The 57,671-nt window shown below is 41.5% G+C and carries 47 protein-coding genes and 2 riboswitches (1 of these 49 cut by a window edge); of the genes, 22 read left to right on the forward strand and 25 right to left on the reverse strand.

What is annotated here, in order from left to right; all coding sequences use genetic code 11:
* The 3 genes from EDC51_RS01170 to nrdB all read left to right on the forward strand — a co-directional run.
* On the forward strand, window positions 1–43 hold the end of the coding sequence (locus tag EDC51_RS01170; protein ID WP_131927937.1) for a DUF262 domain-containing protein. It extends 1,709 nt beyond the left edge of the window; only the last 43 of its 1,752 coding nucleotides appear in the window; the start codon falls outside the window, past its left edge; the stop codon is at window positions 41–43.
* Window positions 44–604: 561 nt separating this feature from the next.
* Complete coding sequence (gene nrdA, locus EDC51_RS01175; RefSeq protein WP_131927938.1) at window positions 605–2,875, forward strand: class 1a ribonucleoside-diphosphate reductase subunit alpha; 2,271 nt, start codon at window positions 605–607, stop codon at window positions 2,873–2,875.
* Between the two features lie 26 nt (window positions 2,876–2,901).
* Window positions 2,902–4,032: a class Ia ribonucleoside-diphosphate reductase subunit beta gene (nrdB, locus tag EDC51_RS01180; protein ID WP_131927939.1), complete on the forward strand. Its 1,131-nt coding sequence runs from the start codon at window positions 2,902–2,904 to the stop codon at window positions 4,030–4,032.
* A gap of 764 nt (window positions 4,033–4,796) precedes the next feature.
* Here nrdB and EDC51_RS01190 read toward each other — a convergent pair.
* The 3 genes from EDC51_RS01190 to uvrA form a co-directional block, all read right to left on the reverse strand.
* On the reverse strand, window positions 4,797–5,045 hold the full coding sequence (locus tag EDC51_RS01190; protein ID WP_249038449.1) for a hypothetical protein: 249 nt from the start codon (window positions 5,043–5,045) through the stop codon (window positions 4,797–4,799).
* 151 nt (window positions 5,046–5,196) lie between these two features.
* On the reverse strand, window positions 5,197–6,588 hold the full coding sequence (locus EDC51_RS01195; protein WP_131927941.1) for a glycosyltransferase family 9 protein: 1,392 nt from the start codon (window positions 6,586–6,588) through the stop codon (window positions 5,197–5,199).
* A 405-nt stretch (window positions 6,589–6,993) separates the two neighbouring features.
* Window positions 6,994–9,822 (reverse strand): excinuclease ABC subunit UvrA, encoded by a 2,829-nt coding sequence (gene uvrA, locus EDC51_RS01200; protein WP_131927942.1) that lies wholly within the window; start codon window positions 9,820–9,822, stop codon window positions 6,994–6,996.
* Between the two features lie 248 nt (window positions 9,823–10,070).
* On the opposite strand from uvrA, the gene EDC51_RS01205 reads away from it, so the two are divergent.
* Entirely contained in the window at window positions 10,071–10,589 is a 519-nt protein-coding gene (locus tag EDC51_RS01205; protein WP_131927943.1) for a single-stranded DNA-binding protein, read from the forward strand.
* A 94-nt stretch (window positions 10,590–10,683) separates the two neighbouring features.
* Here EDC51_RS01205 and EDC51_RS01210 read toward each other — a convergent pair whose 3' ends face one another.
* On the reverse strand, window positions 10,684–11,169 hold the full coding sequence (locus tag EDC51_RS01210) for a Z-ring associated ZapG family protein (protein WP_131927944.1): 486 nt from the start codon (window positions 11,167–11,169) through the stop codon (window positions 10,684–10,686).
* A 298-nt stretch (window positions 11,170–11,467) separates the two neighbouring features.
* Between EDC51_RS01210 and rplM the strand changes: the two genes are divergently transcribed.
* The 7 genes from rplM (at window position 11,468) to cydC (ending at window position 22,984) form a co-directional block, all read left to right on the forward strand.
* The gene (rplM, locus tag EDC51_RS01215) at window positions 11,468–11,896 is read left to right on the forward strand and encodes a 50S ribosomal protein L13 (RefSeq protein ID WP_131927945.1); all 429 of its coding nucleotides are present in this window, start codon (window positions 11,468–11,470) and stop codon (window positions 11,894–11,896) included.
* Window positions 11,897–11,912: 16 nt separating this feature from the next.
* On the forward strand, window positions 11,913–12,308 hold the full coding sequence (gene rpsI, locus EDC51_RS01220; RefSeq protein WP_015432457.1) for a 30S ribosomal protein S9: 396 nt from the start codon (window positions 11,913–11,915) through the stop codon (window positions 12,306–12,308).
* Window positions 12,309–12,436: 128 nt separating this feature from the next.
* Entirely contained in the window at window positions 12,437–13,705 is a 1,269-nt protein-coding gene (envC, locus tag EDC51_RS01225; protein WP_025289302.1) for a murein hydrolase activator EnvC, read from the forward strand.
* Window positions 13,706–13,787: 82 nt separating this feature from the next.
* Entirely contained in the window at window positions 13,788–15,527 is a 1,740-nt protein-coding gene (gene tamA / locus EDC51_RS01230; RefSeq protein WP_131927946.1) for an autotransporter assembly complex protein TamA, read from the forward strand.
* Window positions 15,528–15,549: 22 nt separating this feature from the next.
* A complete protein-coding gene (gene tamB, locus EDC51_RS01235) occupies window positions 15,550–19,521 on the forward strand; it encodes an autotransporter assembly complex protein TamB (RefSeq protein WP_131927947.1) in 3,972 nt (1,323 codons plus the stop codon).
* A gap of 58 nt (window positions 19,522–19,579) precedes the next feature.
* Window positions 19,580–21,319 carry a heme ABC transporter permease/ATP-binding protein CydD gene (cydD, locus tag EDC51_RS01240; RefSeq protein WP_131927948.1) on the forward strand — a complete coding sequence of 580 codons (1,740 nt, stop codon included), beginning with the start codon at window positions 19,580–19,582 and terminating at the stop codon, window positions 21,317–21,319.
* Window positions 21,320–22,984 carry a heme ABC transporter ATP-binding protein/permease CydC gene (cydC, locus tag EDC51_RS01245; RefSeq protein WP_131927949.1) on the forward strand — a complete coding sequence of 555 codons (1,665 nt, stop codon included), beginning with the start codon at window positions 21,320–21,322 and terminating at the stop codon, window positions 22,982–22,984.
* Between the two features lie 51 nt (window positions 22,985–23,035).
* On the opposite strand, the gene EDC51_RS01250 is transcribed toward cydC, so the two are convergent.
* The 3 genes from EDC51_RS01250 to fdnG are packed head-to-tail and all read right to left on the reverse strand — an operon-like array spanning window position 23,036 to window position 27,685.
* Window positions 23,036–23,716, reverse strand: a complete 681-nt coding sequence (locus EDC51_RS01250) for a formate dehydrogenase subunit gamma (protein WP_015432464.1) — start codon at window positions 23,714–23,716, stop codon at window positions 23,036–23,038.
* Complete coding sequence (gene fdxH, locus EDC51_RS01255; RefSeq protein ID WP_015432465.1) at window positions 23,709–24,608, reverse strand: formate dehydrogenase subunit beta; 900 nt, start codon at window positions 24,606–24,608, stop codon at window positions 23,709–23,711. Before fdxH ends, EDC51_RS01250 begins: the two co-directional genes overlap by 8 nt.
* A gap of 2 nt (window positions 24,609–24,610) precedes the next feature.
* Window positions 24,611–27,685: a formate dehydrogenase-N subunit alpha gene (fdnG, locus tag EDC51_RS01260; RefSeq protein ID WP_156055348.1), complete on the reverse strand. Its 3,075-nt coding sequence runs from the start codon at window positions 27,683–27,685 to the stop codon at window positions 24,611–24,613.
* A gap of 175 nt (window positions 27,686–27,860) precedes the next feature.
* Between fdnG and fdhD the strand changes: the two genes are divergently transcribed.
* The 3 genes from fdhD to lysS all read left to right on the forward strand — a co-directional run bounded on the left by fdhD (window position 27,861) and on the right by lysS (window position 32,935).
* Window positions 27,861–28,673 carry a formate dehydrogenase accessory sulfurtransferase FdhD gene (gene fdhD, locus EDC51_RS01270; protein WP_131927951.1) on the forward strand — a complete coding sequence of 271 codons (813 nt, stop codon included), beginning with the start codon at window positions 27,861–27,863 and terminating at the stop codon, window positions 28,671–28,673.
* Between the two features lie 86 nt (window positions 28,674–28,759).
* Entirely contained in the window at window positions 28,760–31,306 is a 2,547-nt protein-coding gene (locus tag EDC51_RS01275) for a DNA gyrase subunit B (RefSeq protein WP_131927952.1), read from the forward strand.
* 126 nt (window positions 31,307–31,432) lie between these two features.
* The gene (gene lysS, locus EDC51_RS01280) at window positions 31,433–32,935 is read left to right on the forward strand and encodes a lysine--tRNA ligase (RefSeq protein WP_131927953.1); all 1,503 of its coding nucleotides are present in this window, start codon (window positions 31,433–31,435) and stop codon (window positions 32,933–32,935) included.
* A 114-nt stretch (window positions 32,936–33,049) separates the two neighbouring features.
* Here lysS and EDC51_RS01285 read toward each other — a convergent pair whose 3' ends face one another.
* From EDC51_RS01285 to EDC51_RS01315, 7 genes are all read right to left on the reverse strand, one after another.
* The gene (locus EDC51_RS01285) at window positions 33,050–34,348 is read right to left on the reverse strand and encodes an MFS transporter (protein ID WP_131927954.1); all 1,299 of its coding nucleotides are present in this window, start codon (window positions 34,346–34,348) and stop codon (window positions 33,050–33,052) included.
* Window positions 34,335–35,012, reverse strand: coding sequence for a thiamine phosphate synthase (gene thiE, locus EDC51_RS01290; protein ID WP_015432472.1), 678 nt, complete (start codon window positions 35,010–35,012; stop codon window positions 34,335–34,337). The genes EDC51_RS01285 and thiE overlap by 14 nt, the downstream gene beginning before the upstream one ends.
* 24 nt (window positions 35,013–35,036) lie before the next feature.
* Window positions 35,037–35,840 (reverse strand): bifunctional hydroxymethylpyrimidine kinase/phosphomethylpyrimidine kinase, encoded by an 804-nt coding sequence (gene thiD / locus EDC51_RS01295; protein WP_015432473.1) that lies wholly within the window; start codon window positions 35,838–35,840, stop codon window positions 35,037–35,039.
* A complete protein-coding gene (gene thiM, locus EDC51_RS01300) occupies window positions 35,833–36,627 on the reverse strand; it encodes a hydroxyethylthiazole kinase (RefSeq protein WP_131927955.1) in 795 nt (264 codons plus the stop codon). The genes thiD and thiM overlap by 8 nt, the downstream gene beginning before the upstream one ends.
* A 61-nt stretch (window positions 36,628–36,688) precedes the next feature.
* On the reverse strand, window positions 36,689–37,630 hold the full coding sequence (locus EDC51_RS01305; protein ID WP_131927956.1) for an ABC transporter substrate-binding protein: 942 nt from the start codon (window positions 37,628–37,630) through the stop codon (window positions 36,689–36,691).
* Between the two features lie 13 nt (window positions 37,631–37,643).
* Window positions 37,644–38,405, reverse strand: coding sequence for an ABC transporter permease (locus tag EDC51_RS01310; protein WP_131927957.1), 762 nt, complete (start codon window positions 38,403–38,405; stop codon window positions 37,644–37,646).
* The gene (locus EDC51_RS01315) at window positions 38,402–39,139 is read right to left on the reverse strand and encodes an ABC transporter ATP-binding protein (protein ID WP_131927958.1); all 738 of its coding nucleotides are present in this window, start codon (window positions 39,137–39,139) and stop codon (window positions 38,402–38,404) included. Before EDC51_RS01315 ends, EDC51_RS01310 begins: the two co-directional genes overlap by 4 nt.
* A 71-nt stretch (window positions 39,140–39,210) precedes the next feature.
* Window positions 39,211–39,301: riboswitch (TPP riboswitch) on the reverse strand.
* A 170-nt stretch (window positions 39,302–39,471) separates the two neighbouring features.
* Between EDC51_RS01315 and rbfA the strand changes: the two genes are divergently transcribed.
* From rbfA to EDC51_RS01330, 3 genes are read left to right on the forward strand one after another with little or no spacing between them, the layout of a single operon-like run.
* Window positions 39,472–39,870 (forward strand): 30S ribosome-binding factor RbfA, encoded by a 399-nt coding sequence (gene rbfA / locus EDC51_RS01320; protein ID WP_131927959.1) that lies wholly within the window; start codon window positions 39,472–39,474, stop codon window positions 39,868–39,870.
* Complete coding sequence (gene truB, locus EDC51_RS01325) at window positions 39,870–40,808, forward strand: tRNA pseudouridine(55) synthase TruB (protein WP_131927960.1); 939 nt, start codon at window positions 39,870–39,872, stop codon at window positions 40,806–40,808. The genes rbfA and truB overlap by 1 nt, the downstream gene beginning before the upstream one ends.
* Window positions 40,801–41,892: a lytic murein transglycosylase gene (locus tag EDC51_RS01330; RefSeq protein ID WP_015432480.1), complete on the forward strand. Its 1,092-nt coding sequence runs from the start codon at window positions 40,801–40,803 to the stop codon at window positions 41,890–41,892. The genes truB and EDC51_RS01330 overlap by 8 nt, the downstream gene beginning before the upstream one ends.
* Before the next feature lie 66 nt (window positions 41,893–41,958).
* Here the strand turns inward: EDC51_RS01330 and EDC51_RS01335 are convergent, their stop codons facing one another.
* Window positions 41,959–42,282 (reverse strand): DUF496 family protein, encoded by a 324-nt coding sequence (locus EDC51_RS01335; RefSeq protein ID WP_025267069.1) that lies wholly within the window; start codon window positions 42,280–42,282, stop codon window positions 41,959–41,961.
* Between the two features lie 182 nt (window positions 42,283–42,464).
* Here EDC51_RS01335 and EDC51_RS01340 point away from each other — a divergent pair, with 182 nt between their 5' ends.
* From EDC51_RS01340 to EDC51_RS01350, 3 genes are all read left to right on the forward strand, one after another.
* Entirely contained in the window at window positions 42,465–43,106 is a 642-nt protein-coding gene (locus EDC51_RS01340; protein ID WP_015432482.1) for a glutathione S-transferase N-terminal domain-containing protein, read from the forward strand.
* Complete coding sequence (locus EDC51_RS01345) at window positions 43,106–43,522, forward strand: ClpXP protease specificity-enhancing factor (protein WP_015432483.1); 417 nt, start codon at window positions 43,106–43,108, stop codon at window positions 43,520–43,522. The genes EDC51_RS01340 and EDC51_RS01345 overlap by 1 nt, the downstream gene beginning before the upstream one ends.
* 170 nt (window positions 43,523–43,692) lie before the next feature.
* Window positions 43,693–44,652 carry an ABC transporter substrate-binding protein gene (locus tag EDC51_RS01350; protein WP_131927962.1) on the forward strand — a complete coding sequence of 320 codons (960 nt, stop codon included), beginning with the start codon at window positions 43,693–43,695 and terminating at the stop codon, window positions 44,650–44,652.
* Between the two features lie 35 nt (window positions 44,653–44,687).
* On the opposite strand, the gene trmJ is transcribed toward EDC51_RS01350, so the two are convergent.
* The 3 genes from trmJ to moaA form a co-directional block, all read right to left on the reverse strand.
* A complete protein-coding gene (gene trmJ, locus EDC51_RS01355; RefSeq protein ID WP_064317953.1) occupies window positions 44,688–45,410 on the reverse strand; it encodes a tRNA (cytosine(32)/uridine(32)-2'-O)-methyltransferase TrmJ in 723 nt (240 codons plus the stop codon).
* Window positions 45,410–45,886 carry a cyclic pyranopterin monophosphate synthase MoaC gene (gene moaC, locus EDC51_RS01360; RefSeq protein WP_015432486.1) on the reverse strand — a complete coding sequence of 159 codons (477 nt, stop codon included), beginning with the start codon at window positions 45,884–45,886 and terminating at the stop codon, window positions 45,410–45,412. The genes trmJ and moaC overlap by 1 nt, the downstream gene beginning before the upstream one ends.
* A gap of 403 nt (window positions 45,887–46,289) precedes the next feature.
* Window positions 46,290–47,306, reverse strand: coding sequence for a GTP 3',8-cyclase MoaA (gene moaA, locus EDC51_RS01365; RefSeq protein WP_131927963.1), 1,017 nt, complete (start codon window positions 47,304–47,306; stop codon window positions 46,290–46,292).
* A riboswitch (molybdenum cofactor riboswitch) is annotated at window positions 47,295–47,425 on the reverse strand. Its footprint overlaps the gene before it by 12 nt.
* Before the next feature lie 159 nt (window positions 47,426–47,584).
* Here moaA and EDC51_RS01370 point away from each other — a divergent pair.
* On the forward strand, window positions 47,585–48,481 hold the full coding sequence (locus EDC51_RS01370; protein WP_131927964.1) for a helix-turn-helix domain-containing protein: 897 nt from the start codon (window positions 47,585–47,587) through the stop codon (window positions 48,479–48,481).
* A gap of 69 nt (window positions 48,482–48,550) precedes the next feature.
* On the opposite strand, the gene EDC51_RS01375 is transcribed toward EDC51_RS01370, so the two are convergent.
* The 5 genes from EDC51_RS01375 to dmsD form a co-directional block, all read right to left on the reverse strand.
* Complete coding sequence (locus tag EDC51_RS01375) at window positions 48,551–49,471, reverse strand: DmsC/YnfH family molybdoenzyme membrane anchor subunit (protein ID WP_131927965.1); 921 nt, start codon at window positions 49,469–49,471, stop codon at window positions 48,551–48,553.
* A gap of 1 nt (window position 49,472) precedes the next feature.
* The gene (locus EDC51_RS01380; protein WP_015432493.1) at window positions 49,473–50,093 is read right to left on the reverse strand and encodes a DMSO/selenate family reductase complex B subunit; all 621 of its coding nucleotides are present in this window, start codon (window positions 50,091–50,093) and stop codon (window positions 49,473–49,475) included.
* A 10-nt stretch (window positions 50,094–50,103) separates the two neighbouring features.
* Window positions 50,104–52,539 (reverse strand): DmsA/YnfE/YnfF family dimethyl sulfoxide reductase, encoded by a 2,436-nt coding sequence (locus EDC51_RS01385; RefSeq protein WP_131927966.1) that lies wholly within the window; start codon window positions 52,537–52,539, stop codon window positions 50,104–50,106.
* A 259-nt stretch (window positions 52,540–52,798) separates the two neighbouring features.
* A complete protein-coding gene (gene napF / locus EDC51_RS01390; RefSeq protein WP_131927967.1) occupies window positions 52,799–53,344 on the reverse strand; it encodes a ferredoxin-type protein NapF in 546 nt (181 codons plus the stop codon).
* Window positions 53,345–53,346: 2 nt separating this feature from the next.
* On the reverse strand, window positions 53,347–53,952 hold the full coding sequence (gene dmsD / locus EDC51_RS01395) for a Tat proofreading chaperone DmsD (protein WP_131927968.1): 606 nt from the start codon (window positions 53,950–53,952) through the stop codon (window positions 53,347–53,349).
* A gap of 124 nt (window positions 53,953–54,076) precedes the next feature.
* On the opposite strand from dmsD, the gene xseA reads away from it, so the two are divergent.
* Window positions 54,077–55,540: an exodeoxyribonuclease VII large subunit gene (gene xseA / locus EDC51_RS01400; protein WP_170169256.1), complete on the forward strand. Its 1,464-nt coding sequence runs from the start codon at window positions 54,077–54,079 to the stop codon at window positions 55,538–55,540.
* A 28-nt stretch (window positions 55,541–55,568) separates the two neighbouring features.
* On the opposite strand, the gene greA is transcribed toward xseA, so the two are convergent.
* Window positions 55,569–56,045 (reverse strand): transcription elongation factor GreA, encoded by a 477-nt coding sequence (greA, locus tag EDC51_RS01405; RefSeq protein WP_015432498.1) that lies wholly within the window; start codon window positions 56,043–56,045, stop codon window positions 55,569–55,571.
* 109 nt (window positions 56,046–56,154) lie between these two features.
* Window positions 56,155–57,666 carry a nicotinate phosphoribosyltransferase gene (locus EDC51_RS01410; RefSeq protein ID WP_131927970.1) on the reverse strand — a complete coding sequence of 504 codons (1,512 nt, stop codon included), beginning with the start codon at window positions 57,664–57,666 and terminating at the stop codon, window positions 56,155–56,157.
* Window positions 57,667–57,671: the final 5 nt, after the last annotated feature.

A 57,671-nucleotide genomic window follows, 5' to 3' on the forward strand; every position in this document is an offset into this window, starting at 1 on the left:
GGCAAAATCAATTTTTGATTACATTAAATCACAATTTAATTAATATAATCTTATATTAGACGTATTTGTTTGGTAAATTTGTCTTTAATATCCCTATTCATGAACTTAAAAAGCAAACTCCCTAGTTACTAAGCTGGGGAGTTTTTATCAGGATTAGTTAGGAACAGGGGAAATACTACATATCGATAGGTTATCTTTCTACAACCCTGTGAATCTATATACTTTTACAGTAATTTATTATGTGCTATTTTTTGATAGAGATGTTTCTGTTCTGGCATAAAATATTATTTAATTAAATTAAAATTTGTAAAAATAGGTGCAATTCATCTGCTTGCTAAATATCAAATAGATTCAAAGGGAATGTTTATCCAGTATGTTGTATAAAATCATAACAGATGAAATTTATGCAATCTGTTGCTAAATCAGGCGGTAGATTTTATCCCATTATAAAAATACGGTTATTTATAAAGGGGTTATCGCCTGTCAAGGGTAGAGAGGGAGATTTACCGATTGAACTTCATGGTTAAACGCTATATCTTGGTTTTACTTTAGGTAAGACATCCGCATAGGGTGTTTAGTAAGGTATTACGAGATAGGACTAATTATGAATAAAAGTTTAATGGTAACAAAGCGTGATGGCACGCGCGAACAACTCAATCTAGATAAAATTCATCGTGTGATTACTTGGGCGGCAGAGGGGTTAGAGAATGTCTCTGTTTCACAAGTAGAACTCCGTTCTCACATTCAATTTTATGAAGGTATTCGTACTGCAGATATTCATGAAACTATTATTAAGGCTGCAGCTGATCTCATTAGTAAGGATACACCCGATTATCAATATTTGGCAGCACGCTTGGCGATTTTCCACTTACGCAAAAAAGCTTATGGACAGTTTGAGCCACCGCATTTATATGAGCATGTTAAAAAATTAGTTGCGCTAGGTAAGTATGATGCGGATTTGCTGAGCGATTACACGCCCGAAGAATGGGAGACAATGAATGGATTTATTGATCACTGGCGGGATATGACGTTTTCCTATGCAGCAGTAAAACAGTTGGAAGGAAAATATTTAGTGCAGAATCGTGTTAGCGGGGAGATTTATGAATCGGCTCAATTCTTGTATTTACTCGTAGCTGCCTGCTTATTTTCTAAGTATCCAGCAGCAAGCCGCTTAGATTATATTCGCCGTTTTTATGATGCGACTTCCACTTTCAAAATTTCTTTGCCAACACCAATTATGGCAGGAGTGCGTACACCTACTCGTCAATTTAGTTCCTGTGTGTTAATTGAGTGTGATGATAGCTTAGATTCCATCAATGCAACCTCTGCTGCAATCGTTAAATATGTTTCACAGCGTGCTGGGATCGGTATTAATGCCGGCGCAATTCGGGCATTAGGTAGTCCTATTCGTGGTGGAGAAGCATTTCATACCGGCTGTATCCCCTTTTATAAACATTTTCAAACGGCAGTAAAGTCTTGCTCTCAAGGTGGTGTTCGCGGTGGAGCGGCTACCGTGTATTTCCCGATTTGGCATTTGGAAGCAGAAAGCTTAATGGTATTAAAAAATAACCGTGGTGTGGAAGAAAACCGTGCTCGCCATATGGATTACGGGGTACAGATTAATAAAATGATGTATCAACGTTTAATTAAAGGCGGTGAGATTAGTTTATTTAGCCCATCAGATGTGCCGGGGTTATATGAAGCGTTTTTTGCTGATCAAGCTAAATTTGAGCAACTTTATTTGCAATATGAGCAAGATCCGAGCATTCGGCAACGTAAAGTTAAGGCTGTGGAATTGTTTTCATTACTGATGCAAGAGCGGGCTTCAACAGGGCGAATTTATATTCAGAATGTCGATCACTGTAATACGCATAGCCCATTCGATCCTCGTGTCGCACCGATACGCCAATCGAACCTCTGCTTAGAAATTGCTTTGCCAACTAAGCCACTGGCACATTTTTATGATGAACAAGGGGAAATCGCATTATGTACATTATCGGCATTTAATTTAGGCACACTCAGCAATTTAGATGAGTTAGAAGAATTGGCTGATTTAGTGGTTCGTGCGCTAGATGCCCTATTAGATTATCAAGATTATCCGGTATTAGCTGCACGTAACAGCTCATTAAATCGTCGCGCATTAGGTGTAGGCGTGATTAACTATGCTTACTATTTAGCTAAAAACCAAGTGCGTTATTCCGATGGCAGTGCTAATAATTTAACTCACCGTACCTTTGAAGCGATTCAGTATTATTTATTAAAAGCGTCGATGAATTTAGCCAAAGAACAAGGGGCTTGTGCTTATTTTGATCAAACCACTTATGCCAAAGGGTTACTCCCTATCGATACTTATAAAAAAGAAATTGATGAATTAACTCAAGAACCGCTTCATTATGATTGGGAACAACTACGTCAGGATATTCTGCAATTTGGCTTGCGTAATTCCACTTTAACTGCCTTAATGCCATCGGAGACTTCGTCGCAAATTTCGAATGCCACCAACGGAATTGAACCTCCGCGTGGCTATATTAGTGTTAAAGCATCAAAAGACGGTATTTTAAAGCAGGTTGTGCCGGAGTATGAACGTTTAAAAGCATACTATGAACTGCTTTGGGATATTCCTAATATGGACGGCTATTTGCATTTGGTTGGGATTATGCAGAAATTTGTTGACCAAGCGATTTCGGCGAATACAAATTACGACCCAAACCGCTTTGCAGAAGCTAAAGTACCGATGAAAGTATTATTAAAAGATCTATTAACGGCGTATAAATACGGGTTAAAAACCCTTTACTACCAAAATACCCGTGATGGAGCAGAAGATGCGCAAGACGACTTAGATGAAGGCTGTGCTGGTGGTGCTTGTAAAATTTAATAAGAACAGAAATAAAGGAGAATAACATGGCATATACTACGTTTTCACAACATAAAAATGATCAACTAAAAGAACCCATGTTTTTTGGACAAAATGTGAATGTGGCGCGTTATGATCAACAAAAATACGAAATTTTTGAAAAACTGATTGAAAAACAACTCTCATTTTTCTGGCGACCGGAAGAAGTGGATGTGTCGCAAGACCGCATTGACTATGCCCAACTGCCTGAACATGAAAAGCACATTTTTATCAGTAATTTAAAATACCAAACCTTGTTGGATTCTATTCAAGGGCGTAGCCCGAATGTGGCGCTTTTGCCATTAGTGTCTATCCCCGAGCTTGAAACCTGGATTGAAACTTGGACATTTAGCGAAACAATTCACAGTCGTTCTTACACACATATCATCCGTAATATTGTCAATGATCCATCAATAGTATTTGATGATATTGTCACAAACGAAGAAATTATTAAGCGTGCCAAAGATATTTCCGCCTATTATGATGATTTGATTCGTGACAGCCAACTCTATAGTTTGTATGGTGAAGGCAGTTATCAGGTTGATGGAAAAGCCTGTGAGGTCAGTTTGCGTAGTCTAAAAAGACAACTTTATCTCTGTATGATGAGTGTGAATGCGCTTGAAGCAATTCGTTTTTATGTCTCTTTTGCTTGCTCATTTGCCTTTGCGGAACGGCAGCTTATGGAAGGAAATGCCAAAATCATCAAATTTATTGCACGTGATGAAGCATTACATCTTACCGGCACTCAGCATATATTGAATATTATGACCTATGGCAATGATGATCCTGAAATGGCAGAAATTGCACGTGAATGTCGCCAAGAGGCCTACGAGCTTTTTTTAAGTGCTGCTGAACAAGAAAAAGCGTGGGCGGAATACCTATTTAAAGACGGTTCGATGATTGGGCTAAATCGGGATATTTTGGTGCAATATATTGAATATATCACTAATATTCGAATGCAGGCTGTTGGGCTACCATTGCCATTTAAAGCGCGCTCCAACCCCATTCCGTGGATCAATGCATGGCTGGTTTCCGATAATGTACAGGTAGCACCACAAGAAGTGGAAGTCAGTTCTTATTTGGTCGGTCAGATTGATGCAAAAGTAGATAGCAGTGATTTTGGCGATTTTGAACTCTAAACTATGAAGTAAACAAGCGCTTGATTTTTAGCAATTTTTTGCATAATAGACAAAATTGAGTCTGCAAAGTGGGTTAAAACCTTGTAATATAAGGCTTTAACCTACTTTTTATAAAAATGCCTAAAAAATTGCATTTTCTGTTCATCTTCTAATCTCAAAAAATACGGTAAAATTAACGGTATTAATCGAAAAAAGCATTGAAATTCAATCTATTACCTGTGATGGGAGAGGAGGGGTACTAAATGCTTATCTCCATATCCCTACCCAAATGTGCCATTTTCATCAAATCGGACGCGGGATATTTTATTTAACAAAATCATCGAAATCAGAGGCAGGAAAAGAGCTGCTATCTCTGTATAACCCTCTTAAACATCAAATGCTGGAAACGCTACAGCAAACATTATCACAATGGCTAAATAAGCATAAAGAGTACTTTAACGAACGTTCGGAAAATAATTTAAGATGCTTTAAACATAAATGATTACGAAGTGCTTATTGGCGTTTAAAACGTAGCATAAACTATCTATTTGCCTATCAAAGGTATCCCGAACTAGACGTTGCTCATACCACGAATCTGGTTGAGTCATTTTTTTAGACAGATGAACGCAAAATTGGCCTCTCATCAGGGACTAACTGATGAACATAAGATGATGTTTATAAAGGATTTTATTTGCCAACGTAGTTAAAAATAAAGCCATAGCAGACATAACAATGTCCACTATGGCTGGTTCATCGGGAAATTAAACTCAATTTTGTCCACTATACTAGAATGGCTCAGCAGTTTTAGCTGTCTCAGGCACAATGTGGTATGCAGTAGAATTAGCAGGGCGAGAGATGCCTGAATTCTCTATTGCTTTAGCAAGCTGGCAACTAGTCAACCCAAACAAATCCACCCAATCAAGAGGATTGTCAACATAGCCAAATGGTCTTTCCCCACCATTCAACCCAATCTGCTTTTGCGGACAATCTTTTGAAATTCTTCGCCCAAGTGCATTGTATTGATAATGCCACACTTCGCCTTTGTCGTTGCTAATGCCAGTGAGTTGGTTGTTATCTTTTCAATATTTAAGTGAGGTTGAAGTTTTTTCTATTGCTACAATTTGATAATGAACCACTTTTTACCAATCTTTTTGTTTTGTATGATATATAGTGCAATAGAGTATTCTAACAAAGACATTCTTTGAGATAGGTGTGAACCTGCCAAATCACTTTATTCCAGTCATAATCTATCTCTTGTCTAAATAATTGTACACTGTCATACCATATAGAATTCTCTCGGTTAAGTAACCAACGAAAATCAGGTTTATAATTGATTAGAATCCAAGTTGGCTTTCCCATAGCAGCTGCAAGGTGGGCAACAGAAGTATCCACACAAATAACTAAATCCATTTGTTCAATAATGGCAGAAGTATCAGAAAAACTCTCTAATTCAGCATGAAGATCGTGAACATTCGCATAGCATTTTAACTTTTCAGCTTCTTCACTACGCACCTCTTTTTGCAATACATAAAACTCAGCATTTAATGAAAATAACTGAGAAAATAGAGAAAATGGGATACTACGAATTTTATCTGTATCAGTTTTAGATCCGCCACGCCATACAATACCAATTTTCATTTTATTAGGTACAAGCGGTAATTTTTCTTTCCATTTTTGCAAATAGCCAGATAATGCTTTGAGATATTTTGCAGTCAAGGGAATATTCTCTAATGTAGTTTGACATAAATGGGGTAAACTCATCATACTAACCCAATGAGTAAATTGTACAATGTCACCAAATTTTGCTGTAGGTATTCCGTATTCTGCTAAATTAGCCGTTAGAAAGTCATTAATATGTTCATTATTCCAAACTAAAACATTTACGCCTTGCTGTTTAAGATAAATCGCATAGCGAACAAATTGAATATTATCACCGATACCTTGTTCTGAGTGAATAAGTAAACGACTTTCTGCATTGAGTGATTCACCTTGCCATTTGGGCTTTGGAAGGATTATGGGATTTTTAAATGTTTTGTAATTAGTCTCCCAGCGGCTTTCATATAGTTTCCAACCATTTTCATAATCCCCAGTTAATAGCAAGAGTAAGGCTTTATTAAGGGTAGCAATAGCATGTTCTTCTTTGAAATCAGCAAGGTATCGCATTGCATCATTACAATCTCTTAACGCAAGATTGAATAATCCTAATAATGTGGCATTGCCGCTTCTTAATGCAAAATGGATAGGATCTATTTTTTCTTTTAGTAAAGCATTATCGTTTTGCAATATATCGAAGAATATTTCGTAATAATGAGTATGAGATTCAGATTGGTAAATTTTTGCAAAATAATCTTTAGAAATCACCGCTTGATAATTTCGATTATAATGTTCGATATCTATTCTATTTTCTAAATAAGCACAAATTCGATTGTCATATTGAGCAAGAGAATCACAACCTAGTTCTTGAAAAACTAATGCTCTTTTACGGTAAATATCAGGATTTTGATTATCAAATGAAAGAGCGTTATCCACTTCTTTTAATTGTTTTAACTTTTCTAAAAGCAACTTATTTTCCATCATTTTTATTTATCCAATTCATTAAAACAGTATTATCGGTAGATAACATAATTTGGAGGCGTAATTCGCTGGAATTGTGCGTGAGTCATCCAACAGAGCCTATTTTTTGCGTCAATTTAACTTAACGCCTAAAGCGTTTGCAATTTTATTACAACTTCATTACTTGATTTTTCTTGCATGCAAATAGTTTGGAACAGAACAATAGCGTACCTTTGTTTTTTCAGAGAATACTTTGATTGACATACCTGATACCGCTATCAAAAGTACGCAATAGATGCTTGTTGTACTTTTTGATACTACGATACTTTCGTTATTACAGATAAGAAAAAAGTAGCAGAAACAAAAAGGAAATCTTTGCGTAACTGCTACATAATATCGAAATTTTTATGCAAAATTGACCGTTTGTTTTTATCCTTTAGCCAAAATGGCTTCCAAAAATCTCGCGGTATGCGACACTTTGCTTTTTGCCACATCTTCGGGCGTACCAAAAGCAATAATTTGTCCACCACCAGCACCGCCTTCAGGACCTAAATCCACAATCCAGTCTGCGGTTTTGATGACATCTAAATTATGCTCAATCACTACGATAGTATTACCTTGATCACGCAAGCGGTGTAATACGCTTAAAAGTTGTTTAATATCTGCAAAATGTAAACCTGTGGTCGGTTCATCTAAAATATAGAGTGTTTTGCCTGTATCTCGTTTAGAAAGTTCTGCAGCCAGTTTAACCCGTTGTGCTTCACCGCCTGAAAGAGTGGTAGAGGATTGCCCCAAGCGAATATAAGACAGCCCTACGTCCATTAAGGTTTGTAATTTACGAGCAAGGGCAGGAATTGCATCAAAAAACTCTCGAGCTTCTTCCACTGTCATTTCTAATACTTGGTGAATGGTTTTGCCTTTGTAGCGAATTTCTAAGGTTTCACGGTTGTAACGTTTGCCTTTACATTGATCACAAGGAACATACACATCGGGTAAAAAGTGCATTTCTACTTTTAACACGCCATCACCTTGACAGGCTTCACAACGCCCACCACGCACGTTAAAGCTAAATCGCCCCACGTTGTAGCCTCTTGCTCTTGATTCTTGTGTGCCAGCAAACAACTCACGAATTGGGGTGAATAAGCCTGTGTAAGTGGCTGGATTAGAGCGAGGCGTACGCCCAATAGGGCTTTGATCGATGTCGATCACTTTGTCAAAGTGTGCCAAGCCATCAATCGATTTATACGGAGCGAAGTCTTTATTTTCTGCACGGTTTAGGGCATTTTGAGCGATAGGGAAAAGGGTATCGTTGATGAGAGTAGATTTGCCTGAGCCTGATACACCAGTGATACAGGTAAACAAACCTACGGGGATTTCTAGATCCACATTTTTGAGGTTGTTACCTGTCGCCCCTTTAAGGGTGAGCATTTTTTTCAGATCTCGTGGCGTGCGAGCGGTCGGGATCTCAATTTTTTCTGCACCTGATAGGAATTTCCCAGTAATAGAATTTGGATTTTGCATAATTTGCTCGGCAGTCCCTTCGGCAATGATTTGTCCGCCGTGTACCCCTGCGCCTGGCCCGATATCTACGATATGATCCGCCGCACGAATCGCATCTTCATCGTGTTCTACCACAATCACGGTATTCCCTAAATTACGCAGATGCTCCAATGTTTTAAGCAAACGTTCGTTGTCTCTTTGGTGTAAGCCGATGGACGGTTCGTCCAACACATACATCACTCCCACAAGCCCAGCTCCGATTTGGCTGGCAAGGCGAATACGCTGTGCTTCACCGCCCGAAAGGGTTTCAGCTGAGCGAGAAAGAGAAAGATAATTTAAGCCGACATTTACTAAGAACGATAAACGTTCACGAATTTCTTTTAAAATTTTCTCGGCAATTTGTGCACGTTGTCCGCTTAATTGCAGATTTTCAAAGAATGTCATCGCCTCACCAATACTTTTCTCGGCGATGGCGGGTAAGTTGGTTTGTTCAATAAAGACGTGACGGGCTTCACGGCGTAGGCGTGACCCCTCACAGCTTAAACAAGGACGAGTATTGATATATTTTGCTAGCTCTTCTTGTGCCGATTGTGAATTGGTTTCCCGATAGCGACGAGCCATATTGTTGAGTACGCCTTCAAAAGGGTGTTTACGTACGACTTTATCGCCACGATCGTTGATATAGGTAAATTCAATCTCTTCTTTTGAGCCATGGAGAATAATTTGCTGAATTTTTCTCGGCAATTTAGCAAAGGGTTGCTCAATATCAAAATCATAATGTGCCGCAAGGGCTTTAAGTTGTCCAAAATAGTAGAAACTACGTTTATCCCAGCCTTTGATTGCACCATTTGGCAGTGATACATCAGGATTTTGTACCACTTTGCGTTCATCAAAAAATTGTTCTACACCTAAGCCATCGCAGCTTGGACAAGCACCAGCTGGATTGTTAAAGGAGAAAAGACGAGGCTCTAATTCACTGAGCGAATAACCACACTCAGTACAAGCAAAACTAGAAGAAAAAACTAACTCTTCGGCTTGATTGTCGTCCATATCGGCAATGATGGCTGTTGAACCGGATAAATCTAATGCCGTTTCAAAGGATTCTGCTAAACGAGTGGCAATATCCGCACGAACTTTAAAACGATCTACGACCACTTCAATGGTATGTTTTTTCTGTAATTCTAAGGCTGGAGGGTCAGATAAGTCGCAAATTTCACCATCAATTCTAGCTCTTAAATAACCGTTTGCTTGCAGATTTTCCAATAATTTAACGTGTTCACCTTTACGTTCTTTCACAACTGGGGCAAGTAACATTAAGCGTTTGCCTTCGGGCTCTTCTAATACTCTGTCCACCATCTGTGAAATGGTTTGTGCTGCAAGCGGTAAATCGTGATCAGGGCAGCGAGGTTCACCCACACGCGCAAATAACAGACGTAAATAATCGTGAATTTCGGTAACAGTCCCCACCGTTGAACGAGGGTTGTGCGAAGTGGATTTTTGTTCAATAGAAATAGCAGGTGAAAGCCCTTCAATATGATCTACATCGGGCTTTTCCATGAGCGATAAAAATTGGCGAGCATAAGGGGAGAGCGATTCAACATAACGGCGTTGCCCTTCGGCATAGAGGGTATCAAACGCCAAAGAGGATTTACCCGAACCAGAAAGCCCTGTGATCACAATAAATTTATCACGCGGAAGAATAACGTTGATATTTTTTAAATTGTGGGTTCGTGCCCCACGTACATCGATAGTTTGCATAGTTATTGTTTAGTTGAAATAAATTTTGCTATTATCGCACAATTTATTCACTGTACAAAATATCAGTTTAAGTAAGCGCCCTGTTTTAGCTGAAATTTTGCAAAAATAAGGCGAAATATTACGATTTTTTGAACTGCATCCCAAAATAAAGAAACGCTGTACAAAATTTCAGTTGAGTAGATGACATTTTGGGGAAATTAAGGCATAATCCGCGACAATTTTTTGTAACCTATTTAAGAGGAATTTTTATGGCAGGTGTAAATAAAGTCATCATTGTTGGCAATTTAGGTAATGATCCTGAAATGCGCACAATGCCAAATGGCGAAGCAGTGGCGAATATTAGTGTAGCAACATCAGAAAGTTGGACAGATAAAAATACAGGCGAACGTCGTGAAATCACAGAATGGCATCGTATCGTGTTTTATCGTCGTCAAGCAGAAATTTGCGGGCAATATCTGCGTAAAGGTTCAAAAGTCTATGTAGAAGGGCGTTTAAGAACCCGTAAATGGCAGGATCAAAATGGTCAAGACCGCTATACCACAGAAATCCAAGGCGATGTGATGCAGATGCTGGATAGTCGTAATAGTCAAGGTGGGGATTTTGGTGGCAGTCAGGGCGGTTGGAATCAAGCCCCAGCTCAGATGAATTATAACCAAGGCGGCTATAATGGCGATTATGCACAAACAGCACCACAACGCCAAGCAGCAAAACCTGCGCCACAAGCAGAGCCTGCGATGAATAATTTTGATGATGATATTCCATTCTAAAATAGATAGTATCTTTTAGATATATAGACAAAAAATAGTGGGTAAAACATTGTGTGTTTTATCCACTATTTGCTTTATTAAGTCGCCTTAGCCATTAGGATTTTAAAATACCAGAAGAGCCTTCAGTATAATCTTTTGGTGGAGTTTGCTCATTTGATGTGTGACTAGTTTTCTCGGTTGCTTCTGTTTCAGTAGCAGTATCATCACTGAGTGTTTCGGATGCTGTTTGTTGTGCTGTAGTTACCGCTTCAGCTTGTGTATTTTCAAGCTGGGCTTGTTGGAAAAATTCTAACTTATCTGCAGCTTCTGGTAATAATGTTTGTGAACTTTGTGCTAAGTGGCTATACAACTTCTTATAGTCTTCAGCGATGGTTGCCAGCAGCTGGGCAGATTGTTCAAAATGTTTTTCAAGATGTTGTTTCTGTTCATTAATTTGCTGTGTAGCAGCTTTCAAATCAACTTCTAATTTTTGCTGCTTTTTGGCGTTAGCATTAGTAGTTAGCAGAATTAAATACCCCACGACAGCGCCGACAAAAAAAGCGACAATAACAGCTGTCCACATTTCATTTGACCATTGCATAAGCACTCCTTGTTGTAGTCAGTGAAAAATAGCTTTTTTTACCATTTTCTGATTTTAATGAGAAGAAAATTATCAGAACAAGCGGGTAAAATTTGATATGTTTCTCAAAAATACAAAAAGTCATAAAAAAGATTAGCATTTTTCCTTTAAATCTGTATAATTCCGCCACCCTGTTTTTGTGTGGTTTTCCCGCCATACAAGTTTGGTCTGAATCAGACTCGAAGGGGTCAAATTCAACCGCAAAGGTAATATCCTCAAAGGATATTGGGTTTAAACTTTAAATTTTGGTATTTAATTAATGAAAACTTTTGTAGCAAAACCAGAAACAGTACAACGTGACTGGTACGTAGTAGATGCGACGGGTAAAACTTTAGGTCGTTTAGCGACTGAGTTAGCACGCCGTCTTCGTGGTAAACACAAACCTGAGTACACTCCGCACGTAGATACCGGTGATTACGTCATCGTGATCAACGCAGACAAAGTTGCTGTAACAGGTAAAAAAGCAGAAGATAAAATCTACTACTGGCACACTGGCTATGTAGGTGGTATCAAAGATGCAACCTTCAAAGAAATGATTGCTCGTCGTCCAGAAGCTGTAATTGAAATCGCAGTGAAAGGTATGTTACCGAAAGGTCCACTTGGTCGTGAAATGTTCCGTAAATTAAAAGTTTACGCAGGTGCAGAGCACAACCACCAAGCACAACAACCACAAGTTTTAGATATCTAATTCACGGAGCATAACAATGACAGCAGCAAATCAAAACTACGGCACAGGTCGCCGCAAAAGCTCTTCAGCCCGTGTATTTATCAAACCGGGTTCTGGTAACATCACTATCAACCAACGTTCTTTAGAAGTTTACTTCGGTCGTGAGACAGCGCGTATGATTGTACGTCAGCCGTTAGAATTGGTTGAATTAACTGACAAATTAGACTTATACATCACAGTTAAAGGTGGTGGTATCTCTGGTCAAGCAGGTGCAATCCGTCACGGTATTACTCGTGCATTGATCGAATACGACGAATCACTTCGCCCAGCACTTCGTGCAGCAGGCTTCGTTACCCGTGACGCTCGTCGCGTTGAACGTAAAAAAGTGGGTTTACACAAAGCACGTCGTCGTCCACAATACTCAAAACGTTAATTTTTTATTTTCGTTTTCAAAAAGGCAGGAATTATCCTGCCTTTTTTCGTTTTATAACACGATTTTTTATAGTCATTTTATGTATAAATCATTAGAATACTGAAATTTTATGGGTTTATGATTCAAAGTTGGCGATAGTGAAAAAATTTGTTTCTTTTATGGTGTTGTTTGGCATCACCGCATTATTTGTCCCTTTTGCTACAGCAAATAACCTTTCTCAGCAGCAAGCTAAATTACAGCAAGAGATTAAACAGCAAGCGAATAAAATTGCTGAGCAAAAGAAAAAGCGCAATAGTTTGCAATCTACTCTAAAGTCACAAGAAATTGAGTTAGGCAATGTGTCGAAAAACTTAAAAAAAACAGAAATGACCCTAAGTGAAATTCGTCAAACTATTAGCCGTACAGAGCAAGAGATCAAGCGGTTAGAAAAACAAGAAAAAGAGCAAAAAGAGAAATTGAAGCAACAGCTTGATTCTGCCTATCGTTCTGGTATTCACCCCTCTGTTTTAGAACGCTTATTGTCAGAGAGCGCCAAAGATGCCGATCGAATGGAAGCCTATTATGAGCATATCAATCAAGTACGTATTGATGCGATTTATGATTTAAGACGTACGCAGGCAGAGTTGAAGGTGCGTCGTGACGAATTAAAGGGGCAGCAATCAGGGCAACAAACCCAGTTAAATGCTCAAAAAAAGCAAGAGCAAGAGTTACAGAAAGTAAAGCGTGATAGAGAGAATACTATCAAAGCGATTGATAAAACGCTTGACCAAGAACAGAGCCGTTTAGATGCATTAAAAGCGAACGAAGCTGCATTACGCAATCAATTGGCAAGAGCGGAGAACGAAGCTGCTCAACAAGCAAAAAGACAAGCGCAAGAACGAGAAAAACAAGAACTCGCGAGATTAGAGCAACGTAAAGCATCGGAACAAAAAGGCAAAGCGACTGAAAAAGAGAAACAAGAGGTTCGCGCAAGGGTGCGTGAACAAGTTCAAGCAGAAACACGCAGTGGTAATGGCTTAGGCAGCGGTAAGTATGCGATGCCAGTTTCGGGAAAAATTATTAACACTTTTGGCTCAACTCAGATGGGTGAACTGAAATGGAGTGGTATCGTTATTCAAGCGGGCGCGGGTACACCAGTGAGAGCAATTGCAGCTGGGCGCGTGATTTTGTCAGATTGGTTACAAGGTTATGGGCAAGTTGTTGTCATTGACCATGGTAATGGCGATATGTCGCTGTATGGCTATAACCAATCGTTAGCAGTGCGAAAAGGTGCGCGAGTTTCTGCTGGGCAAACTATTGCTAATGTGGGGAACTCAGGAGGACAAAGTAGAGCTGCACTTTATTTTGAGATTCGTCGTAAAGGCGCTGCGGTAAACCCGATGCGCTGGCTAAAATAATCCTGAACAAATCAACTTTCAAGCGGTCGGATAATTTTGCAGAAAATGTCATAATTTCAACCGCTTGTATTTTTTTAAGATGATGAAAACTAAACTACATTTTTTCACCTTATTGCTACTCTCTAGTGTGTCAGTGGCAGAACAGACCGTATTATTAAAAATGGAAGGTCTAGATAAGGGTAGCGAGCTGTATAACAATGTTCGTATTTATCTCTCTCAAGTTAGTAATGATGAAGCAGATGGCTCAGAGCGTTATCAAGAGCGTGTGCAACAAACCGTGGATAAAGCATTGCGTGCTTTAGGTTATTACAACACTCAATATCATTTCTCTTTAACTCCAAGACCTCGCCCACAAAAAGATCTTTTGCATCTATTCATTACATTAGACAAACAGCCTGTATTAGTTGATGAGACCGATATTCAAGTACAAGGTGAATTAGCACAAGATGAGGATTTTCAGAAATTACTCCTCACAGAAACCGCTAGTAAAGGGGATGTGTTAAATCATGAAGTCTATGATGATTTTAAAAGCAGTGTGGAAAAATTAGCACAAAGCAAAGGTTATTTAGATGCAAACTGGCGTTATCACCGTTTAGAAGTCTATCCTCGTGATCATAGTGCAGATTGGCGTTTAGGCTATGATAGTGGTGAGCGTTATCGTTATGGCGAGATTACGTTTACTAATAGTCAAATTCGTGAAGATTATTTGCGTAATATTTTACGTATTCAAAGCAGTGATCACTATCATCTTAACGATCTCACCAAGCTTTCCAGTGAGTTTTCCTCTAGTGGTTGGTTTAGCTCGGTTCTTATTGAGCCTGAAATCCAAGAACAACGCAAAACAGTGGATTTAAATATATTGCTACAGCCAAGAAAAAAAAATGAAATGGAGATTGGGGTAGGCTATGCCAGTGATGTCGGTCCCCGTTTGCAGCTTAATTGGAAAAAACCATGGATTAATAGTCGTGGACATAGTCTAGAAACAAATACGTACATTTCTAAACCAGAGCAAACCTTTGAATTTGGCTATAATATTCCAGTTAAAGCGCATCCTTTACAATATTATTACCAATTTTCTGGCGGGCTTGAACATGAAGACCAAAATGATACCAAAACTACCGCTGCGCATTTAGGTTTCCAACGCTTTTGGAATCATGAAACAGGCTGGGCATTTTCATTGGGCTTAAAAGCACGCTTTGATTCTTTTGAACAAGGCAGCGATAAATTTAGAACTTTGCTGCTTTATCCTACTGCTTCAATTAATCGTACGCGCACTGACGGAAATCGTTTTCCACTTTGGGGGGATTCTCAAAAACTAACGGTAAACGTGGGGAGTAAACTTTGGGGTTCTGATGTGAACTTTTATAGTGTAAAGGCGAGTTCCGCGTGGTTACGCACCTTTGCTGATAAGCACCGTGTTTATTTACGCGCAGAAATAGGCTATCTAGAGGCAGACGAATTTCCCCGCATTCCGCCATCACTACGCTATTTTGCGGGGGGGGATCTCAGTGTGCGTGGCTTTGGTTATAAAACGATTTCACCCGTTGATCTAGAGGGTAATCTGATTGGTGGTTCGCATTTGTTTACCGCGACAGCGGAATATCAATATCAAGTCTATCCTAATTGGTGGGGAGCGCTATTTTACGATACGGGTATGGCAGCGAAGAGTTATAGTGGTAAAAACTTGCATGCCGGCGCAGGGGCAGGAGTACGATGGGCATCGCCTATCGGCACAATAAAATTTGATATTGCCACACCTGTCCGTTCTCCAAGTAACGATAAAGGTGTGAAATTCTATATTGGTATTGGCTCTGAATTGTAAGCGGTCAAAAAAGTGAAAAATTATGCAAAAAGAACAGAATAATGATAATCCAGTTGTGCTATCTCAAGCACAACATGCTGAATCCATCAATCATGAACAGCAGAAAGCAATACCGCCTGTTCGCGCAAAATCAAAATGGCGTGGGCTATGGTACTTTTTGCTATTGTTGCTTGGATTGAGTATTGGCATTTTAGCCTTTCTTGTGACGGGTAAAGGACAGCGTGCAGCATTGCATTTTATGACAAGATGGTTAGATGAACTTAGTATTGAAAGTGTTGAGGGTAGTTTACAAGAGGGATTGCATTTAAGAAACGCCATTTATCAAATGGAAGGCGTGAGCGTTAAAGTTGGGCAAGCAAATTTACATCTTGGTTTTGATTGCCTGCTCACTCGTAAAGCTTGTATCGAAAATCTGGTACTCAATGATACTGAAGTAATCGTTGAAACGGCAAAATTATCTTCATCGCCAACAGAAAAAGAATCAACACCCATTGGGGAGATTTCGCTGCCGTTAGAAGTTGCCGTCAAAAATCTTGAGCTAAACAATATTCAGGTACGCGTTGATGAAATGGATATTACTTTGGCACAGTTTAAAACCAGCGCATTAGGAGTCAGTAAAAATATTCGTATTGCACCCACTGTGCTAGATGGTTTAACTCTTTCATTGGCGCCCGAGGTGGTAGAAAATACGCGTGAACAGGTAAAAGAAAAAGCTAAAGAGAAAGTTAAAAGTACAGATTGGACTGCACTTAAACGCCAACTTGCTGAACCGTTACTCAATAAATTAGATCCAATTAAATTGCCACTATATTTTGATTTACCTAAATTTGAGGCAACGCATATTCAGATTGAGCAGAAAAAACGCGATGATGAAGGACAACTCATTGAGCCAGTTTCTATTCTTAAGGTGCCGTTTTTAGGTATTCAGGGAAACTCAAATGAGCAAAAAGTGGTATTGCAGCATATTGATCTCCAGACGGATAAGGGCAATGTTAGCGGGCAAGGAGAATTAACCTTATCTGGAAATTATCCGCTACATTGGCATTTAAAAGGTTGGCACCCAGAGATAGCAACACTAAAAATTCCGGCAAGCACTGCCGATGTTGATATTCAGGGAGAACTGTTTGGTACAACGACTCTGACAATACAAAGTCGTGGTGCGGCAGAATTTCATTTAACGGGGGATATAGCCTTATCTGAGGCAAAAACGCCGTTTAATCTGCATTTAAATAGTGCTCAAGTGCAATATCCATTTATGCCAGAAAAAGGCGAAAAACCATTACAACTACAGAAAATTAACTTGAATTTAACGGGTGATTTATTGGATTACCGCTTACAAGGTAGTTTAGATAGTCGAGGCATGAATTTGCCTGCGGGGAGCTTGCAGTTTGATGGGCATGGTGATATCACGCATTTTTCTTTGAAAGATTTCGTCTTACAAGCGCTTGAAGGCAAAGCGAATTTAGTGGGTAAAGTAGATTGGACGGATGGTGTTGAATGGGAGAGTAGTGTTGAACTTGATAAAGTGAATACTAAATCGCTCTTGCCTGAATGGGCCGCTGTACTTTCTGGCAAACTAAATTCTAATGGCTATGTCGCCCGAGGTGAGCAGAATGCTTGGGCGGTAAACGTAAATGATATGGCGATCTATGGCAATTTATTTCAGAAAAAACTGGAGTTAAAAGGCGATTTAAGTGCAGATAGCCAGACATTACTGAGTGTGCCACAAGCGGAACTGGTATATGGTGAAAATGTAATCGCTTTAAAAGGTGTGCTCGGTGATAAATCAGATTTTTCTGCTGATATAAATGCGCCAAATTTAAAAGGCTTAGTTCCGCATTTGGCTGCGGGGGTCAAAGGGAAAGTGAAAATGCAAGGCAAATTGGTTGAACCAATTTTAGAGCTTGATTTAACGGCGAATGATGTTGCCTACGACACGCTAAAATTACATCACCTTAGTGCAAAAGGCAAAGTGCACACTGAAAAGCAGATTAACGTTGATCTTAATTTAGTGTTAAACCAATTTAGTCGTGGTGAAATTAAAATTGATCATGCCAATTTAACTTTGCAAGGCACAGAAACAAATCATAATCTAAAATTTACCTCGAAGGGTGAACCCGTTGCTGGGAATTTACAGTTAGCAGGTAAATTTGACCGTAGTCAGCAAATCTGGCAGGGAGCGTTAAGTAACGTTTCAATTCAATCGCCGGTAGGGATATTCCAAAATGATAAAGCTGTACAAATTAACTATAACAATAAGCAAATTTTGGCGAATATTTCTGCGCACTGCTGGCATAATCCAAAACTTCACCTTTGTTTCCCTCAAACATTCCAAGCGGGAGAAGAAGGTAAAGTGCCTTTTGAAATTCGCCAATTTGATCTGGTAAGCGTACAAGAATTTTTGGATAACAATACACAATTGATTGGCATGGTAAACGCAAAAGGTGATGCAGCATGGTTTAAAAATAAAGCACCTCAAGTGAATCTTGAACTTAGTTCAAATAGCCTGAAATTAAGCCAAAAATTGGATTCTGGGGCGTTCCCATTAGCTTTTGCACCAGTAAAAGTTACTGCAAAAATGGCGGAGAATAATTTAAATGTGAATACGGATATTCGCATTGAAAATAATGGACGTATCACAAGTGATATGCAAATGAAAGATATTGCAAATAAACGTGCCTTATCTGGCAGTATTCACATTGATCGTGTTCAGTTAAGTTTATTAAAGCCATTATTAAGTAATGGGGAGAGTGTTCATGGTGATATTAATGCACGTTTAACAGTTGGAGGAACAGCGCTTTCACCATTGTTATATGGCAATCTCAATTTGACGGGTTTAAAAGCACAATCGAATGCTATGCCGTTTGATGTTACCGGTGGGGGGCTAACACTGAATTTTAATGGGGCAAGCTCAACACTGAAAGGAAATGTACAAACGCCACAAAGCAATTTGGTGTTAGATGGTGATGCGAACTGGCAAAAAGTAGAAGCTTGGTATACGCGTATTCGAGCAAATGCAAACAAATTCCGTGTGGATCTGCCAGGTATCGCTAAAGTGGATATTAGTCCAAATATTGAGGTGAAAGCTTCACCTAAAGAATTAGTATTGGGCGGAAAAATTGACATCCCTTGGGCACGCATTGAAGTCCAAGAGTTGCCGGAAAGCGCCGTAAGTGTGAGTAGTGATGAAGTGATTATGGATGGCTCAGCCAAACATAAAAGAAGCTTCAAATTACCTATGTCTAGTAAAAATGCACCACAAAACGGACAAGGTATGGCAATTAAAGGCGATGTTGCCATTAATATTGGCAACGATGTTCGCTTAGAGGCCTATGGCTTAAAAACACATCTAAATGGTACCGTAAAAGTTCGCCAAGGTAATCGAGGTTTAGGACTATATGGGCAAGTGAATTTGAAAAATGGGACATTTGCCTCTTTCGGGCAAGATCTTGTTATCCGTAAAGGGCTAATTTCTTTTGCAGGCTTACCTTCTCAGCCAAGTGTTGAAATTGAAGCGATTCGTAATCCAGAGGCGATAGAAGATCAGCATGTCACCGCTGGTGTAAAAGTAACGGGGATTGCAGATAATTTAGACGTAAAACTGTTTTCTAGCCCGTCAATGTCGCAAGATGAAATTCTTTCTTATATCCTGACAGGAAGAGGCTTAGAAAGTAGTGGTGATGCGGGTTCAGGTAATTCTATTGCTGCCGCATTAATTGGATTGAGTCTATCGAAAGGGAGTAAAACGGTCGGAAGTGTTGGCAGTGCCTTTGGGATTAACGATTTAAGTGTTACGACAGCGGGAATAGGTGATAATACTAAAGTGGTAGTCAGTGGCAGCTTAACGCCGAAATTCAGAGTAAAATATGGTGTTGGTATTTTTGCACCGCTAACGGAATTAACTTTACGCTATCGTCTTGCACCAAGTTTATATTTACAGTGGGTATCAAGTTTGAATCAGGCCGTGGATTTACTCTATCGCTTTGAATTTTAACCCTTGGTATTAATAGGCAACAAGCGGTCTTTTTTCTTTAAAATTTTGCAAAATTAATATGGATAAACAACGACAAAAACAACTACAAAAATGGCTACGCCAACAACAAAAAATTGTCAGAAAATGGCTCTATCTTAATGTATTACTCGGTGCAATAAGCTCGCTGCTAATGGTTGGGCAGATGTGGTTATTAGCCTCAATGCTCCACAAAATGATAATCCAGCATCAAATGCCTAGCATGCTATGGGCTGAGCTTGGTTTATTGCTGGTGTGTTTCTTCGGCAGATCAGTATTAGTTTGGTTACGTGAGCGAGCAGGATTTCAAGCAGGGCAGACTCTCCGTTTACATTTACGCCGCGAAATCATGGCGAAATTATCGCAAATTGGACCGATGGCTATTGGACAGCGCCCCGCTGGAAGCTGGGCAACAATTATGCTGGAGCAGGTAGAAAACATCCATAATTTTTATGCGCGTTATCTGCCGCAACAATTTTTATCCTTGCTTGTGCCAATGATTATTCTCTGTGCTGTTTTTCCATTAAACTGGGCAGCAGGGCTTATTCTGTTTTTAACCTTGCCGTTATTACCTATTTTTATGGCGCTAGCGGGGATAAAAGCAGCTGAAGCGAACCAGAAGAATATTGGTATTCTTTCACGTCTGAGTGGGCAATTTCTAGACAGTTTAAAAGGATTAGAAACCATTCGTTTATTTGGTCAATCACAAAGTCAAACAGCTCTCATTTATCAACGTACCGAAGAATTTCGCCTCAGCACGATGGATGTTTTAAAAATGGCATTTCTATCCTCGGCGGTACTTGAGTTTTTTGCAGCGATTTCTATTGCAGTAATGGCAGTCTATTTTGGTTTTATTTATTTAGGCGATCTTAATTTTGGTTATTACGATACGGCTGTTACCCTCTTCATCGGTTTTTTCTGTTTAATGTTAGCACCAGAATTTTATCAACCACTGAGAGAATTAGGCGTTTACTATCATGATAAAGCGGCCGCAATTGGGGCTGCAGATAGCATTGAGCAGTTTTTAAGTGAAAATGTGATTACTCAAACGGCTGGGCAAAAAGATTTGCCGAAACAACCGCTTGTGATTGAAGCAAAAGACTGTGTTATCCTGTCTCCACAGGGTAAAGCGCTTACACAGCCACTGAATTTTCGCATAAATGCACAGCAAAAGATCGCTTTAGTTGGGCAAAGTGGCGCGGGTAAAAGTTCGCTAATGAATATGTTACTGGGTTTCCTTGCCTATCAAGGTAGTGTGAAAGTGAATGGTGTAGAACTAAAAGAACTAGATATAACACAATGGCGTGCTGTGCTTGCTTGGGTCGGACAAAATCCTCAATTGATGAATGCATCGTTGCGAGAAAATATTTTACTGGGTAATCCAAACGCAAGTGAGGCAGAAATAGCGAACGCGTTAGCGCAATCAAGGGCTGATGAGTTTGTTTCTCGGATTGGGTTAGATAGCCGGGTACAAGATGCAAATGCGGGACTTTCTGGCGGGCAGGCGCAACGGATTGCAATTGCACGAGCGTTACTTCGACCATATCAGCTACTTTTACTTGATGAACCAACAGCAAGTTTAGATATGCAATCAGAACAGCAAGTTTTGCAAGCATTACACAATTTAAGCCAAATGCATACCACCTTAATGATTACGCATCGCGTTGAAGATTTAAAACAATCTGATGAAATTTGGGTGATGAAGCAGGGACAGATTGTCCAGCAAGGCACATTTGATAAATTGGAACAACAAGGTTTTTTTGCTGAATTATTAGGACATTAAATGCGCACACTTTTTCCTTTTCTTGCCCTCTATCGCACGCATTTAGGGCGTTTATTGTTAGGCGTTATTCTTGCGATCACTAGCCTCAGCGCGAGCATTGGGTTGCTGAGTTTATCGGGATGGTTTTTAGCCGCAACTGCCTTGGTTGGCTCCAGTATTCTATTTAACTTTTTTTATCCTTCCTCTGGAGTGCGTGGTTTAGCAATTGGACGAACACTTTCTCGCTATTTTGAACGTTTAGTCACGCATGATGCAACTTTTCGTGTGCTGGCAAACCTACGGGTATCGGTTTTCCGTAAATTAATTCCGCTTAGCCCTGCAGGGCTCAACCGTTATCGCAATAGTGAATTGCTGAATCGCTTAGTGGCGGATGTTGATACGCTTGATACGCTTTATTTAAATTTGCTCTCACCTTTTATTAGTGCGGTGATGGTGATTTTATTTATGGGTATTGGTCTATCTTTTATTTCTGTTACGTTAGTATGGGTCATTTGTGGTACACTCACAGCTTTACTGATTCTATTACCTGTTTTGTTTTACCGATTAGGACAGAATTTAGGGATAGAGGCTGTACAAGCGAGAGCTGATTATCGTTCACAATTTATTGAATGGATCCAATTAAATGCAGAATTTTTACTCTTTGGTATTCAAGAGCAGACTGCGCAGAAATTACAGCAGACAGAAAGCAAGTGGCTTGCTGCACAGAGCAAAGAGAGCCGTTTATCCGGATTTTCTAATGCATTGTTATTAGCGGTAAATGGGATACTGGTATGCGTGGTCATCTACCTTTCGGCAACAACCATTTCTGCGCCAAATGCGGAAAATCCAGAAGCGTTAATTGCACTGGTTGTTTTCTGTGTGTTGGCATCGTTAGAAATTCTGTCACCAATAGGCATTGCTTTCTTACATTTAGGTCAGGTGGTAAGCGCGGCGCAACGGATCAGTGAACTTACCGAACAGCAGCCATTGGTTGAGTTCCACGGATCGGCAATTTGGCAAAAAACTAGCAAAAATCAGCCGCTTATTTGCTTTGAGAACGTTGATTTTTGCTATCCACAGCGTGACCAGCAGGTGTTAAGGCAAGTCTCTTTTGATGTCCGAACTGGTGAAAAAGTTGCTCTTCTAGGCAAAACAGGGAGTGGCAAATCCACAATTTTCCAACTGCTTACACGTAATTATGAGCCAACAAGCGGTCAAATTTGGCTAAATAATTGCAAAATTAGTGATTATCCTGAACAGACTTTACGTCAGCATATTGTTACCTTAAGCCAACGAGTACATATTTTTAGCAATAGTTTGCGAGAAAATCTGAAAATGGGTAATCCAGAGGCTACAGATGAACAGTTAATGAAGGTTATGCAGCAAGTTGGTTTAGATTATTTGTTGGAAGAACATGGATTAGCATTATGGCTGGGCGAGGGCGGTCGTCATCTTTCAGGCGGAGAGCAACGTCGTTTAGGGTTAGCTAGGTTATTGTTAAGTGAGGCAGAAATTGTGTTGCTTGATGAGCCAACAGAAAGCCTAGATAGAGAAACGGAACAACAGATTTTGTCACTCATTTTTCAATACTGTCAGCAACGTACATTATTAATGATTACACATCGATTAAATGGCTTACAGCAGTTTGATAGAATCTATCAATTGGATAATGGGCAGTTAGTTTGATAACAAGGGCATAAATAAAAATGCGGTCAATTTCTTGACCGCATTTTGCTATTATTTTATTGAGTCTTGCTGAGCTTTTAATTCTTTTTCAAGCTCAGGCAGAACCTCTTCTCGATACCAACGTGGGTGATGTTTCTTCGCCCAACGCACCGTTACCCAGCCTTCCACCATTCCTCGAATAGAGCCTTTCACCCAAAATGCCATATACATGTGCACCATAATACCGGTAAAGAGCATAAAGGCACTGAATGAGTGCAGGAAGATTGCAATGCGGATTACAGGAATTGAGAAATTATGTGAGAAGTATTGTCGCCACATAATGATACCTGTTGTAAGCAAGGTAAACATAGCAAGAATAAGCGTCCAGAATAACAATTTCTGCCCAAGATTATACTTGCCATTGTCTGAAACTGCGTGTTCATTGCCTTTTAGTACTTCCACAATGTTTTTAAGCCATACCCAGTCATTTTTTTCTGGGATATTATGGTGCCAATAGATACGTACCATATTTACAAAGGCAACAAACATAATAATACCAGTGAATGGATGAATGAAACGGGCAATTTGTGGTGTGCCAAGGATCTCCGTGAGCCAAGCAAAATCAGGGAAGAAAAATGCTAAGCCGGATAAGCCCGTTACAAAGAAGCAGATCACTAATAGCCAGTGACTCAAACGAGCAGGCGTTTTATGGCGTATGATTTTGTGATCGTTACTGATCTGAACCTTACTCATGTTTTCCTCCTTGCTCGTGGTGCTCTTCCACGTCTTCTTCGTTATTTGGGCCAATAGCAATATAGTGTGCAGCCGCACTTAACGCTAAGCCTGCCATCGATACCGCAGCGACTGGTTTGAGTACATCTTTCCAGAGCGTAATCGTTGGGTCAATTTGCGGATCTTTTGGTAAGCCTGAATAAAGTTCTGGCTTGTCAGCGTGGTGTAATACATACATCACGTGCGTACCGCCAACCCCTTCTGGGTCGTAAAGTCCTGCATTCTCATAGCCACGAGATTTCAGATCTGCAATGCGTTTTTCCGCATAGTGTTTCATCTCTTCTTTGCTACCAAATTGGATTGCACCAGTTGGGCAAGTTTTCACGCAAGCAGGTTCTTGACCTACGGTTACACGATCTACACAGAGAGTACATTTATACACACGGTTATCTTCTGGATTCATTCTTGGAATGTTAAACGGACAACCTGCGATACAGTATCCGCAGCCGATACATTTGTCCGATTGGAAATCCACAATGCCATTGGCATATTGAATGATCGCCCCCGGTGCTGGGCAAGATTTCAAACAGCCTGGTTCGGAGCAGTGCATACAACCGTCTTTACGGATAAGCCATTCTAACCGTTCGTTTTCTTCCACCTCATTAAATCGCATCACTGTCCATGCTTTAGCGTTGAGATCGGCGGGGTTATCGTAAACCCCAACACAGTTTTGCGGTTCTGCCCGAATATCATTCCATTCAGAACAACCAACCTGACAAGCTTTACAGCCGATACAAGCAGAAACATCAATCAGTTTTGCTACTTCAACTTGATGGTTTCTTGCTTGTGGAGCAGGCGTTAAAGCCGAAGTTGCAGAGGCTTTAATAATGTTTTGAGATTGAACTACACCCATTTTTAGCCTCCGATTTTCTCAATGTTTACTAACATACATTTTGACTCAGGGGTTTGTGTATTTGCATCACCAGAACGGACAGTTAAGTTATTAGCAAAATAACCTTTTTTTGCTTTGGTGGTTGCAGCAAAGCCCCAGTGAATAGGAATCCCTACCGTATGAATCGGTTTACCGTCAGAAACAAGCGGACGGATACGTTTGGTAACTAAGGCAACACATTTAATTTCGCCACGTTTAGACCAAACACGCACTCGGTCGCCATTGCTAATGCCTTTTTCCACCGCTAAGGCTTCGCTAATTTCAACAAATTGCTCAGGTTGAGCGACAACGTTAATCAGCGAGTTCTTTGTCCAGTAGTGGAAATGCTCGGTTAAGCGGTAAGTGGTCCCTACATATGGAAACTCATCGCTTGTACCAAGATCTGCTTTATCAGACGGTAAAATGCGAGCCACAGGACTTTGTACCACATTTGGGTGTAATGGATTTGTGCCAATTGGTGTTTCCATTGGTTCGTAGTGTTCAGGGAAAGGCCCGTCCACCATACGTTCACGCACAAATAAGCCACTTACCCCTTCAGGCTGCATAATAAACGGCATTGTCGGACTATTTGGAGGGGCTGTACCAAAGTCGGCAACATCAATATAGTTCCAGTTTGTACCATTCCATTTCACGAGCTGACGTTTTGGATTCCATGGGTTGCCTGCTAAATCCGCAGAAGCACGGTTATAGAGGATACGGCGATTCACTGGCCATGCAAATGCCCAACCTAGTGTGTTACCTAAACCTGACGGGTCAGAGTTATCACGGTTTGCCATTTGGTTACCTCTTTGCGTCCATTGTCCGGTGTAGATCCAGCATGCACCAGAGGTTGTTCCATCATCACGCATAAAAGCAAAACTTGGTAGTAATTCACCTTTTTTCACGACAAGATTACCGTTAGCATCTTTGAGATCGACTAATGCATAACCATTGTTCTCTTTCGCTAGTTCCTCTGCTTTTGGATCACGAGGGTTTGCATAGTTCCAGCTCATTGCTTCTAAACCTGCAAGTGGTGCTTTTCCGCCCTCTTTTGCATAAAGAGCTAACAATTCCGCACGAAGTTCTGAGAGAATCTCCACATCAGGTTTTGCCTCAAATGGAGCATCAGCAGCTTTCCAGTGCCATTGCAACCAACGCCCAGAGTTAGCGATTGAGCCATCTTCTTCTGCGAAGCAGGTGGTTGGCAAGCGGAATACCTCGGTTTGAATCTGTGCAGGATCTACATCGTTAAATTCCCCATGATTCATCCAAAATTCGGAGGTATCAGTAATGAGTGGATCAAAGATTACTAAGTATTTTAAATTACTCAGTGCCTTGATGATTTTGCCCGAATTTGGATAAGAAGCAACAGGATTCATGCCTTGGCAGAAATAGCCGTTTACCTTGCCTTCATACATTTTTTCAATGAAACGCATATGATCCATACCGCCTTTTTCTAATTTCGGCAGGTAGTGGAAACCAAATTCATTTTCAGCTGTTGCTTTATCGCCAAAGAATGATTTCATCATACTGATGAAGAATTTTGGCGTATTACCCCAGTAGTTAGTTTGATCTTTACCCATTTTTTTAGGGGTAATACGATTTAAGAATGCTTCTAAGCTGGTATCGCTTTCGGTTGGCAATGGTAAATAAGCTGGTAAACGATTTGGGAATAGCCCTAAATCGGTAATACCTTGCACATTGGAGTGTCCACGCAATGCATTTACCCCACCGCCGGCAACACCGATATTTCCGCAAAGCAACTGAATCATTGCCATTGTACGAATGTTTTGTGAACCCACTGTGTGTTGAGTCCAGCCAAGAGCATACAAGAATGTGGCTGCTTTGTCAGGCGCGGCTGTTTTAGCGATTTCTTCACAGAAGATGTGGAAATCTTTTTGTGAGGTACCTGTAATGCGTTCTACCATTTCAGGAGTGTAGCGAGAAACGTGTTCTTTTAAGACATTGATTACACAGCGAGGGTGCTGCATTGTCATGTCTCGTAACGGTTCACCATTCTCATCAAATTGGTATGCCCAAGTAGATTTGTCTTTGTAAGTTCGAGTGGCTTCATCGTAGCCTGTGAAAAGGCCATCTTCAAATTTAAAACCATCATTGATTAAGAATGTTGCATTAGTATAGTGCTTAACGTATTCGTGCTGAATTTTATCGTTTTGTAACAAATAGTTAATCACACCAGAAAGGAAGGCAATATCCGTGCCTGAACGTAATGGCATATAAATATCAGCAACAGCAGCAGAGCGGTTAAAGCGTGGATCAACCACCATTAACTTCGCACCGTTTTGTTTTTTTGCCTCAATCGCCCAGCGGAAACCGACAGGGTGAGCTTCGGCAGCGTTACCACCCATTACAATAACGAGGTCAGAGTTTTTAATATCAACCCAGTGATTGGTCATCGCACCGCGACCAAATGATGGAGCAAGACTTGCTACCGTTGGTCCGTGTCAGATACTCGCTTGGTTATCAGTGAAGGTAATACCGAGTGCACGTACAAATTTTTGTGTGAGCAAACCTGTTTCGTTACTACATGCAGAGCCAGCTAAGAAACCAGCAGTAAGCCAGTGATTGACAGGAGTGCCTTCGGCATTCTTCTCAATGAAGTTCGCATCACGGTCATCTTTCATATGGCGTGCGATACGCTCAATTGCCTCATGCCAAGAAATACGTTTCCACTCTGTTGAACCCGGTTCACGCACTTCTGGATATTTTACGCGGCGATCACTATTGACATAGTCTAATGCGCCTGCGCCTTTCGGGCACAATGCGCCACGACTGACTGGGTGGTCAGGGTCGCCTTCAATATGAATCAGCTTCCCTTTACTATTCATTGTGGCATCGCCACCTAAGCTGTACATCAGCATACCGCAGCCGACTGCACAGTATGTACAGGTTTGACGGGTCTCTTTTGCCCGTAGCAATTTGTATTCACGAGGCGCAGCTAAGGCTTGTGCTGGGGCAAACCCCAACATAGCCGCAGATGTGCCTGCCATACCACCTGCACAGATCTTAAAGAATTTTCTTCTATTGACCTGTAACATAATCACTCCAAAACCGCATTTGCGGTCATGTCTTACTTACAATAAAATTAGCGAGTGCTAAACCGATGAGTTAGTCGAAGGGTGATGAACACTTACTACGACTTTATCAATGGCATAAATGATACATTTTTTTAACAAATTAAACTACTTTTTACCCCAATTTTTAGGAAATAATGTGAGTTCGATCAAAAAAATCCCAGCAAAACGATTGGTTATTGAGAATGGTTCTTTTTCCATTAAAAATCAACAGGATAATTTAATTTCAGAAGTACCCGTTGCACTCGTTTACAATGGCATTTCTCACACAGTAATGATGTGTACACCACAAGATTTGGCTGATTTTGCATTGGGATTTTCACTTGCTGAAGGCATTCTGCTCAATAAAAAAGAGCTTTATGGGCTAGATATTATATCGCACTGCAATGGCATTGAAATTCAAATGGAAATCAGCACTCGCCGTTTTACCGAATTAAAAGCAAAACGCCGCTCAATGGCAGGGAGAACAGGTTGTGGTATTTGTGGGGTAGAGCAATTAGAGCAAGTGCAACAAGATGGCAGAAATTTTGTAAAAACAGACCGCTTGCAGGCGGTGTCTCCGCTTATTTTTAATCATTGCTTAGCCCAGCTTGAAAATGCGCAAACACTCGCAAAAGAGACTGGGGCAAGCCACGCCGCGGCATTTTTTACCCCCGAAGGTAAAATGTTAGCTATTCGAGAAGACGTTGGAAGACACGTTGCACTGGATAAATTACTCGGTTGGTATGCTAAAGCGGATAGCCCATTAGGTTTTGTCTTTGTGACCAGCCGAGCCAGTTTTGAAATGGTACAAAAGTGCCTAGCCTGCGGAATTGAAATGCTCTGTGCGATTTCTGCTACTACCGAAATGGCGCAGCAAATGGCAGAGGAAAATGGGTTTACCCTATTAGCATTTACCCGCAAAGGGAGAGCCACGATCTATTCAGGAAGTAATAGATTGGCATTAGATTAACCTTGTTTTTTCTGCTATAATCCCACCCAATTTTTTGCATTTTTTAGCGGTCTTTTGACCGCTTACATTATTTAAGGAACGACAGAATGTCAGAGCAAGAGCAAAATCAAAGCAACTACGATTCTTCCAGCATTAAAGTTTTGCGTGGCTTAGATGCCGTACGTAAACGCCCTGGTATGTATATTGGTGATACTGATGATGGTACTGGTTTGCACCATATGGTGTTTGAAGTCGTAGATAACTCTATTGACGAAGCCCTTGCGGGGCATTGTAACGATATCATTGTTACTATTCATTCCGATAATTCTGTGTCAGTACAAGATGATGGACGCGGTATTCCTGTTGGGATTCACCCTGAAGAAGGTGTTTCAGCTGCCGAAGTGATTATGACCGTTTTACACGCTGGCGGTAAATTTGATGATAACTCTTATAAAGTGTCAGGTGGTTTACACGGCGTGGGTGTGTCGGTGGTAAATGCACTTTCTTCAAAATTACAGCTGACTATTCGCCGTGAAGGGCATATTCACGAACAAATTTATCATTTAGGCGAGCCAGAAGCACCACTGGCGGTGATTGGTGATACGGATAAAACCGGCACTTGCGTACGTTTCTGGCCAAGTCTTGATATTTTCAAAAATAAAACCGAATTTGAGTATGCGATTTTGAAAAATCGCTTGCGTGAACTTTCATTCCTAAATTCTGGTGTGTCTATTAAACTAGTCGATGAGCGTGACGGCACACAAGATCATTTCCATTATCAAGGCGGTATTCAAGCTTTCGTGGATTATTTGATTAACAATAAAAAAGACGATAAGCAAGCAGAATACGATGAAGATCTTGTCTCAGAAGATGACGAAGAAGAGAACAAGAAAAAATCCAAGAAAAAAGAAGGTGAAGTAGAAAATAAAAACGGTGCAATTCACAGTGCGCCATTCTATTATTCCGCTGAAAAAGAGGGAGTAGGTGTAGAAATTGCGATTCAATGGCGAAATGCGTTGAATGAAGCCGTCTATTGTTTTACTAACAACATTCCACAACGTGATGGTGGTACGCATTTAACAGGTTTTCGTGGTGCATTAAGTAACTCGATCACCAAATATATGGATAGCGATGTTGCAAAACTGACTAAAGACGAGAAAAAAATCAAAGTCAAAGGTGATGACGCTCGTGAAGGGTTGGTGGCTGTGGTATCGGTAAAAGTACCAGATCCAAAATTTTCATCACAAACCAAAGATAAATTGGTCTCTAGCGAAGTTCGAACGGTGGTAGAAACCACAATGAACGAAGCGTTGCAAGAATATCTGAATGAACATCCAGAAGATGCCAAAGCTATTGTGAAAAAAGTATTGCTTGCTGCTCGTGGACGTGCGGCTGCGGCAAAAGCACGTGAAACAATTGCTCGTAAAGGGGTATTCTCACTGGGGGGATTACCAGGTAAGTTAGCAGATTGCCATGAAAGCGATCCAAGTCAATGCGAGCTTTTCCTTGTGGAGGGGGATTCTGCGGGAGGTTCGGCAAAACAAGGTCGTGATAGTAACTATCAAGCCGTCTTGCCACTTAAAGGGAAAATTCTCAACGTAGAAAAAGCTCGTTTTGACAAAATGCTTTCATCACAAGAGATTACGGCATTGATTACCACTTTTGGTGCAGGTATTGGGCGTGATGAATTTAACCCAGAAAAATTACGCTATCACAAAATCGTGATTATGACCGATGCGGACGTGGACGGTGCGCATATTCGTACATTACTTTTAACGTTCTTCTATCGTCAAATGCCAGAACTTATTGAGCGTGGTTATGTTTATATCGCCCAACCGCCACTGTATTCTGTGGAGAAAGGTAAAAATAAACACTACATCTTAGACGATGAAGAAATGCAAACCTATGAATTAAGTTTAGCGTTGGAAAATGCGGCACTATATGCCAGTGCGGATGCGCCTGCGATGAGCAGTGTAGCGTTGGAAAGCTTAATTAGCGAATACAACGAAGTGCAAAAAATGTTTGAACGATTGAGCCGCCGTTATCCGACTAATGTACTTAATCAGTTGATTTATCAGCCCGTGTTTAACGATGATGTTGCAAAAAATCAAGAAAAAGCGACCGCTTGGTTAGCAAACTTGGTAGAAAAACTGATTGCAGAAGAGACGCACGGTAGCCTTTATCAGGGTGAGGTTGTATTGAATAATGAACGCCAAATTTATGAACCAGAAATCGCTATCACGACGCACGGTGTTACCACTAAATATCGCTTAGATTACAATTTTATCAGCGGTGCAGAGTATGCCAAAATCAGTAAATTAGGTTCGCAATTACAAGGTTTACTAGAACCAAGCGCTTATGTGATGCGTGGGGAGCGTCGTAAAGAGGTGAGTAGCTTTAAAGAAGCGATAGAATGGCTAATTAATGAATCTCGCCGTGGACTTTCTATCCAACGCTATAAAGGGTTAGGTGAAATGAACCCGAAAGAGCTGCGTGAAACCACAATGAACCCAGATGCACGTAAGATGTTGCAGGTGAAAATCACCGATGCGATCTTGGCAGATCAGCTGTTTAGCACGTTAATGGGCGATGAGGTTGAACCACGCCGTGAATTTATTGAAGATAATGCATTAAATGCAACATTAGATATTTAATATCTGGCAAGCGGGTTGGCTTTGCAGAAAATTTGCAAAATCTGCCCGCTTGTTTTAGCCAAAAGTGGTTAAATCCCGTATAATTCCCCATTTTTGAAACGAATTCTTTTCATTTAAGGTAATACAATGTCAGAACAAGAAAATCAAGAATTAGATCTTAATGGCGAAATGCTTGCTCGCCGTGAAAAACTAGCCCAACTTCGAGCTAAAGGCAACCCCTTTCCAAATACTTATCGCCGTGAACATTTAGCGGCAGATTTACACAAACAATATGATGAAACTGATGGCGAAGCGTTAAAAGAGCAAAATATTCCTGCGGTAGTTGCAGGACGTGTAATGTTACGCCGTGTGATGGGTAAAGCTGCATTTGCGACGATTCATGATGTCAGTGGTGAAATTCAGCTCTATATTGCCCGAGATAATTTACCAGAAGGTGAATATGCAGAGCTTATCGCAATGTTAGATTTAGGCGATATTGTTTGGGCAAGTGGTAGCCTGTTTAAAACGAAGACAGGTGAACTAACGGTTAAAGCTCATCAATTTAAATTATTAACGAAAGCGCTGCGCCCATTGCCGGATAAGCATAAAGGCTTAACGGATATGGAAACCCGCTATCGCCAGCGCTATTTAGATTTAATTGCGAACGAGCAATCACGCCGTACTTTTATGATTCGTTCAAAAGTGGTTTCGGGTATTCGCCAATTCTTCTTAGAGCGTGGCTTTATTGAAGTAGAAACGCCGATGTTGCAAGTTATTCCGGGTGGAGCAGCGGCGAAACCATTTATTACACACCATAATGCGTTAGATGTAGATATGTATTTGCGTATTGCACCAGAACTTTATCTCAAACGCTTAGTGGTCGGTGGTTTTGAGCGGGTATTTGAATTAAACCGCAATTTCCGTAATGAAGGGGTATCCGTACGCCATAACCCAGAATTTACCATGATTGAATACTACCAAGCCTATGCGGATTACCATGATTTAATGGATAACACCGAAGAACTATTACGCAAATTGGCATTAGATATTCTAGGTACAACCGATGTGCCATATGGTGAATATGTGTTTGATTTTGGCAAACCATTCGAGCGTATTACCATGCACGATGCGATTGTAAAATATGGTAACGGCATCACTCGTGAAGACTTAGATAGCTTCGAGAAATCCGTTGAAATTGCCAAAGGTTTAGGTATTGAAATCCAAAAATCGTGGGGATTAGGCTCAGTAGTGAATGCCATTTTTGAAGAAGTGGCAGAGCATCAATTGATCCAACCAACTTTCTTAATGGCACACCCTGCGGAGATTTCGCCATTAGCGCGCCGCAACGATGAGAATCCAGAAGTGACCGATCGTTTTGAGTTGTTTATTGGTGGCCGTGAAATTGGTAATGGCTTCTCAGAATTAAACGATGCGGAAGACCAAGCTGAACGTTTCCACGCTCAAGTTGCTGCGAAAGAAGCGGGCGATGATGAAGCGATGTTCTACGATGATGATTTCGTTGTCGCACTTGAACACGGCTTGCCACCAACAGCAGGTGAGGGTTTAGGTATTGACCGCTTAGCGATGATTTTTGCTAACGCTCCATCAATCCGTGATGTGATCTTATTCCCTGCAATGCGTCAAAAATAATGTTACGATAAGATAACGCCATATCAACAGACTCGGGTTTGATATGGCGTTTTTTGTTGCTCAAGCGCTGGGAAATTGCAGAAAAAATGCAAAAAACAAGCGCTTGTCTCTCTTTTACCACGCTATATTTTTCGTCTCTTTAATCTTCCACAACGCAAAGCAAGAAATCAATGAATTGAATGCTAAATACAACCCAACACCGAAGATACCATAGTGGTTGTTCAACTGAATCGCGATGATAGTTGCTACACTTCCACCTAAAATACCTGCAATAGTATAAGCAAGGGCGGCACCAGAATAGCGAGCTTCTGTTGGGAATAATTCAGGCAATAAGATTGAAAGCGGGCCAAATGTTGCACCGATTAAGATCATTCCCACGGCTAAGAACCAAAATAATGATAGTTCTGAGCCATTTTGCAAAAACACTGGCAGGGCTAAACCGAACACTGCGGTTAATGCGGTAAAAAGCAACATCCATATTCTGCGTCCAATTAGCTGAATCCCCAAACCAGACAGCGCAATACTAATGGCAAAAACCACAGAGTTAATCAGTAGCAAGCGGGTAAACAGCGCACTATCTAATCCTAAGCCTAGCGGATGTCCTTGTGGCGAAAGGACTATTGGATTTTTGGCATAGAGTTGAGCAAAAGCAATTAAAATATAGAACAGTACGTAACCTGCTGTAGCGAGTAATACGCCAAGTATAAACGGGCGGAAATGCAGGGTAAAGACAGCTTTGGCTGGTAAGTGTGCTGTTTTACCCTGCTGCTCGGCTTTTAAAAATACTCTACTTTCATGCAAATTCACACGAATATACAAACCAATAGCAACCAGTATTAACGAAGCAAGAAAAGGAATACGCCAAGCCCAATCTAAAAAGGCTTGTTGCCCAAATAGTGCCGTGGTTAAGAAAAAGGCACCATTGGCGAGCAACAAGCCTATTGGGGCACCAAGTTGTGGAAAAATGCCAAACCAGCCGCGCTGGTGATTAGGTGCATTTTCAGTGGCAACTAATGCGGCACCAGCCCATTCACCACCGAGAGCTACGCCTTGTCCAATACGGCAAAGACAGAGTAGTAGCGTAGCCCAAATACCCAGTGCAGCATAGTTTGGCAGTAAGCCGATCATCATGGTCGATAACCCCATAAGTAGCAATGAAGCAACTAATGCTCGCTTTCGTCCAAATTTATCGCCAACATGCCCGAATAGCACGGCACCGAGTGGTCGGGCAAAAATGGCGAGAGCAAGGGTGGCGAGTGAGGCAATTTGGTTTGACATTGGGTCATGACTATTAAAAAACTGGTGATTAAAAATTAGCACTGCAGCCATGGTGTAAATATAGTTATCAAAATACTCAATTGTTGTGCCGATCATTGCGGCAATTGCGACTCTAGTTGGGTTATTTTTTTGCATGGTTTGCACCTTTTAGCAAAAAATTGACCGCTTGTGGCACATTTTCAGCATGACTAATAGCACTAATCACTGCTACACCATCTGCACCAGAGTCTCGGAGTGGTTGTACATTCTCGGGCTTGATGCCTCCAATAGCAACGAGTGGTTTAGTGATACCATGTTTTCTCAATGTATGGATAAATTCCATGCCGACTACCGGCTTGGGATCTGTTTTGGATTGTGTAGGAAATACGGGGCCAATGCCGAAGTAATCAATTGCCGGATCCATATTGCTAAATTTTGCTTGTTCAAGTGTATTAACTGATAACCCGATAATGAATGGCTGTTTGGCTTTTTGCCGAATTTCGGTAACTGGAGTATCGCTTTGCCCCACATGAATGCCATCTGCCTCAAGTTCAAATGCAAGTTTGACGTTATCATTGACAATAAAGGGTACATTATATGTTCGGCAAAGATCGCGGCAGGCTAGAGCTAGGGCATGCTGTTTTTCCGGCTGATTTTCGAGTGAAAATGCGCCTTTATCTCGAAATTGAAAACAGGTAATACCGCTTTCAAGGGCTTGACGTAAAATACATAATAAATTTTCAGCGGGATTGCCTGCGTGAATTCGGCAATCTTGAGTGCCAGCAATAAAGTAGAGTGGAAGATAAGATTTAATTAACATAAGACTCCTTAAGTTGGTTGTATATCACTGTCCATATGCCCAATGATTAGTTGGTCCTTGTCCATGTCCGATATTGAGTGGCTGGCGAATTGCTTCTGTAATAAAGGCTTTAGCAATTTTTATTGCTACCTTTAATGGATTGCCCTTGGCAAGTTCAGCCGTCAAACAGGCAGAAAAAGTACAGCCTGTGCCGTGTGTATGGGGCGTGTGAAAGCGAGGGGAAAAAAGGGTAAATTGTTCTTCAGGAGTAAAGACCCAATCCACACAAGCTTCATTTTGCGCATTAAAACGGTGTCCACCTTTGATAATTACCGTACTTGCTCCCATCTCTTGTAGTTTAGCTGCAGCGTTAATCAAGCTATTCTCACTCGCAATAGTGAGCCCCGTTAATGCTTCTGCCTCCGGAATATTAGGCGTGATAACATCAGCCAATGGCAACAGCGTTTCTCGTAGCGCTTGGATAGCATTTTGTTGCAACAAGGGCGCGCCACCTTTAGCAATCATCACGGGATCTAACACAAATGTACCCAAATCGAACAGCTTAATTTGCTCAGCAACGCATTCAATAACCTCTGCTGTGCCAAGCATGCCGACTTTAAATGCTTGAATATTAAAATCCTCTGCAACCGCCTTTATTTGAGCCTCAATTGAAGGGAGAGGAATAGTGTGAATATCAAACACTCCTAAGGTATTTTGGGCAGTAACGGCAGTAATAACGGAAGTGCCGAATACCTTACGCATTTGAAAGGTTTTTAAATCGGCTTGAATGCCTGCCCCTCCACCGCTGTCTGAGCCTGCAATAGTTAAGGCTTGATAAATATTAGACATTTGCAATTTTCTCCCGTAATTTGACCGCTTGTGGGCTCATCACGCCCAATTCATCAAGTAAGCTTGTTTGGAATTGTCCCAATTGGCTTGGTTGTAATTTCTCTGCAGCTAATTCACCGGCAATTGCGTAGGTGGAACAGGCCTCACACAGTGCATCGAAATAGCTTGTTGGTTCGGCAACGCTTAAAAAAGCGGTGCAAACAGCACTTAACAAACAGCCTGAGGCGGTGATTTTGGGGAGCATAGGCGTACCATTGGTAAGCAATGCTGTGCGTGTGCCGTCGCTGATCACATCCGTTTCACCACTGATAACCGCAATAGTGCGATATGTGTTGGCAACAATTTTAGCGATTTCGATCAGGTTGTCGCGCCCATTTCCGGCATCTACCCCTTTAGCTTGCCATTCAATGCCGGCAATCGTTGCCAATTCGCCAGCATTGCCGCGAATAGCAGCAAATTGAACCTCGCTCAGCAAGCGTTGTACAACGCGTTTACGATAGTTTGTTGCGCCTACCCCTACAGGGTCGAGTAAAACAGGAATGCCGATTTGATTGGCGGTTTTGCCAGCAAGCAACATTGCCTCTAATTCTTTGCCAATCAAAGTACCGATATTGATCACCAAGCCATTGCTGATTTGGGGCACCTCTTCCATTTCTTCGATATTGGCAGACATTAAAGGCGAAGCACCTAATGCTAATAGACCGTTGGCGGAAAAATTGGCGGCGACAATATTGGTGATATTGTGAATTAATGGATTCTGTTGGCGGATTTGAGTTAAATAGCACATAAAACTTTCCTTACTAAGAGATTTTCCCCTCTCCTGTTTATAGGTATGGGGAAAGGTCAAGTTACTTTAATTCCACGGCATAATTTTCCAATGGTGGCATCTCTTTGACTAAGCCTTGGGTAGTTAAAAATTCTGCCATTCGGTGATAGCGATGGCTATCTAAGGCTCTTGGGCGATGGGCAAGGCGAGGTAGAGTGTCTGTCCAAGCTCTGCGGTTAAGCTCGTTGTTTAGCTCTTGCGGTTTGTAACTCACAAAGGCTTCCCATGCGGCGTGAGGGTGATTTAGGGTGTAAACTGTTGCTTGTTCAAGTGCGGTTAAAAATGCCGAGAATTTGGGTTGATTTGCTTTTTCTTTATGAACGACAACGATCAGCTCATCATAAGCCGGTACGCCGTGTTCTTCGGGAAAAAATGCCTTGCCTTTATGTTTTTCCAATGCCAATTGATTGAGCTCAAAGTTACGGAATGCGCCAATCACTGCATCCACTTGCCCTGAGAGTAAAGCAGGCGAGAGTGACCAATTGACATTGACAAGCTCAATATCTTGCTTGGAAACGTTTGCAGACGAGAGCATGGCTTTCAATAAAGCATCTTCAAATCCACTCACTGAATAACCGATTTTTTTACCTTTTAAATCAGCAAGGCTGTTGATCTTGCCGTTATCCAACACTACAAGGCTATTGAGTGGCGTCGCAATCAATGAGCCGATCCGAGCTAAGGGTAAGCCTTGAGCCACTTGTTGCTGAAGTTGTGGTTGGTAATTTATCGCTAAATCTGCTTTGCCGGCAGCGACTAATTTAGGCGGCATACTGGGATCAGCGGGTTCGATAATTTCTACCTCTAACCCTTGTTCCGCAAAATAGCCTTTTTGCTGTGCCACAATAATGGCAGCGTGATCAGGATTGACGAACCAATCCAGCATCAAGCTGATTTTTTCTTTCGCGACGAGGGTTTGAGCAGCCATCAATGTGGCGACGGCAAGAAAAGTGCGATGTAATGTCATTGTGTTTCTCCGTTTAATGTAAATATGCCGCCCAAGGCACAAGGCGTTTGAGCAGCCGGTCGGTAAAAAAATAGAGGGCAAGAGCTTGTATGAGGAGGATAAATAGGGCAGCGAACATGAGATCGGTATGCATTCGGGCGTTGGCATGTAGCATGAGGTAGCCCAAGCCTTGTGATGAACCGACCCATTCACCGACAATCGCTCCAATTGGCGCAACGGATACGGCGATGCGTAAGCCTGAAGCCAGTGAGGGTAATGCCGCAGGCAGACGGACTTTAAACAATATCGCAAGCGGTGAAATTTGTAGGGTTTTTGCCAAATCCAACCAAGTGTTTGGTGTGTTACGTAAACCGTCAAAACAAGCGGCGGTGACAGGGAAATAGATAATCAACACTGTCATCATAATTTTGGAAGCCAGTCCATAGCCGAACCACATAACTAATAACGGCGCAATTGCAAAGACAGGTATGGCTTGTGAAATGACCAAGATAGGCAATAACAAACTGGAAAGGCGTTGATAACGCGTGAGCAGTAATGCCGAGCCTAAGCCAAATACACTGCCGAGTAACAAGCCAAGCAGAATTTCAAGCAGGGTAATTTGCGCATGACTCCATAAGAGCGGTGCGTTTTCACTGAGTTTTTGCCAAACGGTAAAGGGCGAAGGCAGCAAATAGGGCGGAATTTCGCCTAAAATGACCGTGCTTTGCCATAAAAGCAACAAGCAAAGTGCGATAACAAGCGGTCTAAAAAGCGGTATTTTTTGCAAAATTTTCATAGATGTTCCCCGCTTGTTTTTCCTTCACTTGTTAATGCTTCAAACAATTGTTGTTGTAATTGCCAAAGTGCTTGAGTTTCCAATGTTCTGGGTGTGAGGCCGGTTAGCGGATAAACGCTAGAAAGTTCAGCAGGCAGGCCGCGAAGAATACGAATCTCATCACTGACCCGAATGGCTTCTTGTGGATCGTGTGTGATCAGTAGTACCGTTTTACCGCGCAACAGCTCGACTGCTAAGGATTGCAGTTGATGGCGAGTAACAGCATCAAGGGCAGAGAAGGGTTCATCCATTAAAATTAAATTAGCCTCTTGCATCAGTGTGCGGGCAAGGGCAACACGTTGCCGTTGTCCACCAGAAAGCTGGTAGCAAGGCTTATGAAGATGATCGGATAAGCCTACTTGTTCGAGGAGATAAACCGCTTTTTGGTAAGTTTCTGCTGATTTTTGACCGCTTAAATGCGCGTGAAGTTGAACGTTATCAACCAGTGACAGCCACGGATAGAGCGAATCGGTTTGTGCCAGCCAAGCAAGACGGGTATTGGCGGCAAAGCAGATTTCGCCTGTTTGGACAGCGCGATCTTCAAGCCCAGCAATGGCGCGTAGCAGCGTTGATTTCCCTACGCCACTGCTTCCGAGGAGTGTTGTCCACTTGCCTTTTGGAAGCTCAAAATTAAAGTGCTGAAATAGCTTGCATGAGCCAAAAGCAAGGCAAAGGTGCTTAATTGCAACGCACATTTCCCCTCCGAATTACAGGATTCGGAAAGTCAAAGCGTGCAGGATAGAATAAATGAGAGAGATAGAATGGGATCTTGGCATCATTAGTTTCCTACGGCAGCATTAACTGAATCAGGTTCACGGGTATCATCTCAGCCTTTAACGGCACCCCGACTAATGGCGAAGACTATACGGGAGTTTGCTTGAAGAAACAAGTAAGAATTTACAAAAATGTGAACAAGTATGCATTTTTGTAAAGGCATTGCCTGTTTGTACCTTGTCTATTTTTAGCTTTTAGACTATCATCAACCGATTTGCGCCCTCACTTGGGCTTAATGATTTAGGAAAAGAACATGTCTAGAGAATTTAAACGTAGCGACCGTGTCGCTCAAGAATTACAAAAAGAAATTGCGGTTATTTTACAGCGTGAGGTAAAAGATCCGCGCATTGGTATGGTGACCGTATCTGATGTTGAGATTAGTCGTGATCTGGCATATGCGAAAATTTACGTTACCTTCTTATTCGATAATGATCAAGATGCGATTACACGTAGCCTAGCAGGTTTGAATAATGCCTCAGGTTATATCCGCACCTTAGTGGGTAAAGCGATGCGTTTGCGTATCGTGCCTGAGCTTAAATTTTTCTATGATAAATCGTTGGTTGAAGGCATGAGAATGTCGAATTTGGTTACCAATGTTGTACGCCAAGACCAAGCTCGCCATGTTGATGAAGAGGCGGAAAACGAAGCATAATGGGGAGAAGACCAAAAAAAAGAGGCAGAGATATTCATGGCATTTTTTTGTTAGATAAACCGCAGGGGGTTAGTTCTAACGATATTATGCAAAAGGTTAAACGGCTATTTAATGCCAATAAAGCTGGGCATACAGGCGCGCTTGACCCTTTAGCAACAGGGATGTTGCCTATCTGCTTAGGAGAAGCCACTAAGTTTTCGCAGTTCTTATTAGATTCGGATAAACGTTATTTAGTTTGCGCAAAACTCGGGGAGCGTACAGATACGAGTGATGCCGATGGGCAAGTTGTGCAAACGCGGAGCGTTAATGTCTCTGAGCATGATATTTTAGCGAATTTAGATGCATTTCGTGGTGATATTCTGCAAGTACCAACGATGTTTTCTGCTTTAAAACATAATGGTAAACCCTTATATGAATACGCTCGTGCGGGGATTAATGTAGTGCGTGAAGCACGTCCTATTACCATTTTTGAGCTGAAATTTATTGAATATCAGGCACCATTTTTGACCCTTGAAGTACATTGTTCAAAAGGAACTTATATTCGCACCTTAATTGATGATTTAGGTGAGGCTTTAGGCTGTGGGGCACACGTGACGATGTTACGCCGTATTGCGGTTGCAGATTATCCATTTGAGAGAATGATGACCATTGAGAATTTGCAAAATTTAGCCGAAAATCAAGCGCTTGCCACGTTAGATAAGCTGCTTTTGCCGATAGATAGCGCGGTGAGCCGTTTGCCGAGAATAAATTTAGATGAGTTGCAAACTAAGGCTGTTGGCTTTGGTCAAAGGCTGAAGTTTGCTAATGAGCAGCATATTCTGGGTGCAGCGCGCTTATTTTCAGCAGATGGAATCTTTTTAGGTGTAGCTGAAATTCGCGAAGATAATGTGATTCGACCAAGCCGAATGGTAGTGATAGACAAGGATAATGATGTATAAAAAATTACGTAATGTTGCATTAATAAGTGCTGCAACTTTATTGGCAGTTGCTTGTTCTAGCGATAAGTCGCAGATTAAGCCCTTAGCGCTGGATGCGCAATATGCTAAACCGCGTACATTCCAAAATTTTACGGATTATGTTGTTTTTTTAAAACAAAAGGCCGCTGGACAAGGCGTATCTGCCAAGGTTTTAAACTCTCAGTTTAATATTAATTATGTGGCTCGGGCTGTGGAGTTAGATCAGGAACAAGCTGCGCGTCGTCGTGATCCAAATACCCCTCCGCCTGCACCTAATCCTAACGGTGTAACCAATTATTTAAATAAAGTTTTAACCCAAGCTAAGGTGGATGCTGCGGTAGATCGCTGGTGGCAATATCAACCTCATCTACATAAAGCAAGCCAAAAATATGGTGTCCCTAAAGAATATTTAATGGCTCTTTGGGGAATGGAAAGTAGCTTTGGACGCTATCAAGGTAATTTTGATGTGCTCTCAGTGCTGGCAACTTTAGCTTTTGACGGAAGACGAGAGGCGTTGTTTACTCAAGAATTTGTCAATGCGATGAAAATGTTACAAAACGGAACGATTTATCGTGCTGAAATGAAAGGATCGTGGGCTGGTGCAATGGGACAAACTCAATTTATGCCAACCTCATATTTGAAATATGCAGCAGATGGTGATGGCGATGGCAAAAAAGACATTTGGCGAAACCAGTATGATGCTTTTGCTTCAATAGCCTCTTATCTTGCTACAGTAGGATGGGAACAAAATCTGCCTTGGGGGGTTGAAGTGAAATTAGCTCAGCCAATGGATCTCTCATTTGCTGGTATTGAAAAGCATCAGGCAAAATCACTTTCTGAATGGCAATCTATGGGGCTTTATTTAGCTTATCCTAGCGAGCAGGAAAATCGTAAATTAAATGCGTTACGCAGTGCAAAATTATGGTTAGTGCGTCCAGATAAAGAAGTAGGGCGTGCGTTTTTAGTCTCAAATAACTATCGCACGATTATGGACTGGAACCGCTCGAATAATTTTGCTATTAGCATTGGTAAATTTGCAGATCGGATTGAACAGGCAGTAAGGTAACCATGAAACAAGCGGTGCAATTTTTGCAAAATTTTGCAAGATTTGCACCGCTTGTATTATGGGTATTTATTTTGTTTTCTTCGCTGAGCAGTCGGCCATTTTTTTACGAATTTCACGACGTTCTTTGGAAAGTTCTGCATTCCGAATAATGTAATCATCTACACGATTTTCATAGTCATCACGCATATCCATAATAATTGTGCGAATTTGCTCTACGGTCATGTCATTACTAATATATTGGTTTAAGTTATCCAATAATAAGATTCGCTTTTGATTATCGCGGATTTTTTTGTCGTTATCTGCAGTTTCACGTAGCAGTTTATTTTTTAAACGATAGAGGTGAATATAGTCCAACATGTCTTGAACAGATTTTGGATTAGTTGTTTCCACGAGTTACTCCTTAAGTTAATAAATTCATCCGTTGCAAATGCTAGAGCTTTTATGTGTTATCGTCAAAGCATTTGATCAAATTTTCTGTAAAAAATCACAAATAAACTGCTGTAAATCAAGTTGCAAGTTATGGTAGAATTCGCCGTTATTTGACAATATTACATTTCTATTGGGAGTATGCAATGACGAGTGCAAACAAGCGTTCTGTGCCAACGCTTTTCTCTGAAAAAACGGATATTTATAGCCACCAAGTACGTATTGTATTAGCGGAAAAGGGCGTTGCTTATGAAATTGAAAACGTACAACGCGGTACGATTTCAGAAGATTTAATGGAAGTTAACCCGCGTGGCACAACACCAACCCTAGTTGATCGTGATTTAGTACTCTCTAATGCTCGTATCATTATGGAATATTTAGATGAGCGTTTCCCACATCCACCGCTAATGCCTGTTTATCCTGTCTTACGTGCGCAATGTCGTTTAAATATGCATCGTATTCAACAAGATTGGTATTCATTAATGGATTTTATTGATCGCGATCCTAACACGCCAGATGCGCAAAAAGCTTTAAAGCAATTGCGTGAAGAGATTTTAGCGCTAGCGCCAGTATTTTCTGATACTGAATACTTTTTGAGTGAAGATTTCAGCTTAGTAGATTGCTATATTGCTCCGTTATTATGGCGTATGCACAATTTAGGCGTAGAATTTAGCGGTAAGGGAAGTGCAGCCGTTAAAGGTTATATGAGCCGAGTATTTAAACGCGATAGCTTTTTACAATCAGTAGGTGGTAGTGCGCCGAAAAACCTCATGGATGATAAAGATTAATGAAACCGTTACGACCTTATCTTTACCACGCTTATTACCAATGGATTTTGGATAATGATAATACCCCTTATCTATTGGTAAATAGCGAATATCCTGGTACAGATGTGCCGCAGGAATTTGTGCGTGATGGTAAGATCATCTTAAATATTTCCCCACGCTCAATTGGGCAATATATTGTTGATGATGAAGGCATTAGTTTTAGCGCTAGATTTCAAGGCATGCTACGTGATGTATATGTACCTTTAGGTGCAGCCGAGGCTATCTATGCTCAAGAAACAGGGGATGGTGTTATGTTCCAAGATGAACCGTATTATGATGCGGAAAATTATCTTATGCGTACAGCGGATGTTAAAGAAAGTGAGAAGATAACACCCAAAAAACCTAAAAAGTCAGGTCATTTAAAGCTGGTTAAATAAATGTATAAGCCTATCTATTGATAGGCTTTTTTTTGCGTTGCTTTCTATCAATTGTTTACAACTTTCTGAAAATTTACTTGCATTGTTTATATCAATACTTTATCTTATATGCAGCGCACTACTTTAATAGTACAACAAGACAAGCAAATGTAATAAACAAGGATGCTCTTATGAAATTTAGTAAAACTATTCTTTTTACCGCTCTTTCTGCTTTGGCTTTGAATGCCTTTGCCAGCGAAAAAGTACATAATGTAGCAATTACCGCTATTGTTGAACACCCTGCATTGGATACTATTCGTCAAGGCGTGATTGAAGAACTTGCACGCCAAGGCTTTGAAGAAGGTAAAAATATCAAGATTGATTTCCAATCTGCACAGGGGAGCACCGCAACGGCGGCACAAATTGCACGTAAATTTGTGGGCGATAAAGCCGATATTATTATTCCGATTACCACACCGAGTGCTCAGCCGGTTGTGGCGGCAACACGCTCAATTCCGATAGTTTTCTCTGGGGTAACAGATCCTGTTGCGGCAAAATTAGTGAAATCATGGGAGCCAAGTGGCACAAATGTAACTGGTATTTCTGATCACAAACCAATCGAACCACAACTTCAGCTGATTCAAACCCTTGTACCGGAATTAAAAGCTGTAGGTTATGTGTATAGTGCAGGGGAGGTAAACTCTGCGATTGTCTTAGAAGAGTTACAAAATGCGGCTGCTAAAGCCAATGTGAAAGTTGTGCCAGTTGCAGTACAACGCAGTGCAGATATTGGTACAGCCGCTCGTAGCTTAAATGGTAAAGTGCAAGCTATCTATATTTCAGAAGATAATGCGGTTGTCTCGGCTTATGAAGCGTTACATAAAGCAGCATTGGAAGCAAAAGTGCCTGTGATTGCGGCGGATAGAGACACAGTAAAACGTGGTGCATTAGCGGCTTATGCGGTAAGCCAATATGATATTGGTGCAGAAACAGGTAAAATTGCCGCACGCATTTTAAATGGCGAAAAAGCAGGTGATATTGCAACGCACGGCGTGAACAAAATGGAATTATCGGTAAACACCCAGACTGCCAAAGAGCTTGGTACCCTCATTCCAGAAAATATCTTAAACGAAGCGAAAGAGCAGTTTTAAATGAATAAGAGCCTTGAGAAATCAAGGCTCTTTTACTATAGCCGTTTTTCTACTGCGGTTAGCATACCGCGTAATAGATTTAATTCGGCAGTTTCCAATTCCGCACGCTGGTAAAGTCGGCGTAATTTTAGCATAACAGCATCGTTACGGATAAAGCCTAGTTTTCGATAAAGCCGTTCAGTATGGGCGAAAAAATGTTCTAAGTTTTCAGCACTAGGGTAGTCGGCAAGCGGTCGATTTTCTGATTTTTTTTGCAAATTTTGTTGTGCTAACCACGCCATGCGAATTTCATAACAGGCAAGCTGTACTGCCATCGCTAAATTAAGTGAGCCGTAATCAGGGTTTGTTGGAAAATTCAGATGGTATTGACATTTGAGCAGTTCTTCATTGGTTAATCCCACCCGTTCACGCCCAAAAACCAGTGCAATTTTGCCTTGCTCGGCACGTTGCATTACCAACTCACCGCAGGCTTTAGGCTCAATCAAACTACTTTGTAAATGGCGTAATCGAGCACTCGTACCAATAACTAATTGGCAATCAGCAATGGCCTCATCAAAACTATCATAGATTTGAGTTTGTTCTAGCACATCTTTTGCACCCGCTGCAAGGGCTGTTGCTTGCTCATCAATGGCTTGTTTAGGGGATACAAGTCTAAGATGATGAAAGCCCATCGTCTTCATTGCACGGGCTGCCGAGCCTATATTGCCCGAATGAGACGTTTCGACCAGTACAACTTGAATTTGATTTAATAAATCCATCATTCCGCCACAAAATCACCCGATTTGCCGCCACTTTTTGAAAGCAGGCGGACTTTTTCAATGACCATATCTTTTTGCACCGCTTTGCACATATCGTAAATAGTCAAAGCCGCCACACTTGCCGCTGTTAAAGCTTCCATCTCCACGCCTGTTTTACCGCTTAATTTGCAAAGTGATTCAATGCGAACCTGGTTGGTTTCTGGCAAGGCTTCAAGCTGAACTTCCACTTTGGAAAGAAGTAGAGGGTGGCAAAGCGGGATCAGCTCCCAAGTGCGTTTTGCGGCTTGAATTCCTGCGATACGAGCAGTGGCAAACACATCGCCTTTATGGTGATTGCCCGAGACGATCATCTGTAAGGTTTCGGGATTCATGGTCACAAAGGCTTCCGCTCGCGCAATGCGAACGGTGTCATTTTTTTCTGAAACATCAACCATATTAGCCTCGCCGTTTTGGTTGATGTGGGTAAATTGAGTCATTATTTGTCCTTTTTTGTATTAAATGTATCGGGCGGACACATCGGTCACCCCTGCAAGCGGAATTTTAAATTTATATTGAGCAAGAATAATGCACATATGTAGGGGCGTATTGCATACGCCCGTAACAATATAAATCCTAACGAATAAATGTAAATAATGCTCTGTTTGGGCGTACGCAGTACGCCCCTACAACAGCGTTTTGTTATTGAACAATTATTGTCTTTTAGGGGGAATGGATAATTGTTATCTGCATTTTTTTATGTCTTTTGTAAGGCGTACTGCGTACGCCTGTGGGCGTGAGCATCACGCCCCTACATACAAGGTGATGAAATTGTAGGGACGCCACGCTGGCGTCCGTAATGATATTTCATTTTGCAAAAAAATCGCTAAAAAACAGCGCTTGCTATCCCCCGATACTCGCCAAATTATTCCGCACACCACTATCCCCAATATGCAAATAATGATGTTCTCTTTTGCCTTGTAGTGCAGATTTTAGACGAGTTTCCAATTGTAAACGTTGGTCATCAGATTGTAATAGATCTCGTATTTCTACCCCTTCTTCGCCAAATAAACATAAATGCAATTTTCCTAAGGCAGAAATGCGTAAACGGTTGCAACTGGCGCAGAAATTTTTTTCATAGGGCATAATCAAGCCAATTTCCCCCACATAATCAGGGTGGGAAAGCACTTTGGCGGGGCCGTCTGAGATTGCCCGTTGTTGTAATTGCCAACCTTCATTTAATAAACGAGTTAGAATGCTTTGCCCTGAAAGATGTTGGGCTTTGAAAAAGCTATCCATTTCGCCCGTTTCCATTAGCTCAATAAAACGCATTTGAATAGGTTGATGTTTAATCCAAGCCAAAAATTTGTCTAGCTCTTTGGCGGTGTATTGTTTCATCAATACCGCATTGACTTTGATTTTTTTATAACCTACGGCAAAAGCGTGATCAATACCGTTGAGAATGGATTGGAGCTTATTCTCGCCAGTGATGAGTTGGAATTGACGAGGATCTAGGCTATCTACACTCACATTAATATCGGTAATACCACTTTCTTTCCAAAGTGCCACATCTCGTTCCATACGGTAGCCATTTGTCGTCAGGGCGACTTTGCGGATCCCTTGTGTTTGAGAAATTGCCTGAGCGATATCTAAAAAATCTTTACGAAGTGTAGGTTCTCCCCCTGTAATCCGGATTTTTTCCGTACCAAGATCGGCAAATGTCCTTGCAATACGACGAATTTCATCAAGGGTTAAAAACGTTTGTCTATGAGCAGGTGGGTGATAGCCGTGTGGTAAACAGTAGTTACAACGAAAGTTGCAAACATCAGTCACAGATAATCGCAAATAGGTATATTGGCGTTGAAAACGATCCACTAGGGCAGAATCGTTGCCGATATTTTTGATCGGAATAGTTTGCATTGAACACCTTTCTAAATACGAGAGGCATAGCCGTTTCCAGCGATACCTTGTGCGAATTTTCGCAGGCACTGCCGCCATATCAACGACTTAGGCAAACAGGCTCGGGGTCAAAATTACGGTTATTATAGCGAAAGTAAGCACTAGAAAGAATGATTATATGCGGCTTTATCGCCGAGAAAATACGCAGATGTGCGTATTTATGTTCTTGGTAGATTTCTAGGCGATTTTTACCGCTTGTTAGAGTATGATTAGCACTTATTCACGCTTGGTATATCACGATGGATTATTTAGATTCTTTTATTAAACTGCACCAAATTGAAGGTGAAATTAAAGTGCTTTGCCGTTTTCACGGTGATTGGCATATTGATCACCCCGCAAGTGAAACACCGCTTGGCGTTTTTCATATTATTTCCAAAGGTCAGTGTTGCATTAAATTAGACGGGCAGTGCCGCCATTTAAAGGCAGGCGATGTGGTCTTTTTTCCTTACGGTACAGAACACGAATTAGCAAGCTGTCCAACACTGTTTGATATTTCCCCAGACAAGCTAATTCCTATCCAACGGCAAACGAACAACCATTTTACCGTGTGTCGTAACCATCAAACTGACAATGATGATTTTGAAATGTTCTGCGGTTTTTTTCATTATCGTTATCCCTCCGCATTATTTGAATTACCCAAGTGGCATTTAGCCGAAAATAATCACTCGGTGCTGGCATTGCTCGCCTTATTGCGTGATGAAAAAGCAGAAAATTTGGGTAATCAAACGGTGATCAATGCGTTGGCTAATGTGCTTTTTACCTATCTCATTCGGGATTATTTAGCACACCATCAAATTCAAAGCGGTATTTTAGCCGCCCTTCAAGATAAACGCCTAAATATCGCTATTCAAACAATATTAGAACAGCCTGAAAAAGATTGGTCAATGGATAAACTTGCTGAACTTTGTGCAATGTCTCGCTCTAATTTTATCCGCTTGTTCAAAGAAAAAAGCGGTATGTCCGCAGGCAAATTTTTAACCGAAATTCGCCTACAAAAAGCCGAATTATTATTACAAAATAGTGCACTTTCCATTCAAGAAATTGCCATCGCGGTTGGTTATCAATCGGAAGCGCATTTTTGTAAGCTCTTTAAAACTTATAAAGGTTGCTTGCCAAAAGAATTGCGTATTAAATAAAGACAAAAACGCCGTTTGATTTCCCAACGGCGTTTATTTTGCCAATTTCCTGTCAAATCTAACCGCTTGTTAGCCCCCCAACGCTTTCAACCCAACCGTCATATGCGTACCATAAAACAGCGTTCTAGCAATCAGTTCGCCTGCGACAATGAACAAACAACCTAATCCACTTAATACGACCGTTTGTTTTTTGAGACTTACGAAAATCAACCCAATCCCCAAGCCAATAAAGATAAAGCGAAGTACGCTATACATCGCATAGCTTGGGACTAAATCTAAGGCATTAAAAATCGCATTTTTCGTTTGGGCTAAATGTTGATAGTGGAAAATGGTGACCACCACTGCGATAAGCGCAAAGAGTGCGGAAAGTTTGGCAAATAAGGTTTGCCCTTTTTCCACTTTTGCTAACTGTAATAGCACCACCGTTAGGGCTGAACCTGCTAATAATGCGGTTAAGCCGAAAGAGAGTGGCGTGAAAATGCTATTCCACGTTGGCACGGTTGGAATGAGATAAAGTTTTGCCATTGCACCAACGAAAATTACGCCGCTAATGGTGACAATTATTCTACCAAGCGTTGCCCAGCCTTTTGGCAATTTGTGGCTAATTGGGGCAATAATGCCAGCGAGTTTATCTACAAGCGGTAATTTTACCTGATCTTTTTGCAAAAATACCGCTGTTGCCAATGCCCAGTATGCACCGCCTAAGGCAAAAAAGGTTGAGCCAGTGAAAATTTCGTTACTCAAATCCGATGCCCCTACTCGGTTTAGAGCGTTGAATGCACGCTCTGGCGAGCCTAAGTGGGTCGTGGACGCAATAAAGCCTAATGCCATCAAGCCCCATAAAATGGTCATCGCATAGTGTAGGCGGTTTTCTGCTTGCTTGCCTTGCGATGTGGCAAGGATAAAGGTTAAGCCGATAAAAGCGCCCACGACCGCCTGTGCAAAGACGGTGAAGAAAACTAACGGTAATTCGTGTAATCCTGCACCCATTTTAAACCTCCTTCGGATTGGCTAAGAAACCGCCTTCAAAATCGGTCGGTTTGGCGTTGGTATTTAAGCGTAACGCAATGTTTGGATTGGTGTAGCTTGATGGCGGAAGTGGTGCAACATCTTTGATTTCGCCATACTTTTCACGCAGTTCGTCCACCGGCAACAGATCTAACGCACGTAGTGGGCAAGATTCTACACACATCGGTTTTTTGCCTTGTTCTACACGTTCAAAACAGCCATCGCATTTGGTCATACGCCCTGTGCGTTGGTTAAATTGTGGTGCACCATATGGGCAAGCCATTGAGCAGTATTGGCAACCAATGCACACATCTTGATTCACCACAACAAAGCCATCTTCACGCTTGTGCATTGCACCACTTGGGCAAACATTGGCACAGGCTGGGTTGTCGCAATGGTTACAAGAAATCGAGAGATAGTAAGAGAACACATCTTGCGTCCATGCTTCGCCCTCTTGTTTCCAACCACCTCCGCAGTATTCATAAATACGGCGGAAACTGACATCTGGGGTAAGATCTTTGTAATCTTTACAGGCTAACTCGCAGGTTTTACACCCTGTGCAACGTTGCGAGTCAATATAAAAGCCATACTGTTTTTTACTCATTTTCTACCCCTTATTTCACTAATTCAATTTGCACTAAGTTGGTGTGCTGTGGATTACCTTTTGATAAAGGCGATGGTCGCTGTGTGGTGAGCACGTTAAAGCTACCGTTTTGGTCAATGCGGTTGCCATCTGGGGTGTACCACGCCCCTTCGCCCATTGCGGTCACGCTCGGCATAATACGAGGCGTCACATTTGCCATCACACGAGTTTCGCCACGATCATTGAAAATCCGCACCATATCGCCGTTTTTAATCCCACGTTTTTCTGCATCAAGCGGATTGATCCACACCGATTGTAAAGAGGCTTGCTGTAATACGTCCACATTGCCATAAGTAGAATGCACACGAGATTTATAGTGGAAACCGACTAATTGCAGCGGGAATTGCTCACGTTTCGGATCGTCCCAGCCTTCAAATTGGCGTGCATAAATTGGCAATGGGCTGATGATGTCATCTTCGGCAAGCTCCCACGTGGCAGCAATTTTTGCTAAGCGTTCAGAGTAGATCTCAATTTTGCCCGATGGCGTGTTCAATGGATTTGCCACAGGATCTTGACGGAAGGCTTTATAAGCCACCATATGCCCAGCAGGATCTTTTTGTTTGATAATGCCACGCTCACGAAACTCTTCAAAGCTAATCTCTTTGAAGAACGGGTTCTTCTCTTGGGTTTGGGCATAGAGATGGCGTAGCCACTCTTCTTGGGTTCTGCCTTCGGTGAAGGCTTCTTTTACGCCCATTTTCTCCGCAATGCCAGCGTAGATTTCATAAATTGGTTTACACTCAAATTGCGGTTCAATCGCTTTATCGGCAAAAATCACATAGCCCATATTGCCCGCTGAGCCGTCCATACAGAAGTCCGCTTGTTCAGACGTAGTGCAATCAGGCAATAGAATATCCGCATATTTAGCCGTTGAAGTCATATGGTTATCAATCACCACCAGCATTTCTAGTTTGCTTTCATCTTGCAAAATTTCGTGGGTGCGGTTGATGTCGGAATGCTGATTGATAATGCAGTTGCCTGCGTAGTTCATAATAAATTTGATATTTTGATTGAGCTTTTCCGCCCCTTTCAAGCCATCTTTCAACGCTGTCATTTCTGAGCCACGAGTTACCGCATCTGTCCACATAAAGATTGGGATTTTTGCCTCAATCGGGTTTTTACCAGCGGGCAAACGCACGAATGGAATAGTGTAGAAACCTTCACGAGAACCGCTGTTTCCGCCACTAATTCCCACATTGCCCGTTAAACAAGCCAACATCGCAATGGCACGAGCCGCCTGTTCACCATTTGCGTGGCGTTGTGGCCCCCAACCTTGACAGATGTAAGCCGGTTTGGTGGTCGCAATTTCACGTGCTAATTCAATAATTCGTGCTTGTGGAATGCCTGTAATTTTCTCTGCCCATTCTGGGGTTTTGGTGGTTTTGTCGTCGCCTTCGCCTAGAATATAGGCTTTATAATGTCCGTTTTTCGGGGCAGATTCAGGCAAGGTTTTTTCATCGTAGCCGATACAGTAAGTATCAAGGAAAGCTTGATCCACCAAGTTTTCGGTAATCATCACATACGCCATACCTTCCACCAACGCCGCATCGGTACCCGGGCGGATTGGCACCCATTCGCCACGCCCTGCAATGGTATCGTTATAGCGAGGGTCAATCATAATGGTTTTGGCTTGTGAGCGTTCTTGGGCTTGTTGATAGAGATAGGTCACGCCACCACCACTCATACGGGTTTCCGCAGGATTGTTACCGAAATAGACCACTAATTTAGAATTTTCAATATCGGTTGGGCTATTGGCGGCATTGCTTCCATACATATAGGGAATCGCTTCAAAAATTTGTGCATAGCTATATGTCCCGTGCGAGCCTAAACAACCACCAATGCTGTTCATAAAACGGTTGGAAATACTGCGTGGTGGCGGATAACTTGCCGCAACAGTCGCCCCGATTGTGCCAGTAGTAAATGGCAAATAAAGCGATTCATTGCCATATTGAGCGATAATACGTTTTAAGTTGGACGCAATCTCTTCAAAGGCTTCGTCCCACGAAATTCGCTTAAATTTGCCTTCGCCACGTTTGCCGACACGTTTCATTGGGTATTTCAACCGATCAGGATTATACACACGACGACGCATTGAACGCCCCCTTGCACAGGCACGCACTTGGTGGAAATCGCCATAGACATCCGTGCCTAAATTATCGGTTTCCACATATTTAATCACCCCATCTTGCACGTGCATACGCAAAGGACAACGGCTGTGGCAGTTTACCGTACAAGCACTCCACACCAGTTTTTCTTCGCCTTTGTTTGTTGGGGTTGATTGCGTTTCTGCTTTCGCAATTGGAATTTGCACGCTACTAGCCGCCAGTGCTACACCACCGACCGCTGCCGTGCCTTTTAGAAATTGTCGTCTTTCCGTTGAAATCGGATTTTCAGGTTTATTCTGCATAGTTCCCCACAAATTAAACATAAAAAAGCGGGCTAACTATAAAAGGGGAGAATGTGGAAATTATTGACCCTAGTCAATTTCTGACAAGAGTTGGACTAAATCGCAAGAGGTTTGGACTATTGTGAAAAGCATAGAAGATACAGAGCTTCACAAAAGTCAGTTTAATTTACGATGCTATCTTAAGTTAAACTGACTTTTCTCTGTATTCGTAAAAATTATGGCTGGTACAAAATTTGCTGGCTTTGTTAGTAGGATTTATTTAAGCCAGCTGTAAACTCACATAATTCTGCGGACAAGCCACTTTACATTCCCCACAGCCGTTGCATTTTTCATTGTCTAATTGCATTTTTTTCGTGCTGGAATTAAATGAAATGGCTTGTTGTGGGCAAGCGGTTTCACAGAATTTGCAAGGTTGATTGTGCTGGCGAAGGCAGGCGAAATCAAATTCGGGACGAAGCCCGGTATCGGGCTTGGTGTTTAATGCTAAGGCTCCTGTTTGGCAAGCATTGGCACATTCTCCACACAGATCACAAGCTGAAAAATCTATTTCAATGCAGGCTTGGTTGTCTTTTAACAGAATTAAACCATATGGGCAGACTTTGACACAGTCGCCACAGCCATTGCACTGTTTGAGAAATAACGGTTCGGCAACGGCAAAAGGCGGGCGTGCTGCGGATTTTTTTAGCAGATCCGCTTGGTTTTGCAGGTGGGCTTTTTGTCCACCGCCGAGCAACGCACGGAATAAGCCACGCCGTGAAATATGGTTGTGGGTGAAATAGGCGTTGTAATAGCGTTCGTCTTTCATATTTAACGATAAAGTCTGACGGCAAGCGGTTCAATTTCCAAATTTTTTTGCAACGCCTTCAATAATGCTTCGCCGAGCATTCCTACGCCACGGTAAAATGGTACGCTTTCCGCATTAAATAGCTCAAAAAAGCGATATGCCCACGTTAGAAAATGGTCACGCAAAAACGGTTTGAGCAATTCAGGTTGCTGTTCGGCAAGATAAGCAGTAAGCATAAACATTAAGCCGATATGATCTTCAGGTTCATTTTGTGCTAGTGAAAAATGGATTTGATGTGCTTGCAGAAAGGCACGCAATGCGAGCAAGCTATCGCCAAAAATTACACTTTCTTTATCTAAATAGACCGATCCCCAAAGTGGTGCGGGCAAATGGTTCGGGCCGATGAATAATTTTTGATAATCTTCATCAAGTTGTTCAAGGCTTTGCATTTGCAAATTTTGTTGAATTTCTGCCCGCTTGTTTTCGGGGAGAAAGTCGCAATCTGCTTGCCACGAGCTATTTTGAAATAGCATAACAAGCGGTTGATTTTGAGGCACATTTGGTTCATAGAAAAAGAGTGAACCTAAAATACGGGCAAAATGGGTAAATTGGGAGATAGATTGTTGCATAATTCATTTATTGAGAAAATTTGGCAACATACTACCTGAAAAGTGCTTAGGGGTTAAGTATTCTCTTTTGTCGGCTCTACTGAATTCGTGTATTATCATGCTTTATTTTTCACGCCTATCTGCTATGCAAAATACTATTCTCACGGTTTCACAACTCAACTATACCGCTCGTCATCTATTAGAATCTGAGCTTGGGCAAATTTGGTTAATGGGCGAGGTTTCCAATTTAAGTAAGCCTGTTTCTGGGCATTGGTATTTAACCTTGAAAGATGAACAAGCTCAGGTTCGCTGTGCAATGTTTCGTATGAAAAATATGCGAGTAAATTTCCCTGTGCAAAATGGTATGCAGGTGCTTGTGCGTGCAAGTGTAAGCTTGTATGAGCCAAGAGGGGATTATCAAGTGATTATTGATAGTATGCAACCCGCGGGAGATGGGCTACTCCAACAGCAATTTGAACAACTTAAAATGAAATTGGCAGGGGAGGGGCTATTTGCTCAGGAACACAAAAAACCTTTGCCTGATTTTGTGAAACGAGTAGGGGTTATAACCTCCTCAAGTGGGGCAGCCCTGCAGGATATTTTAAATGTATTAAATCGGCGTGATCCAAGTTTGCAGGTAGTAATTTATCCCACATTAGTGCAAGGTAAAGAAGCCGCTCAAGAAATAGCCGAGATGATTCAGCTTGCTAATCTACGTCAAGAGTGTGATGCGTTAATTGTTGGGCGAGGTGGCGGTTCATTAGAAGATTTGTGGTGTTTTAATGAAGAGGTTGTTGCTTATGCGGTTTATCACTCATCTCTTCCTATTATTAGTGCAGTAGGGCACGAAACCGATGTGACAATTTGCGATTTTGTTGCCGATTTAAGAGCGCCTACACCTTCTGCTGCTGCGGAGCTCGTTAGTCGTGATCAAATGGAGCTTGCTCGTCGTTTACAGCAGCAACTAGATAAAGCCAGTTTTGCTTTTGATCGTCTCTGGGGAGAAAAAGTAGCCCAATTTGAGCGCTTGCAGCTTCGCTTAAACGTTCAGCATCCAACACGTCAAATTAGTGCTTATCAGCAGTATTTATTGCAAATGCGGCAACAAGCTGTCCGAACAATTTATCAGCAAAGCACTCAAGGAAAACGGCAGTTAGAAAACCTCACCCAACGATTGGTGAATCAGCATCCTCAACGTCGTTTAGCGAGCCAACAAATGCGTTTAGTGCAATTAAATCAGCAATTAGAAAAGCGATTGCTGCAAGTGTGGCAAGCTAAGCAACAATGTTGGCAAAATCTGCAACAGCGTTTGGAAAATAATCCATTGCCTTATCAATTAGCAGGCTATCACCATCAAACAAACCAGCTGCAACAACGTTTAGATTTTGCAATGCAAAGACATTTCAGCCAACGAGCGCAAGCTTTTCAAGCTCTATGTGTGAAATTGGAAGGATTAAGCCCATTAAAAATCTTAGCGAGAGGCTATTCGGTAACGCAAGATCAACATGGTAAGGCATTACTTTCGACACAAGCGGTTAAAATTGGTGAGAAAATTACCAGTAAGCTTGCTGAGGGGCAGATTATCAGTGAAGTGATTGCGATAAAATGAAAAATCAGCCCTCGGGCTGATTTCTGGTTTAGATATATTGTACGTCAATGACATCCAGTTCAACATTACCACCTGGGGTTTTAATATTGACCGTATCATCAATTTCTTTTCCAACTAAACCACGCGCAATAGGAGAATTGACAGAAATCAGCCCTTCTTTGATATTTGCTTCATCATCGCCAACAATACGATAGGTGACTTCTTCGTCTGTGTCATTGTTTATCAGTGTTACGGTTGCACCAAAAATGATTTTGCCTGTATTTGCCATAGTGGTGACATCAATAATTTGTGCGTTGCCAAGTTTACCTTCAATTTCTTGAATTCGTCCTTCACAGAAACCTTGTTGCTCACGTGCTGCATGGTATTCGGCATTTTCTTTTAGATCGCCATGTTCACGAGCTTCTGCAATTGATTTAATAATCTCTGGGCGACGTACATTTTTTAAAAATTCAAGTTCTTCACGTAATTGCTGCGCACCGCGCACAGTCATTGGGATTTGTTTCATATCTGTCCTTAATAGCAAAAATTATCGCCAAAATAACATAAGGTATTTTGGCGACAGCGTTTAAATAGAACTTATTATTCATTTTTTTGCTGAAATTTCAATGAAATTTTTATTCACAAGCGCTTAAGTTTTCCATTTTTTCTGCAAAATCTAATGCCAAATTGGCTCGGACCTGCTCGAAGGTAACTCTTTTTAGTAATTTGCCATTCTCAAAGATGGTTTCAAGTAAATCATCACTAAAATCGCTATTTGCATTTAATCCATCAATATAACTATCACGCGATAGCACTTTTACACGACCTTTTTGCGATTTTTTTAACCCATTATCTGTTTTTGGATCTTTAAAGATCGCTTTTTCTTGTCCATTGATAGTAATTGCGGTTGCCTTCGTCGCGAAGCCTAATGTATCACGCGTATTGTTTTGATAAGTTAGTGAGCCTACGCCAAAAACTAAATTTTCTGAGGCAAAGCCTTTGGCTTTTAAACCTTCAAGAATACGCACCATCTTGGCAAAATTTACCCCATCGCCATAGATAGCGCCGATATGTGAATCAAGTACTTTATATCCTTTATGATTAACATGGCCACCAAAAATATCCCATAAACACTCAATGAGTCCTTTACGTTCGTGTTCTGTGGTCGCATTAGGATCACCACAGATAATTTTGAAAGAGTCTCCACTATCTGGGCGAATAATAATTTTAGCCTGTGCTGGGCGGGCTAGAATTTCAGCTTTTAAAATAGGCAGATTCACCGTAATGTTGTGCCAGAAATCAGTGGTATCAGCAACAATCGACAACATAGAATCTGGATGCTGCGCCATTAAGTAGCGAAATGTCGGCAGTTCATCAAGACCGTGTGCACTCATGACAGAATGCTCCGTAGCCGGAATAGAAGTGCCGATGAGTTGATTACAACCATAATAATGCTCAATATAGGAAATTGCTGGAATTGTGTCTGTTCCGACAAAGGCTGTAAGATGCCCCGCTCCAGACGTTTCAGCACTTTCTAAACTACTCATGCCACGCATTGAGAAATCATGTGATTGATATGCTACATGGTTTGCCTCATCACATGTCTGTCGTGCAAATTCAGTTAATGTTAGGCGATAACGCCGAGCAATAGAAGCTGAAACCATAGGTTGCCATAAAGAAACATTAATTAATGTTTCTAAATAATTCGTGAGCCAGAAAAAATCTGGATGAGTATTTTCAATCGTCATTACAGGCACTTTGAGCCCGACACTTAAACCTTCGGCAATCGCTTTAATTTTCAATGGCAAATAACCTAAACGGTGGAGTGCAGCAATATGTGCACCATCGTCAATGAATCCTAGTGTACGCTTAATAAATGCGCTATATTCCTGAACAACATCAGCCTCTTGGCGTGAGAAAAAGTTCTCATTAAAGTAGTGGATAAGATACTTTTCGATGAAAGCTTGGAAACCAAAGGGTACTACACGATCTAAATGTGGCGCGAGTTTATTACTGCGAGGTGTTAGCGTACTATAGATAAATTGAGAGCCGACAGGATACTGCAAGCGGTGTGAAATTTTATAAAAGTCGCAAAGCAAGATCGGAATTGCAGTAGTTTTTGCCGTTTTATTACAAAAATGTAGCATATAGA

The sequence above is a fragment of the Bibersteinia trehalosi genome, assembly GCF_004346205.1.
GTDB classification, from domain to species: Bacteria; Pseudomonadota; Gammaproteobacteria; order Enterobacterales; family Pasteurellaceae; genus Bibersteinia; species Bibersteinia trehalosi.

What these genes read in the sequence shown, in the direction of transcription:
- thiD (WP_015432473.1), bottom strand. Translation starts at nt 35,840, where the DNA reads ATGTCTAATATTTATCAAGCCTTAACTATTGCAGGCTCAGACAGCGGT.
- EDC51_RS01315 (WP_131927958.1), bottom strand. Translation starts at nt 39,139, where the DNA reads ATGTGCGTTGCAATTAAGCACCTTTGCCTTGCTTTTGGCTCATGCAAG.
- rbfA (WP_131927959.1), top strand. Translation starts at nt 39,472, where the DNA reads ATGTCTAGAGAATTTAAACGTAGCGACCGTGTCGCTCAAGAATTACAA.
- EDC51_RS01350 (WP_131927962.1), top strand. Translation starts at nt 43,693, where the DNA reads ATGAAATTTAGTAAAACTATTCTTTTTACCGCTCTTTCTGCTTTGGCT.
- truB (WP_131927960.1), top strand. Translation starts at nt 39,870, where the DNA reads ATGGGGAGAAGACCAAAAAAAAGAGGCAGAGATATTCATGGCATTTTT.
- trmJ (WP_064317953.1), bottom strand. Translation starts at nt 45,410, where the DNA reads ATGGATTTATTAAATCAAATTCAAGTTGTACTGGTCGAAACGTCTCAT.
- nrdB (WP_131927939.1), top strand. Translation starts at nt 2,902, where the DNA reads ATGGCATATACTACGTTTTCACAACATAAAAATGATCAACTAAAAGAA.
- thiM (WP_131927955.1), bottom strand. Translation starts at nt 36,627, where the DNA reads ATGTGCTATTTAACTCAAATCCGCCAACAGAATCCATTAATTCACAAT.
- rplM (WP_131927945.1), top strand. Translation starts at nt 11,468, where the DNA reads ATGAAAACTTTTGTAGCAAAACCAGAAACAGTACAACGTGACTGGTAC.
- EDC51_RS01275 (WP_131927952.1), top strand. Translation starts at nt 28,760, where the DNA reads ATGTCAGAGCAAGAGCAAAATCAAAGCAACTACGATTCTTCCAGCATT.
- EDC51_RS01330 (WP_015432480.1), top strand. Translation starts at nt 40,801, where the DNA reads ATGTATAAAAAATTACGTAATGTTGCATTAATAAGTGCTGCAACTTTA.
- greA (WP_015432498.1), bottom strand. Translation starts at nt 56,045, where the DNA reads ATGAAACAAATCCCAATGACTGTGCGCGGTGCGCAGCAATTACGTGAA.
- EDC51_RS01310 (WP_131927957.1), bottom strand. Translation starts at nt 38,405, where the DNA reads ATGAAAATTTTGCAAAAAATACCGCTTTTTAGACCGCTTGTTATCGCA.
- xseA (WP_170169256.1), top strand. Translation starts at nt 54,077, where the DNA reads ATGCAAAATACTATTCTCACGGTTTCACAACTCAACTATACCGCTCGT.
- moaC (WP_015432486.1), bottom strand. Translation starts at nt 45,886, where the DNA reads ATGACTCAATTTACCCACATCAACCAAAACGGCGAGGCTAATATGGTT.
- EDC51_RS01305 (WP_131927956.1), bottom strand. Translation starts at nt 37,630, where the DNA reads ATGACATTACATCGCACTTTTCTTGCCGTCGCCACATTGATGGCTGCT.
- cydC (WP_131927949.1), top strand. Translation starts at nt 21,320, where the DNA reads ATGCGCACACTTTTTCCTTTTCTTGCCCTCTATCGCACGCATTTAGGG.
- lysS (WP_131927953.1), top strand. Translation starts at nt 31,433, where the DNA reads ATGTCAGAACAAGAAAATCAAGAATTAGATCTTAATGGCGAAATGCTT.
- napF (WP_131927967.1), bottom strand. Translation starts at nt 53,344, where the DNA reads ATGAAAGACGAACGCTATTACAACGCCTATTTCACCCACAACCATATT.
- EDC51_RS01250 (WP_015432464.1), bottom strand. Translation starts at nt 23,716, where the DNA reads ATGAGTAAGGTTCAGATCAGTAACGATCACAAAATCATACGCCATAAA.
- uvrA (WP_131927942.1), bottom strand. Translation starts at nt 9,822, where the DNA reads ATGCAAACTATCGATGTACGTGGGGCACGAACCCACAATTTAAAAAAT.
- rpsI (WP_015432457.1), top strand. Translation starts at nt 11,913, where the DNA reads ATGACAGCAGCAAATCAAAACTACGGCACAGGTCGCCGCAAAAGCTCT.
- thiE (WP_015432472.1), bottom strand. Translation starts at nt 35,012, where the DNA reads ATGTTAATTAAATCTTATCTTCCACTCTACTTTATTGCTGGCACTCAA.
- EDC51_RS01370 (WP_131927964.1), top strand. Translation starts at nt 47,585, where the DNA reads ATGGATTATTTAGATTCTTTTATTAAACTGCACCAAATTGAAGGTGAA.
- EDC51_RS01385 (WP_131927966.1), bottom strand. Translation starts at nt 52,539, where the DNA reads ATGCAGAATAAACCTGAAAATCCGATTTCAACGGAAAGACGACAATTT.
- nrdA (WP_131927938.1), top strand. Translation starts at nt 605, where the DNA reads ATGAATAAAAGTTTAATGGTAACAAAGCGTGATGGCACGCGCGAACAA.
- EDC51_RS01340 (WP_015432482.1), top strand. Translation starts at nt 42,465, where the DNA reads ATGACGAGTGCAAACAAGCGTTCTGTGCCAACGCTTTTCTCTGAAAAA.
- EDC51_RS01205 (WP_131927943.1), top strand. Translation starts at nt 10,071, where the DNA reads ATGGCAGGTGTAAATAAAGTCATCATTGTTGGCAATTTAGGTAATGAT.
- moaA (WP_131927963.1), bottom strand. Translation starts at nt 47,306, where the DNA reads ATGCAAACTATTCCGATCAAAAATATCGGCAACGATTCTGCCCTAGTG.
- tamB (WP_131927947.1), top strand. Translation starts at nt 15,550, where the DNA reads ATGCAAAAAGAACAGAATAATGATAATCCAGTTGTGCTATCTCAAGCA.
- EDC51_RS01285 (WP_131927954.1), bottom strand. Translation starts at nt 34,348, where the DNA reads ATGCAAAAAAATAACCCAACTAGAGTCGCAATTGCCGCAATGATCGGC.
- tamA (WP_131927946.1), top strand. Translation starts at nt 13,788, where the DNA reads ATGAAAACTAAACTACATTTTTTCACCTTATTGCTACTCTCTAGTGTG.
- EDC51_RS01210 (WP_131927944.1), bottom strand. Translation starts at nt 11,169, where the DNA reads ATGCAATGGTCAAATGAAATGTGGACAGCTGTTATTGTCGCTTTTTTT.
- cydD (WP_131927948.1), top strand. Translation starts at nt 19,580, where the DNA reads ATGGATAAACAACGACAAAAACAACTACAAAAATGGCTACGCCAACAA.
- fdxH (WP_015432465.1), bottom strand. Translation starts at nt 24,608, where the DNA reads ATGGGTGTAGTTCAATCTCAAAACATTATTAAAGCCTCTGCAACTTCG.
- EDC51_RS01195 (WP_131927941.1), bottom strand. Translation starts at nt 6,588, where the DNA reads ATGATGGAAAATAAGTTGCTTTTAGAAAAGTTAAAACAATTAAAAGAA.
- EDC51_RS01380 (WP_015432493.1), bottom strand. Translation starts at nt 50,093, where the DNA reads ATGAGTAAAAAACAGTATGGCTTTTATATTGACTCGCAACGTTGCACA.
- dmsD (WP_131927968.1), bottom strand. Translation starts at nt 53,952, where the DNA reads ATGCAACAATCTATCTCCCAATTTACCCATTTTGCCCGTATTTTAGGT.
- EDC51_RS01410 (WP_131927970.1), bottom strand. Translation starts at nt 57,666, where the DNA reads ATGCTACATTTTTGTAATAAAACGGCAAAAACTACTGCAATTCCGATC.
- EDC51_RS01375 (WP_131927965.1), bottom strand. Translation starts at nt 49,471, where the DNA reads ATGGGTGCAGGATTACACGAATTACCGTTAGTTTTCTTCACCGTCTTT.
- EDC51_RS01345 (WP_015432483.1), top strand. Translation starts at nt 43,106, where the DNA reads ATGAAACCGTTACGACCTTATCTTTACCACGCTTATTACCAATGGATT.